Source organism: Prosthecobacter dejongeii (genome assembly GCF_014203045.1).
GTDB classification, from domain to species: Bacteria; Verrucomicrobiota; Verrucomicrobiia; order Verrucomicrobiales; family Verrucomicrobiaceae; genus Prosthecobacter; species Prosthecobacter dejongeii.
Map to the genome: position 1 here is coordinate 57,672 of NZ_JACHIF010000014.1, position 41,235 is coordinate 98,906.

Here is a 41,235-nt window from a genome sequence, read left to right on the forward strand (position 1 = left end):
TGCCTATGACATGACTTTTAGCGATGAGATCTATGGCAAGAGCGCCCGTTATGTCTCACGTCAGCGCATGGTGGCTATGCTGGATCATGAATATGAGATCGTGCATGAACGCCTCGCGGAAAAAAGAGGGCAGGGGACGACTTTCTTTGCCCTAGCTAATACTGTTCGTGCCAAGGGCTTTCGAGATACCAAGGAAGAATGCCATGGCTGGATGGGGCTGCGCTTTCAGACAGAGCCGATGGGACCGTGCAATGACATCCAACTCCACGTTCGTCTCACCGATGCCACCAACGCTCGCCAGGCCGAGGCCTTGGGCATCTTGGGGGTAAACCTCCTCTATGCCGCATATCATTTGCGTGATCACCTCCCCACTTTCCTCCACAGTCTCATGGATGAACTCACTCGCTGGCGGGTGGAAATTGACATGGTGGATTTCAGCGGCCCCGCCTTTGAAGCTTCAGTGTTTCAAGATCGACTCGTGGCTTTGGAGTTGGTTCGCAGTGACCTTGCGGATGCGGCACTTTTCGGAGCCAATGGCGAAATCTGTCAGGCTTCGGATGTGCTCTACAAACGTCCCGTGCTTCTCAATCGCGGTAGTTTTGATCCCATCACCCGAGTGAATTTGGACATGCTTGCGCAGGGGGGCAAGGCCTTCGTGCAAGACTTTGGCCCGTTGGCCGATAACCACATCGAAATCCTAGAAATCACCATGCACAATCTGCTCTGCATGGAGGACTGTGCCGTGGAGTATGACAACTTTTTGGCGCGTGCTGATGTGCTGCAATCTCTGGGGAAAAATGTGCTCATTTCTAAATACGCCGAGTTCCACCGGCTCAGCGGTTTCTTAGCGAGACACACTCGCGATCCGATTGGTATCATCCTCGGTCTGCCATTGTTTGAAGAGCTCTTCAATGAACGGTGGTACACGGATCTAGAAGGAGGTCTCATGGAGGCTTTTGGTCGTCTATTCCGCAACCAAGTTCGCCTGTACGTCTATCCCGCAGGCGATCCGATGACCGGAAAGATTCGCGATGCTTGGAATGCCCGCGTCACACGTGAGCAACAGCATCTACTCAACTACCTGCTGGATACTGGCTCTGTCCACCCCATCCAAAATGGCTTGGACGATAGCATTTTCCAGACCAGTGCGGATGTGCGTCAGATGATCCTTCAGCACGATGAGCGTTGGCGCACGCTGGTGCCGCCGATTGTCCTTGAACGCGGGCCATGGACTCTAGCTTGAGAGCTTCTTAGTCGCTCGCTGGTTTGAGAGGTAACTTCTCCGTGATCCTCTCCAGTGCTGCCTGCCGTTTATTGGCTTGAAGGATGGCAGTGAGTTCAGCACGCACTTCATTGAGCTGCGGCAGCCGTTCATCCTTTCGTTGGATTAGGCGGATGATATGCCAGCCGAGCTCGCTCTGGATTGGGGAACTCACCTGTCCAGTTTGCATGGAAAGCGCGGCTTGAATCACTGCCTGAGGTGTTCTGGATATCCCGAGCCAGCCTAGATCGCCCTGTTTCTTTTGAGTCCGTGCATCTTCACTGTGTGTTTGCACCAAGCCAGCCCAGTCTTCACCCCTCAAAAGCCTCTGGTGCAGCTTGCGCATTTCTACACTTCGGTCCTTGGCTCTTAGCCCGCTTTGAGCGAGAAAAAGATGCTCAATCCTCTGCATCTGGGGTAGTTTTAGAGCTGAATCAGTGGCTTGGTAGGCAGCTTGCAGTTCATTCGCAGTCACAAGGCCCGATTGAGCCATTTGTGCTTCTACCCAAGCTTGATCTAAAAGCGCTTCCTTGACACGATTTTCCATGAGTCGCTCGGTCAGGCCTTGGCCTATGAGGCGTTGATCTCGGTCTGTGGACTTCTCCCACTGTCGTCGCCAAGCTTGCATCTCTTTTTCCAGGGCTGTGCTCACATCGGGGTGGAAAGTCACCTCTCTCTGCCGCTGTTGGCGGATGTTGAGCGCCACTCGCCAACGAATTTCGGCTGTATTTGCTGCCAAGCCACGGAACTGGAGCTGTGCGACCTCTTCGCTTAAATTCCTCTCCGCGATGGCTTGCTCTGAACCTAACAAAAAGCGTCGCAATGGCTCTTCTTTGAATTGGCAAAGGGCGATCAGCAAGCCAAGCAAAATGGGACACCACCAGGCTTTCATCGGGACTTGGCTGGTTGGATCTTCGCCCGCCGTTCCATGGGGTTCAATGTCTTCATCTCCTCCATCTCTTTCAAAAAGGCTTCAATATCCCCACCCTTCGCTCTCAATCGAGCCTCAAAAGCCGGCACCAGATCGTAATAAGTGGCTAGGGTGTTTAGGCGTGCATTGTTCATCGGTTTTTTAAACCATCGATCCAATTTCAGAGAGCCTCCATAGCGTTTGTTCATCGCTTCCAGTCGTAATTTCATCCTCACAAAGGCCGCCTGTTTACCTTCGCGCATGGCTTTTTCATCGAGATCTTTTTGAGCATATAACCGAGCTACCTCGGTGCGTGTTTGCAGCACCTCGCGGATGAAGTCCTTCTCCACTCGCATCTCCTTTTCATACTGCGCTAGATCCTGCAGTCGGTCTTGAGACCGCAACCAGCGCCGGGTGCCTTCACGCCCCACCACGGTGGCCAGAGCTTCGTTAAAGTCCGTGTCACCTTGGAGATAGATCCTCTGGTGAGTGAGTTCATGGAAAATCAGTTCTGCCAGAGACGCATCATCCCGACCTAAAAAGGTATTCAGCAACGGGTCTCGTAGGTAGCCCAAAGTGGAGTAGGCTTCCACCCCACCGACATACACATCCAGGCCTTCCGCACGCAATTTTTCCGCTTCCTTTTCCGCCAAAGATTCTTTGAAAAATCCACGGTATTTCACACTCCCCACCAGAGGATACCACCAGCGTTTAGCCTCAACGCTGAATTCAGGGGTCGCAAAGATCACCCACACCACATAGCGGCGCCCAAGGTTCGTGTAGCGTTCATATTGCCCTTCAGCAGGCAGCCCCAAATGTTCCTGCGCGTATTTCCTCACTTGAGCCACCGTGTTGAGTTTCTCCTTAAGTAAGGGTTTCGACTTGGGGTCGGCGAGCACCTTGTCCACGGGACTGGCCTTGCTCAGGATCTCCACCTGACCTCGCAGCGCCTGCGTGTAGAAGCCCACCGTCGAACAAGAAGTGAGTGCTAGCCCTAAAAAAAGACTAAACACGCATCGCCATGTGTCTAAGTTGTTGCCTTTGCGCTTCATCGCGTCACGATGCTACGAAAGTGCCACTCCACCAAGCTGGAACTTTCCCCCCATCCTCAGCCCCAACCTCTGTTCATGTCTTTCATCCACGATGACTTCCTGCTGTCTTCGAAGACCGCACGCCGCCTCTATCACTCCTTTGCCAAGGATGAGCCCATCCTGGATTACCACAATCACCTGCCTCCGAAGGACATCGCGGAGGATCGCCAATTCAGAAACCTTCACGAAATCTGGCTGGAAGGGGACCATTACAAATGGCGCGCCATGCGTTGCAATGGTATCCCCGAAGAGTACATCACTGGAGATGCCAGCCCTAGAGAAAAATTCATGGCATGGGCAAAAACGGTTCCGCACACGCTGCGCAACCCTCTTTACCACTGGACCCACATCGAACTGAAACGCTACTTCGGGATTGATGAACTCCTCAATGAAAAGAGCGCTCCGGCGATCTGGGAACAGACTCAGGCTGCCTTAGCACGGCCTGAGATGAGCACCCGAGGCATCCTGCGCAGCCAGAAAGTCCGTGCTCTCTGCACCACGGACGACCCTACAGACGATCTTTCCTGGCACAAGAAGTGTGCCGATGATGGTTTCGAAATCGGTGTTTACCCCACTTTCCGCCCTGATAAAGCTTTGGCCGTGCAGCAGCCGGAAGCATGGAATGCCTGGTGTGATAAATTGGCCTCCGTTTCCAATACGGACATCAATAACTTCAGCGCTCTGCTCACCGCACTGGAAAAGCGCCATGACTTTTTCCACAGCATGGGTTGCCGCCTCAGTGACCATGGCTTGAACCGTTGTTACGCAAATTTCTCCACGGAGGCCGCAGCCTCCCGCATCTTTGATCGCTATCGCAGCCATCGCACCAAAAGGCTCTACCCCGAGGATCATGAACTGCTAGCCACCCACATCATGCTCCACGTGGGCCGTCTGAACGCGCGCCGCAAATGGACCATGCAGCTTCACCTCGGTCCCGTGCGAAATAACAACTCGCGCCTCGCCAAGAAAGTCGGTGCGGATGTCGGTTGTGACAGCATCGGTGATTACCCTCAGGCCGAGTCTCTGAGCCGCTTTTTGGATGCCCTGGATACAGAAAACTCCCTACCCAAGACGGTTCTCTACAACGTCAATCCTGCGGACAATTATGTATTCGGCACCATGGCAGGTAACTTTGCCGATGGCACGACCCCGGGCAAAGTGCAGTTTGGCTCAGGCTGGTGGTTTGTGGATCAAAAAGAAGGCATGGAATGGCAAATCAATGCCCTAAGTAACTTGGGCCTGCTCAGCCGCTTCATTGGCATGCTGACAGATAGCCGTAGCTTCATGTCTTTCCCCCGTCACGAATACTTCCGCCGCACCCTCTGCAATCTTTTGGGCAATGACATCGAAGCTGGCCTCATCCCGGACGATGACGAACTGACTGGAAGCATGCTGAAAAACATCTGTTACGCCAATGCCAAGGCCTACCTGGGGTTAGAAGTCAGTTAAAACTTAGGATTCCTCGAAATCAGCGCGTTCCTTTCATGAGAAGGGACGCGCTTTTTTTATTCTGGAATAGCTAGCATCGCCGCAAAGATCAGTGTGTTTCTGCCAGCATTCGCTTATCGCTCGCCCCTTGCACCCTCCTGCTTTCTGCGCTCACCTCTTTCCCCGCCCTTTTTTGCCTCGTCCCATGCCTGAGACCGCTCCATCGCCCCTCATCACCAACATTGCTGCTTACCAGTTCGCCACGCTGACGGATCTTAAGTCGCTGAGGGAACGTCTCGTGGCCCAGTGCAAAGCCTGGGGGCTCAAAGGCACCATCTTGCTTAGCACGGAAGGGATCAATCTTTTCATCGCTGGGCTACGTCCTCAAATTGACCTTTTGTTGGCCGAACTGCGTGCCTTGCCAGGCCTCGAAAGCCTAACCCCCAAATTCAGTGAAAGTGCAGATCAGCCCTTTCGCCGCATGTTGGTTCGCATTAAAAAAGAAATCATCGCCTTTGGCGTTGAAGGGATCGAGCCAGCCAAATACACCTCTCCACGGATTGAGGCTAAAACACTCAAACAATGGTTGGATGAAGGTCGCCCCATCACCTTGCTAGATACTCGCAACGATTACGAGGTGAAGCTAGGCACCTTCAAGAACGCTCATATCATCGGGGTAGATAGCTTTCGCGACTTCCCTGAGGCCGTGCGCCGCCTACCCGAAGAGCTCAAACAGCAGCCCATTGTCACCTTTTGCACGGGAGGCATTCGCTGTGAAAAAGCCGCGCCCTTCATGGAGCGTGAAGGTTTTCAGCAGGTCTGGCAGTTGGAAGGCGGCATCCTCAAGTATTTCGAAGAGGTTGGAGCTGCTCATTACGATGGAGAATGTTTTGTTTTCGATCAACGGGTCGGTGTGGATCCAGCTCTTTCAGAGACTGAGTCCACCCAGTGTTTCGTCTGCCAGTCCCCATTAACCGAGGAGGATCAAAAAGACTCCCGTTTTGTCGAGCATGTTTCGTGTCCCTACTGCTACAAAACCACGGAGCAGCAGATGCAGGAAAACATCGCCGCTCGCCACGCCGCCATCCGAGGGGCAACCACCCCTCTCCCAGGCAGCGTGCCTTATGATCACGAGCAGCCGCTAAATGTGCCGGAGGCCTGCGATGGGCGGACTCTTTTGGAAACACTCACCACGGTTCTCCCACATGTGCCGCTGGCTGAGTTGCAGTCTCGTTTTGAAAATAAACGCATTCTCAATCAAGATCACCAACCGGTTCCTCCACATCACATCGTCAGGGCAGGGGAGCGTTACCTGCGCTTACTCCCGGCAATGGTCGAGCCGACCGTGAATGCAGACATTCGGCTGCTCCACGAAGACGAGGCCATCATCGTGCTGGAAAAACCTGCCCCGCTGCCAATGCACGCGGGTGGTCGTTTCAATCGCAACACGTTGCAATACATTTTGCACCAGGTTTACCAGCCCCAAAAACCTCGTCCGTGTCATCGGCTGGATGCCAACACGACTGGCCTAGTCATCGTCGCCCGTACACGTCACTTTGCAGGCAATATCCAGACTCAGTTTGCCCAGGGGAAAGTGGCCAAAACTTACCTCGCCCGTGTCCACGGTCATCCTACCGCAGATTCTTTTCATTCTGAGGCTCCCATCAGCGATGTCCCTGGCGCACTCGGCAGCCGGGACGTGGATGAAGATCAGGGCCGGAGTGCACGCACGGAATTTCGTGTATTACGGCGTGAGGCTGATGGTTCATCACTCATTGAAGCACGCCCGATTACGGGCCGAACCAATCAGATCCGTATCCACCTCTGGCAGTTAGGTCACTCGATCATCGGGGATCCCGTTTACCTTCCTGGCCAGGCTGTCGGTGATACTCAAACGCTGGATACCGAATCAGATCCTCTCTGTCTTCATGCTTGGAAGGTGACCTTTACGCATCCTTTGACCAAGCAATCAGCACACTTTGAAACAACACGTCCAGCTTGGGCTTGAAAGCGAGTCTTTTGGACCGAGGCATTCAGACTCTGGCATCGCCTCACTGCAAAAAGGGATTGCTGCGGCGTTCTTCGCCCAAAGTCGTGTCAGGCCCGTGGCCCGGGAAGACTTGAGTCTCTGCGGGCAATGACCAGAGCTTTTCCCGAATGCCTGTCACCAATTGCTGATGTGAGCCCCCAGGGAAATCAGACCGCCCTAAACTCCCACTGAAGATGACGTCGCCGCTGAAAAGTAAATTTTCCGCCCCCAGCCAGAAGCAAAGGCTATCGGGTGAGTGTCCTGGAATGTGTTGCAGTTTCCAGACCTGATCTCCCACGGTCACCTCAGTTTGATCCTTCAGCACATGGTCCACAGCGAATTCAGGCACTGAAAACGCGCTGCCTGCCATCGCGCCAAAGAATTTCTCCAACGTCAGATCGCGATCAAACTCAGTCCATGCGTAAACAGGGCATGCATGTCCTTCCTTCACTGCCGATGCGTCCATCACATGATCAAAATGTTGATGAGTCAAAAATAACGCATCCACTTTTACGTTTTGGCTTTCCAGCCATCTCGCGACCCCCTGGGGAGCATCCACGAGGAGATTAAATCGCGGCATGCGGAGCAAATGGCCGTTGGTTTCGACGATTCCCCCTGTATAAGTTTCCAATTGTAACATAACCTTCTGCTGATGTGGGAAACCTGTGGACATTTCAAGCTGCAAACAGCAAAATTGATGACGATTTCTCCCGCTGGAATGCGTAATTAGTGAGCAAACCCCATGACTCGTAACCCCTTGTCTCTCGTGGCCGCCGGCATGGCGACCATTTCCATGGCCTTCACGCCTGCCCGTGCCGAGACCAATTTTGGTCAAGTCGCCATGCATGTAGCCTACATGCTTCAGAGTCAGCATTACTCTCACCGAGACTTCGACGATGAAGTTTCGGCCAAACTCCTTCAGAACTACTTAAACCTGCTCGACTTTCGACACGTCTTCTTTACTCAGGCGGATGTAGATGGCTTCAAAAGCAAGTATGACACCACCCTCGATGACCATGTGCTGATGCGTAACATTAGTCCTGCCATCGAGATCTACGACATTTACAAACAGCGTGTCAAAGAGCGTATCGAGTTCACTCAAAAAGCTCTTAAAGATCACAAATTCACTTTCGATTCCACACGGACCATCGAGTTGAAACGCGACGCTGCTCCTTACCCAAAAACTAAAGAAGAGCAGGACAAAATTTGGTATGATATTCTTGAGGACAATCTTCTTCAGGAAAAACTGGCAGATCAGGCTAAAGAAGAGGACGCCAAAAAGAAAGCGGCTGAAAAGGCCAAAAAAGACGCTGAGAAAAAGCCAGACACGGCGGCTGCCCCAAAAGCAGAAGCGGACAAAGCAGTCGCGGCCAAGCCAGCAACTCCATCTAAGGAAGAAAAGCCACTGACTCCAGAGGAACGCGTCTTGAAAGACTATGAGCGGTTGCTCGAAAGCATTGAGGAAAATGACCGTGAAGATGTCGTGGACTTCTTTCTTTCCAGCCTCTCCGCAGCGTATGATCCGCACACGGAATACATGAGTGTCAATGAGACGGATAACTTCAATATCCAGATGAAGCACAAGCTCGTCGGTATCGGTGCACTTCTTGGTTTGGTGGATGACGTTGCCCAGATCCAGGGCATCGTGGTTGGTGGTCCAGCCGACAAACAAGGAGAGTTAAAGCTCAATGATAAGATCACTGGTGTGGCTCAGGGAGATGCCGAATTCGTTGAGACTAAGTACATGAAGTTGCAGAAGATTGTGGACATGATCCGCGGTAAAGATGGCAGTTCCGTTCGCCTTCGTGTCAATCCGGCCGATGATCCAACGGCTACCAAGATCATCACCATCGTTCGTGGCGAAGTTGAGCTCAAAGAAAAACTCGCCAATGCCGAACTTCTCCTGACACCTGCTGAAATGGGCCCACCCATGAAGATCGGCTGGATCAATCTTTCATCCTTCTATGCCGACATGGAAGAAGGCACTGTTAGCACCACGGATGACGTGCAGCGCCTGCTCTCCCGTCTTATGAAGGAGAAGATTGATGGCCTTGTTTTAGATCTTCGCGGCAATGGCGGCGGCTCTCTTGAGGAAGCTATCCGTCTCACGGGTCTTTTTGTTCCCGCAGGCCCAGTCGTTCAGGCTAAAGATTGGCGCGGTTCCATCTCATGGCGCGAGTGTGAGACCCCGAAAGCCTTTTACGATGGTCCCATGATTGTCCTCACGGATAAGACAAGTGCCTCGGCTTCTGAAATTCTTGCCGCTGCCCTTCAAGATTACCGCCGTGCCTTGATTGTCGGGGACAAATCCACCTTCGGAAAAGGCACCGTGCAGACCATTCTGCCTGTGGATCGGTTTATGCCCTTTTTCAGCGATAAGAGCCGAGCTGGAAACCTGAAGGTTACCATTCAGAAGTTCTACCGTATCGCCGGCGGTTCGACACAGCTTAAGGGCGTCGAGCCCGATCTCGTTCTTCCTTCGATCCGTGACGTCTTAGACATTGGCGAAGCTTCAGCAGAAAATCCTCTTCCGTACGATACCATTCCTGCTCGTAAATACGGACTCATCAGTGAAAAGCCCTATCCGCTCGAAGAATTGCGCAACCGTCTGACTGGACGCTTGGCGAGCAATCCTGAGTTTCAGTACATTCTGGAAGAGTCTAAACGACTCAAGGAGCGCATTGACCGCAACACCGCGACACTGAGCCTTGCAGAGCGCGAAAAAGAGACCGCAGAAACCAAAGCACGTCGCGAGAAACAAGAAGCTGAGCGTGCTGAGCGCGTCAAAGTTCTCAACGACAAGTTGAAGTTGGATGGGTTCAAAACCTACCACCTCACCCTCGATAATGTGGACGCGGCTGAACTTGTACCTGAGTCTGCCTTCACTCGAGAACAAAGCACAGGCATGAAAATGGCGGTCAAAGCTGATGGTGAAGAGGGTGCCTCTGAACTCTCTAAATTCCCCTACGGACTGGAGCCTACCAAGCTAGAAACCGTGAACATCATGCGTGATTTCTTGGAGCTTACCAGCAAGCGCCCGACAACGGCCAAGGCTGAAGACAAAGCAACCAAGTAACCTCGAAAACAGGCTGCAAGTCCCTCCCATCAATCAAGCGCGTCCTCCATTGGGGGACGCGCTTTTAGTTTTACGCCGTCAGCTAAAACTTAGCCATGGATCTAAATGCCGTTGAGCTTCAGCAAATCTGCCAACAGTCCACGACTGCGATAAAATTCGGCCTCGGCCAGCCCTGTTTCTACCAATCCAGCGCGGATGGCATCTGCATCTTTTTCGCCCAAAACGTGAGACTTGATCAAAGCAGTCTTGCGTGCCTGGAGATCCAAAAAGCTTGCATCCACCTCGGGGGTGATGGGGTATGTCCCTGCAGCTTGGCCTTCCTTGAGCACCTGCTTGAATGGAGTGCCCAGCTTTTGCGCCTCAGCCTTCGCTGCATTGATACCCGCATACCAGTCCGCACACACCAGGCGATAGTAATCGCGCATAGCCTGCTTGTTGTAGTGAATGATCAGGTTAGTTTCATCCACGGATACTGTGCTGGTGGCTCGGAAACTGTCTGCATCAATCGTATCCACAAAGAGCAATTCCTCCTGATCCACAGCAAACTCCCACTTTAAATCCCAGAGTTGAAGGCCGATTTCATCGAGCAAATCTCGCACTGCCCAGGCCCCTAAAAGAGCCATCTTGATGGTATCAGTGAAATGTTGGGAACTGAGTCCAGACATCAAAAGAGCCTCTTGTTTGCTCACCGCACGGTCTTCAGGCTCGTACTTGCTCGTCAGATCATAGATGGGGCGGTCCAGCATCTGCCACGCCTGCATCGGGCTCGTCAGTCCCAGTTCCTGCTCAAAGGCGCGACGTTCCTTTTCACTCAGAGCCTCGTATTTGCGCAGGATGGAGCTCCCACTGGTCACGCCAAATCTCACAATGTACTCCAGCGGCACCACATAAGTGTTGCTCTGATGAAACTGAGCATAGTCGAAAACAAAATTGCCCATCACATTGCGCTGTGGGGGCTTCATGACGGGAAAGCGACGCACAACATTGTAGCAGCTCGGCGTTGTAGGCATACCGCTAGTTGCGACGTCGCCAGTTTCACCATCCAGCATGCCCACATGGTGGGTATGGGCTCCTGTTTCCAACATCGTTTGTAGCGGACCGTCCATCAATTGATCCCGCCAAGTGGTACCCAACTTGTCCTCTTTCAGCAAAGCCGACTGAACGCGAGTCCAGGTACCAGGCTGTGTCAGCCTCGTGTACATCGCGTGGCGGAAGATGGCACGATTCAAGTCATTACCAGCAATGCTGAAAATGCTACCCACGTCGAAAACCGAGCCCGCAGGGGTCGTCTCGCAGACAATATAGGCCGGGTGATCTGGCACCGCATAAAGGTGCTGCACAGAGCCGAGATAAACAGGCTCTCCGAGCTGGGACAGATCGAGACGGGCTGGGGCAGGGGCTGGATAAGACATGGTCAATGAACTCCTACTTTTCAGTGCGGGCCGAGAAGATTGCAAGAGGGGGGTTGCACAGTCTTGACACTCAGACTCTTCGCAGGCAGGAAAGAATCATGTCTCTCATCGCCAATCTCTACCCGCTGATGAAACCCTGGCTGTTCCGCATGGATGCGGAACGTGCTCATGAGTGGACGACACGCATGATGAGGATCTCTCACAGCCTAGGGCTACTGACGGTGGGACAGGAAAAGATAGCCGTGAGGCCGGTGGAATGCCTGGGTTTGAAGTTCCCCAACGTTCTCGGTTTAGCCGCCGGAATGGACAAATCAGCCTCTGCCGTTGAGGCTTGGTCGGCCCTGGGCTTTGGCTTCGTCGAAGTAGGCACCCTGACACCACGCCCGCAGCCGGGTAACCCCAAGCCGCGCCTTTTTCGCCTGCCGGAGCATGAGGCGCTGATCAATCGCATGGGCTTTAACAATCCTGGCATCCACTCCGCCGTGAAGCGCCTGAGAAATCGCCGCACCTCGGCAGTGGTCGGCGTGAACATCGGCAAGAACTTCGATACCCCCAATGAAGGCGCAGTGAATGACTATTTGCTGGGTCTGAAAGCGGCCTACCCAGTGGCGGACTACATCGCCGTGAACATCTCCAGCCCCAATACAAAAGGCCTGCGCGACCTCCAGGCAGAGGACTCGATTCGCTCTTTATTAGGCGCATTGAAGACCGAGCAGGCTCGCTTGGCCAGTGAGCATGGAAAAACCAAACCTGTTTTGGTGAAAATTGCCCCGGATCTGGAGGAGTCGCAGATCGAAGCTCTCGCCCGTGTTTTCAATGAACTGGCGGTAGATGGTGTCATCGCCACGAATACAACCATCAACCGTGCAGCCGTGGTGGGGCATCCTTTAGAAAATGAGGCAGGTGGTCTCAGCGGGGCACCCGTCACCCAGCGTTCGACCGAGGTCATTCGGGCCTTTCGTAGCTTGCTAAATCCACGCCCCCCCATCATCGGTGTTGGCGGCATTCTGAGTGGCCAGCAGGCCGCAGATAAACTCCAGGCGGGTGCCCAGCTGGTGCAGGTTTACAGCGGTCTCGTTTATCGCGGTCCGGGTCTCGTCCAGGATATTTTGCAAAAGGTGGGGTAGGGGATACGGCAATCTCTGAGTGAGTTTCCTTCTCATCCCTCCATGCTGCCTAAAATTCATGCTCTGCGGCCAGCTATCCTAGAGCTAGAGCCTGGAGAATATTTCTGGTGTTCCTGCGGCCTCAGTGGTCATCAGCCCATGTGCGATGGTGAACATACCGGGACGGGATTACGTTCTAAAAAATTCATCCTCACGGAACGCTGCACCGTGCGCTTGTGCAATTGCAAGCACACGCAGACACCCCCATTCTGCGATGGTAGCCACGTGGGGATGGTTCCACCTGATTTTACTTTTACAACCCACCCCGCTGTCTGACCGCCTCATAGAGAGTGATCGCCACGGCGGTGGCTAGATTCAGGCTTCGAGTTCCCCGCATCGGGATGCGCAGCACTTGGTCTGGATGGCTCTTCATCAAAGCTTCCGGGACGCCTCGTGTTTCAGGCCCAAAAACCAGGTAAAGCTCCTGGCTGCGGGTGAAGTCTGCTTCCCAGTGCAGCTTTTCGCCTTGTACTTCCACGTAGAAAAATTCAGATTCCGGCGCTGCTGTGGCATGCATCTCCTCCCAGGTGTCCCACACCCGCACGTCCACCTCTGCCCAGTAATCCAGCCCACTGCGCTTTAAATATTTGTCTTCCAGACTAAAGCCTAGAGGTTTGATCAGATGTAGCCTAGCTCCCGTGGCTAGGCATAAGCGACCCGCAGCCCCCGTATTGTGGGGAATTTCAGGCTGGTAAAGAACGATGTGTAGCATGGAACGGCAGTCTTCACCGGAATGCAGCCTCAACGGGAATGCAAGGTGTGAGCACGCTTATCATTTGAGATGAGGTTGATCTAAAAACGCACGCTGGGCGGCGACCATTCGCAAGTTCTCCACCCGTTGAATCTGGTTGGTTGCAGTGAGCTGCAATGAAGGGAGATTGAGTCCAGTATCGAGACATTCCAGGGAGCGCCAAAGTCGCAATTTTCCTTCGATGCCAAGAATTAAAACCTCCAGAGATTCCAAGAGGCCTAAATCACCGCTGCCAGTCTTGACCTCCAGCAGCTTTTCCGCCATCCACGCTCCTGCCTTTTTGACGCTCCCTTCAGTCTGGCCTAAACGGTCTAACAAACGTTTGAGTTGCTGCTGGTCAGCCTCCACTTCTGCCTTCAGGGTCTGCATCTGTTCAGCTTCAGGTTCATCTGCATAAACGACGATAAGATGTTCTATCAGTTGCAGCGCAGCCACCGAGCCTGCGAGATGATCTTTGAGGTATTGAGTTAAATTTTCCAGGTTCATGTATTAAACATCGTTCCTACCGATAGCACTGCGCTTGGCGAGGTGTTTCCGGCACCTCATGAGACCTCATTATCACAATAACACAGTCCTTCGACAGGAATGGGGGACTTTTCTGTCTTGGCAAAGGTGCGGTTAGCCGACAAACTATCGTTCCTGTCCGCGTTTGTCTTTCAGCAACCCCTCATCTTGACCTGCTCCTATGCCTCGCAAACTCAGCCACATCGCCCCTGACTGGTGGGATTACACCACGCTCGACCATGACCTGATCAACGACGCGGCCCGCCTCACGGAGCGTGATCTGCGGCAGCTTTCCCGGCCGGGATTCAAGGTAGTCATGTATGATACTCTTGAAGATTTTTATCTCGCCCAGGCCCTGGAGTATATTCATGCCTGGAAGCAGGCGTCTGCGGACAATCCTGCGGGGATCTGTGGCCCTATCGGCCCGACTGAGCAGCTTCCTCTCGTAGCTCGTCTCGTCAATGACCTCGGCATCTCCATCAAAGACGGTCACTTCTGGGGCATGGATGAATGGTATGACCCTGAAACTAAAAAAGAAGTTTCCATGGAGCACCCACTCTCCTTTGAAAAAGCCGACCGCGAATTGTGCTTTGACCGCATTCAGAAAAAACTGGTCATGCCCGATGCCCACATGCATTTCCCCAAAGCGGATGTGACGGAATACGTTAAAAGCTGGCATTCCGGGGTGCGCTGCATCGTCATGCAGGGCGGCCAAGGCGACATCAAACACTGGGCTTTCAATGATCCACTCAAACGTACCGGCAAGTGGAAAAATGAGCCACCACCGCCAGCAGAATATCGCAAACTAGGCACTCGTATTGTGGATCTTCACCCTGTTACCTTGTCCCAAAACGCCCGGACCTCGGGTGGAGGCAACATCACCATGGTCCCCCAGATGGCCATCACGGTCGGCCCTAAAGAAACCTGGATGGCAGAAAAGGTAAGCATCTGGCAGGCTGGTATGCATGACAATCCTCTTGGGCAGCGACTCACCGCACTGATGATCTCCAAGCGCCTCGCGGATTCATCAGTCCCCATGTCTCTACTGGCAGACCACCAAAACGTGCAGTTCAACTATTTCCGCGGTGGCCTCGGAAGCTGTGCCGTGGAAATGCACTAAGTTCGTTCGATTTCCCTGGGGCTGATGATGAAAGGTTTTATCTCCTCACACCAGTCCCAGGGTATCCGTCAGTTTGGCTCCAGTGAGGACCATGCAAGATTGCAGGGAATCGGTGAGATCTGCGGCGATCAAATCTGCATCAGTAAAGTCCGCATGGCTGAGATTGCAGCCCACCATGCGTGCTCCTGAAAGATCTGCTCCGCACAGCAAAGCCCCCGTTAGATTGCCTCCACTTAGCGTGACCCCGCCCAAGTCAGCTCCCCTCAAATCTGCTCCAGCGAGGTTAGCCCCCTCAAAGGTGGCACCGCTAAAGTCCGCACCTGAAAGATTGGCCGCCTCCAAATTAGCCCCATCAAAGACGGTGCCTACAAATTGAGCCCGGGCCAAATTCAGACCCGCTAGATCAGCTCCGCTGAGGTTCATGCCTGTTTCATCCAAACGGGAACCCTGTGCACCTTCAGACTGCAACCAGAGTAGATGAGCTTCGATTTCCTGAGGAGTGATAGCTGCCATAATAGGATGAGAACCTGATTTGATGCCAGGATGCAATCCTTTAGCGTGGGTCTGGAAAAAAATTGCGGGATGCCAAATTCCCAAAAAACCTAGACCGATTTCCAAAAAGATGGTCCGATTGAAAAGGCGGGCGCGGTGGGATGAGTGGCAAGGCAAGACTCAGGCTGCTATCTTGACGATAACAGCCAAGTCCCGCTTGCGGTGACCGCCAATCGTCCCACTCCGTCGCCGCTTTTCGGACAAGATTCTTGGAAATCGTCTAAAGTTCCTGGATGGCCGCGGAAACATTGTCCACGCTGAGCAATTCTGGAAGGATCATCGGTTCCTCTTTACCTGGAGAGTAGAGCACATTCACTGGCACCGCTGCTTTGCCCAGTTCAGATAAAGCTTGGGTGATTCTTGGGTCTTCGTTTGTCCAGTCGGCCTTGAGCAAAACCACCTTTTTATCAGCAATCAATTTTTGCAGTGCGGCATCTTTGTACACCCGTTTGTTCACTTGGCAGGTGAAACACCATTTGGCGGTGTAATCTATGTACACGGCTTTGTTTGCAGCGCGCAGCTCCGCCACTTTTTCGGGTGACCAGGCTTCCCAGGTTAGGCCACCTTCCACATGGTTACCTTCACTGACGACACCTCTTTCCACCTGGGGCCAGCCAAACGCTAGCCCACCACCGATACAAAGGAACGTGAGCAGGACGGCGATGAAGCGGGTGCGGGTAGGCTTATGAGGCAGGGACCAGCGACCATAGATCCAGCAGCCGAGGGAGATGATGACCAGACCAAAAAGAGTGAAGAGCATGGGCTGGCCCTCGACCATCCCTGTGAGCACCCAGGCCAGGAAAGCGACCGTGCCAAAAAGGAGAAAGGACATGCCTTGTTTAAAACTTTCCATCCACGCGCCAGGACGGGGCAGGGAAGACACCAGTTTCGGCATTAACGACAGGAGGAGAAATGGACTGGCTAATCCGAGCCCGATCATTGTGAACATGAGCATGGCTAGAGCCGCAGGGAGCGTGACGGCGTAACCCAGCGCAGGGCCCAGAAACGGGGCTGAGCAAGGCGTCGCGACGACGGTCGCCAGAAGGCCGGAGAAAAAGGAACCGCTGACACCTTGCTTGGCCTGTAGATCTGCCCCCACGCCTACGGCGGAAGCACCGATTTCGAATAAGCCCGCCATGTTTAGGCCGAAGATCAGAAAGAAGGCGCAGAGGCCATAGACGAAGCCAGGCGACTGCAATTGAAAGCCCCAGGCTTTGCCCAGCGAGACGACCAGTCCGCCTAGTGCCCAAAAACAAATCAGCACCCCTAAGGTGTAAGCAAGACCGTGCATGAGCACCTGACGTTTATCCTCACCCGCCTGCTGCACTACCCCCATGATCTTAATGCCCAGAACAGGGAACACACAGGGCATCACATTCAGGATCAATCCACCAATGAAGGCGAACAGAAGGTAGCCTGCAAAACTCCGCTGGGGAGCTTTCGCTACCACAGCTTGAGTCTCTGGAGTGGAAACAACGGAGGTGGCTGCTGGAGCGACTTTGGCAAAGACGTCCGCCATTGCTGGATCTGCCTCAGCCTTGTCTCCAACTGTCACGGTCAGCTTCGCTTCAGGCTTGGCAGGCATGCAGTTCTGGGGATCACACACCAGGGCATCCACCTTCACGGAAATTTCGGCGATGTTGCCAGACTTTCCGTTAGGCGTGACTTTGGCTGGCAAGTAAACAGTGCCATCGTATCCCTGGCTGGTTTTACCATCGGTAGAGGGCACCTCGTGAGTATCAGGCCAGGGAAGCTCTTCGACCGTCCAGCCTTCTGGAAGCGTCCACTTCAATGTGGTCGGTTTGCCAATGACATCTTCTGGGAGTACCTTACCATAGGTATGCCAATGCGGCTGGTGCTCCAGTTTCACCGCCACGCGAAAGGCCTCGCTCGGGACTATCGTCTTCAGTTCCGAAACCAGGCTGGCCTTCACCTTGGCGCTAGCCGTATTCGCCGTTAGGCTGAGCTGGGCAGTCACTGGCTGCATGCCTGAGAAGATCAACAGGCAGGTAAACAAAAGGCGCGAAATGTGTGAAGGCATAATGGTTATACGAGACATGGTGGCTGAAACTATTCCAGACTCTTTCTCTTTCCTTTGTCCACTCACTCACGCGCTTTCAAGACCCCTACCATGTCCAGTTTGCGCACCATGCGGCCTACCACCCAAAAACAAGCCCCGGCTGCTGTGAGCACTACTAAAATGGCGATGCTGTAGGTCTTGTAGCTAATGATCAGCGGCATACGGATAGTCTCCGTGCTGATGGCGGCCATGATGAAGGTGGCCAATCCACGGCCAAAAAGCAGTCCCACGGGTAGAGAGACGAGCACAAGGATGGTCAGCTCTCCCAGCAAGACGCTGCCCACTTCGCGTTGGGTAAAACCCACGACCCTCAGCGTGGCAAGGTCGCGGCCACGTTCTGACAAAGCAATGCGGGCACTGTTATATACCACCCCAAAAGCCACGATGACTGCCAAGGTGAGGTAAAGCTTGCGAATGATGCCGATGCTTTCTCCAGTTGTGCTGCGGAAGGCCGCGAGTTGTTCTTTCTTCACCAGCGTCACCGCAATGCGGGGTGTCTCTTTGACCTGCATCATGAAGTCTGTCCACCTCTCCTGGTCCACCGTCAAATAGGCACCGCTGATGGAATCCCCCTCCTGCATGAGCCGATGCAGCGCCAGTTTATCCATGTAGGCAGCCACTCCGGCAAAGTCTTCTCGTAGGCCTGTGATGGGCACATTCAGTGCCGGGCGGCGGCCCTCTAAAACTTCGACTTGGATCTCATCGCCCAACTTGGCACCCAGAATTTCCGCCAGCTTGACCGACATCACGATACCTTGATCTGGCAACTCAATGGCTTTGCCCTTCGCATCCAGAACGCGGTTCAAGTCTGCTCCTTTAGGCAGGCCTGTAATGGAGAGTTTCCGTGAATGATGTCCATACCTCAGACGTGCCTGCACCACTCGAATAGGCTCTGCGCGGATCACCCCTGGTAGATGCTCCAGATCATGCAGCGCGCTGGCGCTCCCCGGCTCGATGAGGAAAGCCACCACATCTTGTCGCTGCACATCATTCCACTGGTAAGTCAGAAGGTAGTCAATGCTGTCCTCCATACTTCCTGGCAGCACCATCAGGCCCGTGGCTAAGGAGAGCCCTAAAACAGTAAAAGCAGACTGCCAGGGGCGACGTTCGATATTGCGCAGGGCCATGCGGAAGGCTGGCCCTGTGCCACGCGTGAGGCCGATCCGTTCCATCAAACTCGGTTTAAAATCCGCAGGGGGCTCAGGCCGCATGGCCTCAGCAGGGGGTAACTTGACGGCCATCCAGACCACACTGAGAACCCCAAAAAAAGAGGCGCCGGCACTCACTGCCAAAGCTATCCCTAGGGCATTGTAATCCAGTTTGAAGTTAAGAGCTGGGAAACGGAAAAACAGTTCATACATGCTCAGCAGCCCATTGCCCATAAAGCGACCGGCCACGCCGCCGAGAATAGAACCGACCACCACGATGACCATGGCAAAACCAAGATAATGCCGCCCCACTTGCCAGGACGAGTAACCCAGTGCTTTAAGCTGGGCGATCTGCTCTCTCTGCAATCTCACCAAGCGGGCCAGCACCGCATTGACCATGAAGGCGGCCACACTCAGGAACACCACAGGATAGGCCACAGACAGTGCATTCAACACGCGCAATTCGTCATCTAGCCGTGAGGCACTGCCGTGATCTTTTCGAGTGTAGGCACCGATAGCACCATAAGTCATCAAGAGGCGATCCATATCCGCGATCACGGGCCCAGCTTCTGCACCAGGAGCGATATCCACCACAAAATCATTGAATGCACCATCCATGTTATAGGCCACAGCCACAGCCCGGTAATTCATCCAAAAGACCCCAAATCGTTTGTTATCTGGAAGAGTCTCACCCGCTCGTGCTTCAAAAACAAATTCGGGTGAGAGGCCGATGCCCGTTACGGTGATGAGATCCCTTCGGCCATTGATGATGGCATGCACGCTGTCGCCGAGATCCAATTTATTCGCGAGGGCAAAGGCCTCGCTGACCACGGCCTCTCCACGCGCATCTACTCGTGGAATACGCCCCCGTCGCAGAAAGAGCTGATTGAGGATGGGGGCTCGATCCTCTGGCAAAGAAACGATATGGGCCGTGCAGGGCTCCAGCACACCTGGCAGATCCAATACAGCATCCAAAACCACCCGAGTTTCAATCGCGGCGACTCCAGGGATTGCTGCCATCCGCTCTTTCATAGAAAGGGGCGCGCGTTTCAGCGAACCAAACACATCTGCCATCCGATACCGCTGGTAGTAAGCATCGCGAGTGCCCTCCAGTGTCAAGATGAGGCTGCGCGTCATGATCATCATCGCCAGCCCACAGGCCATCACCAGGGAAACGGCGATGATCTGGCCCTTCATGCGATTGACATCGCGGAAGAGTTTGAGATCGAGAGGCGTAAGCATCGGCAGAATGAAACGTGATTGACCGGAAATGAAGGTAGTTCGAAATCCTTCCTGTTCATCCTGCATTTCGTGTGAATGCTATCCCCAGCGCCTGTTATTCTTTCCCATGACCTCTCCTGATTCCTCTGCCCCCCTCGGTGTATTCGATTCTGGTGTCGGCGGGTTGACGGTTGTCCGCGCCCTGCGGGAGCTTTTGCCGAACGAATCCATCATTTACCTCGGTGACACGGCGAGGGTGCCTTACGGCTCGAAATCGCCTGATACCATTCGCCGTTTTTCAGTGGAGGATACCCAGTTTCTAGTCAGCCACGGGGTGAAGGCTGTCGTCGTCGCCTGCAATACCGCGACGGCTCATGCGCTCCCCGTTTTGCAGGCCACTTTTCGGGTGCCCATCATAGGCGTCCTAGAACCCGGTGTGGAGGCAACTCTGGCCGCTGATTCCTGCGAGCGCGTGGGCATCATCGGTACGGCAGGGACCATCCGCAGCAGTGCCTACCAGTATGCCCTGGCCATGCGCAAGCCTGATCTCCAAATTCATGCGACGGCGACCCCTTTGCTTGTGCCTTTTGTCGAGGAAGGCTGGACAGACCACCCTGCGCTAAAGTCCGTCCTCAAGGAATACCTCAAGCCGTTGCTGGACAAAGGAATGGACACTCTAGTGCTAGGCTGCACGCACTATCCGCTGCTCATTCCCGTACTGAAGCGCATGCTCGGCAATAAGGTGCGCCTCGTGGACAGCGCCAGCACTTGCGCGGCACACACTCAGCGGATGTTGGAAGAGAAAGGCCTGCTGCGCACGGTCAAAAGCAAACCCACTCTGGAGATCTATCTGACAGACCTCGCTGAGCAGGCCGAGGCTCTAGCGAAACGATTCCTGGGCACCGAATTCGGCAAGGTCAAAAAAGCGACGCTTTGAGCGGTTCCAGAAGCTATTTTCCGAGCCGCCCATCAGCCAATCATTTCCCTCCTGAGTGGTTTGGGGGGGATGCGTGTCACTTCACAATTTCACCCACCAGTAAGATAGCGCCGACGTAAACAGACGTTCCGTCGAAACGCTCCGGCTTATCCATGACGTTTTTGTTTTTAGCCAAAATGGCCACCTTATCCGGTTGGTCGGGATGGATCTGGATCTTTACGGTGTGCTCTTTGTCTTCCAGGTTGCTTCCAATCACCAACGTGGCAAGCCGGTGGTAGGTGCAATGAGGATCAAAGCGTGGTACGATTCTTTCCGGTTGATCGTCCAGGGTTACAATCACTTGGCCACAGTCTGGGCCCACAAGGTCATACAGAGCACAGCGAGTTCCTTTGAACTTAAAGGTGATGGTTTCACTCGGTTTGCTGCCTTTATGCAGGGTGGTCATGCGGTTGGCCCAACGTTTGCCAAACTCGTCGGTCTTTGGGTCCAAGCGGCTGAAGCCCGAGGAGAGCGTGGCTTCCGTGATCGGGGCCATTTGGGCCTGCTCGTAATTTGTCGCAATGAAAGGAGATTTCAGAGCATGCGATGCCGGCGCTGCGGAAGCCTTTTGAATGGGGTCTAAAGAACGTACAATCGCGGCAAGATACAATTCATGACCAGTCTCCACATGCGGATGCACACTGTCTGGGGCAAAGACGAATTTGTCACCTAACGCCTTCTTTTCTTCGTCGGTTTTGGGCAGCTTAGTCTTCCACTCAATCTTGCCTTCCTTTGCCAGCTTCGCCACTTCCAGACCCATGTGGATGGTCGGGATGTCATAGTGATTCGCGATGGATTCCATCGCACTCGCAGAGCGCTGGAACTTACCCTCTTTCAGCGGGCCCACCAGAGCCTCAGTCACGGTATAAACAAAGCAGATATCGCAATCAGGCAGCGTTTTCCAAGTCTGGCGCACGATGCCCTCCATGCATTGGTGGATCTGTTCAGGCGCGGCTCCACCGTCGTTAACGGCGAACTCCACGAAAAGCAGATCGGGTTTGTGATCCAACACATCCTGTTTCAAACGAAACACACCAAGGTCAGATCCCGTTCCTCCAATGGCCGCATTAATCTCACTGATCTTCGCCTGCGGATAAGTCTTCTGAAAATGCGCCAGGGTCTTGGGCCGCCAGCCTTGTTGCGCTGTGATGCTGCCGCCTAAGTAACCAATGCGCACCTCGGCCCCGGGTTTGCTCACCTTAGCCAAAAAGTTGGGCAGGCCATTGCGGGGCCGACACTCCTGCGCGGGAACCAGAGGAAAGTCCTGATCGGCAGCGAGAAGGGGAGCCGCCGTAAGCAGCGTAAGGAGAGCGAGCAATGAGAGGCGCATAAATGGAAACTTCATCCTGGAAGCTAGCCGTCTCTCTGGCAAGTGGATGCATGGTTTTACCCGGCTGATTTTTCCCCTTTCAAGCCTTGAGCTTCGACTTTAAACCTACTCGTTCATACCGTGCTTACCTCCGACTTCGATTACCACCTTCCCCCTGAACTCATTGCCAGCGAGCCGCTGCCCGACCGCTCGGCCTCGCGCATGCTCGTGGTGAACCGGGAAACAGGCACTCTAGAGCACCGCTCCTTTGCCGAATTACCTCAGTTTGTCAGGCCCGGTGATCTTTGGGTGATGAACAACACCCGGGTCGTCCCGGCGCGCTTTTTTTCCAATGATGGAAGCCGTGAAGTTCTGCGGCTGGAGCCCCTAACGAGTACCCGCTGGCGCTGCATGGTGAAGCCTGGCAAAAAGTTCCGCCTTGGCCACACGGTACAGATTGGTGAGGCGACCGGCACCGTAGAAAATATCTTGGAAAATGGCGAACGCATCCTTCAGTGGGATCGTGAAGTGGATGAAGCCACCCATGGTCACTTAGCATTGCCTCATTACATGGGGCGGGATGATCAGCCAGCAGATCGTGAGCGCTATCAGACCGTCTTTGCTCAGGCTGCTGGAGCTATCGCCGCCCCCACGGCAGGTCTGCATTTCACGCCCGAGATTTTGGAAAAACTACCGCATGCCTTTGTGACGTTGCATGTCGGTGTGGGCACCTTTCAACCCGTGAAAGCGGAGAAGCTGGAAGATCACATCATGCACAGCGAGAACTACGAAGTCTGCACCGAGACCGCGACTGCGATACAGGCAGCGAAACGCGTGGTAGCCGTAGGCACTACCGCCATGCGCACCCTGGAGACAGTGGCTCGCGATCATGACGGCCATATAGTCGCCCAAAAAGGTAGCACGGACATTTTCATCTACCCAGGTTACCCGTTCCGCGCCGTTGGTGCGATGCTGACAAACTTCCACCTGCCGAAGTCCACCCTCATCATGCTGGTGAGTGCCTTTGCCGGAAAGGAGTTTATCCTCCGCGCCTACGAGGAGGCCATTCGCGAACGTTATCGCTTCTTCAGCTATGGCGATTGCATGCTGATCCTCTGAGAAATTAGGCACAAAAAAGCCCCAAGAGCATTGGGGCTTCTCCAGTGTTCTGAGATTTAGACCGGTTTCCAAAAGATGGTCCGATTGAAAAGGCGGGCGCGGTGGGATGAGTGGCAAGGCAAGAGCGCAGACTGCTATCTTGAAGAGAACAGCCAAGTGAGTAACGCCGCCAATCGTCCCAACCCGTCGCCGCTTTTCGGACAAGATTTTTGGAAATCGGTCTAGATCATCCCCAGCTTCATTTTACCTTCCACCGAGATCATGCCTTGGTTCCAGGCTGGCTCCCAGACGAGTTCCACCGCAGCATCGTCCATATCTTCGATGGTCATAATCCGGCTTTGCGCGTCTGCAGCGATGGTCGGTCCCATGCCACATCCAGGAGCCGTAAGAGTCATTTTCACCACAGCGCGGTTTTTGCCCTCTTCCGTTTGTTCCACTTGGCAGTCATACACAAGCCCCAGATCCACAATGTTCACTGGGATTTCGGGATCATAAACGTTTTTGAGTTGATTCCAAACCTGGGCTTCCAGGTCACTGGCCCCCTCCGGGATGTTTGAGGAGGTGCTCTCAGAGTCTTTTTTGGCGGCTTCTGGATCAATGCCCAAGGCATCCACATCCTTAGCGCTGATACGGGCTAGCCCAAAGTCCGTGGCCACCGTGTACGTGCCACCCAAGGACTGGGTGATGATCACCTTCATACCCAGCGGCAGATTAATGGAGTCACCGCTTGGAATCTGGATGGCTTCCACTTCACGTTTCAGTTCAAGGGAGGAATGCATGGGGGGGAATGAAGAAATGGTTAGTATGATGACGTTGTGAGCATGGAGGAGGCTCGCTCAGTGTCAACTAACGAGGCCGCAGAAGTCAGTTGGCGTTTGTCTAACTTGGTCACTGGCCACAAGGCTAACCATTATCCAATGACAAAGAAGGCATACGGAAATCAAATAGATGATGAAATGAGTTCAGCATTAAACCCACTAAAGACACTTAATTCATCTGAATTAAATTAGGTTTTCATTATAGAAGTGCGGTTTTTTCTTCATTTATTTTATAAATTATGAATTTTATCGTATAAAAGGCGCAATTTTGCGATATTAGACAAAACTCGACATTCTTCATTTTCACTTACCCCATGCGTCTCTTACTCACTCTCGATGACATCGAATTAGCTCTGGCTAAACTGCCAGGGTGGAAACGAGAGGGAACCGAGTTAGTGAAAAACTATCGTTTTGGAGCCTATCTCCAAGGCATTGAATTTGTTAGGTTGTTGGCGCATTCGGCCGAAGAAATGGATCACCACCCTGATTTTTTAGTGGGGTGGCGTAAAGTCACTGTGCGACTCACGACTCACAGTGAAGGAGGGATAACTTCCATGGATATTCAGATGGCTGAGCAGGCAGAAAAGTCTTTCAAGCAAGCAGACATGAATTTCGGGGGAGTGTGAAGCAGTTTAAAGCTTCTTGATTAGCCCTTCCAAAAGATCCCCCAAACCTTCACCTCTCATAAGATTTTTCAGCACTCGATCTGTCTGCGGTTTCACTTTAGGATCGGAAAGGGAACCTGAAGATTCGATGTCGAAGGTCATCCGCCCTTGATCATCCGAAAGTGCTTTGGTAACAGCCCGAGCGATGGATTCCCCGAGTTTGGCTTGAGAAATTCCACTCATCAGCCGCGATTGGAGGGCGGCCCCGCAGGAAAGTCGCAGTTCGATGTCGTGACGATCTTGGGCGGCATTGATACAGGATTTAGGCTCAATGGCGACTTCATACTCAGGAAAAACAAATCGCGTCAGCGTGCGTGTGATGAAACGATCATTGGCAAACTCTCCGGTAACGATGGCATCCTCCATGAGTGGACCACCGATAACGACTGGGGCTAAATCCACTCCATATTCCTGGAGTTTGCGCAGCTCTTTCCCCGCAGCGTCACCAATGGTCATGTGACCAGCGAGAGTGGAGCCTTTGGCTAGGGTGAGCGCCAATTTCGAAAAAGGCTTCCATTCCTGGCTCGTAACATTGTAGGGAGTGATTTCAGCCTGCCCAGTGAGTGAAAGATTGGCCAGTTCTGCGGGACGTTTGGCCCCAGCGATCCGGGCCATGCCATTGACGGAAATGTGCGTGCTGAGAGTGGCCAGAATACGATTGTGATTAACCAGATCATTCTTATCCACATCAATGCCGGTGAGCGTGAAATCTAAATCTTTGATCAAGACATGAGTGGTGCCGCTGGTAATGTCGAAGCGGCCTTTTTCAATGCTGGCTGCTTGGACAGCAAAGGCAAAGATCGGCTGGGGTTCATCGGAGGCTTGACTCTCCACATTGGCGGGAGCGGGGGATGTGGCAGGGGTCGCGGCTAAAGCTTCCGCTGAGCCTGGTTTTTTAAAGAGCGCCTCCAGGGAACTGTTGCCCTGGGCATCTTGAGTTTCACGGACCTGAGGGTTCTTGATGTAAAGTTGCTCCACAAACAGGCGGCGGTTGATAAGGTCATCCAATTTAACTTCCAAAGTCAGCTCAGGGACTTCTAAGATGGCAGAACCTTCCGCCAAGGGAAGGCGCTCCGTGTAAAGTTTAGCCACTTCCGTATCTCGGGAGGCCAGTTTCACCCCGGTCAATTTCAGCGTCGCCGGTTTTGTAAAAAGGCTAAGCTTGGCATCGGCGATCTGGGCTCGGCAATTCCAGTTTTCTTCCATCAGCCCCACCCACGTTTCAGGCCCCATCTTGCGCATAAACCACCAAGAAGCACCTCCGAGACCAGCGCCCGTCAGCACGATCAGAATGACGAAAAGGATCAAGAGCTTTTTCATAAGAGAAGGCTAGGCTGCAATAATTCGGCTGGCAAGGTGATCTGGCTGTCTCTTCTTTCAAACCTCCTTCTGTAAAAATGGCACCCTCGAAAATGATAGCATGCTTGAGAGAGGCCAACTAGATCACCATCCTTGAGGAAAACTTTCTGACCCACTGCGGGGTTGATGTGTTACCCAAAGAACTCCAGCGTGGGTGAAACATGAGATCTAAGCGCATTGGGGCCGCGTCCAGCCTTTCACTTGCGCATCCATGTAACTGTCCGCTCAAAACAGTGACCAAGAGTGTTGGCCGCATTCATGTAGCGCATAAACCTGCACCCATGATGCCAGGCATTGCTCCAGAAAACTTGTAGCCCCAGCCTTCGATTACTCGACAAAGCGGATCACGTATTCACCCTTTTTGTGCATGTTTTCATGATCACGGGCACGGATCTCTAGGTAATTCGGATCAGTCTTGATCCAGTCCACCTGCCGCAACAGTTTGTCGCGTTCGTTTTTCAAAGCATCACGTTGACCTTCCATGACGGCCAGTTTGGCGCGCATGGCATTCTGTTCCGCCAGCGGTTTTTTATAGATCGCGATGACGACAGGCACCGCCAGGAGCAGGAGGCAGAATTTCCCAAGGCGCACCAGGGCCCGCAGCCAGCGTTCCATCTGCTGCGGTCTCTCGTGTTCGATTTGAAATTCGCGATATTCCATGGCGGTGCCGTCGTGCGACGTTGTTGGTTAGACCTTCATGCGGCCACCGAAGATCGCGTTTTCACCCAGTTCCTGCTCGATGCGGAGAAGCTGGTTGTACTTGGCGATACGGTCGCTGCGGGAAAGGGAACCGGTCTTGATCTGGCCGCAATTCGTGGCGACGGCGAGGTCGGCGATGGTGTAGTCTTCCGTCTCACCGGAGCGGTGGCTCATGACGGCGGTGTAACCATGGCGGTGGGCCAGATCCACAGCATCCAGAGTCTCTGTCAGGGAACCGATCTGGTTCACCTTCACGAGAATGGAATTGGCGATCCCCTGGTCAATGCCCTTCTGGAGGAACTTGGTGTTCGTGACAAACAGATCGTCACCGACGAGCTGTGTGCTGCCACCCAATTCTTTGGAGAGGATTGCCCAGCCGTCCCAGTCGTTTTCGGCACAGCCGTCTTCGATGGAGATGATGGGGAAGTCTTTCTTCAGTTCTGCGTAGTAGGCCACCAGCTCAGCAGCGGTGCGCTCAGACTTATCGCTCTTCTTGAAGACGTACTTGTTCTTGGCCTTGTCGTAGAATTCGGAGGAAGCCACATCCAGTGCGATGAAGATGTCTTCACCCATTTTGTAACCAGCCTTGTCAATCGCCTGCGCGATGACTTCGAGGGCGTGGTGGGCGCTCTTCAAAGTCGGGGCAAAGCCACCTTCGTCACCCACAGCGGTATTTAGGCCCAGGTCGTGAAGGATTTTCTTCAGAGCGTGGAACACTTCAGCACCGTAGCGAAGAGCTTCGGAGAACGAAGGCGCACCTTTCGGCATGATCATGAATTCCTGGAAATCAATCGGGGCGTCAGAGTGAGCACCACCGTTGATGATGTTCATCATCGGCACAGGCAGCACCTTGGCGTTTGGACCGCCGATGTACTTGTAGAGGGGCTGGCCCATGGCGGCAGCAGCAGCCTTGGCGACAGCCAGGGAAGCACCGAGGATGGCGTTAGCACCCAGTTTGGATTTGGTCGGCGTGCCGTCCACTTCCAGCATGGCCTTGTCAATGGAGACCTGATCGGCGGCATTGCTACCGATGATCGCGTCAGCGATCTCGTTGTTCACAGCGTCCACAGCCTTGAGCACACCTTTGCCCAGATAACGCTTCTTGTCGCCATCGCGCAGTTCCAGGGCTTCGTGTTCGCCCGTGCTAGCACCGCTTGGCACCGCTGCACGTCCGATAGCACCACCGTCCAGCAGGACGTCCACTTCAACGGTTGGATTGCCACGTGAGTCCAGGACTTCACGTGCGATGACTTCTACAATGGTAAGGTCGTCCATGTTTTGATTTAATTAAGTATGCTTAAGCTTCGGGATTTTTGCAAGCGGGCTTCTGAGAATCCACGTTTGAAGCGGTTCGATAGCAAGAAACGCACCTGTCTCAACTGATTTGGATACCCTTTGCTGCAAGGATGCCCTTTACATTTATTCTGTTTATAAAAATTTTCATGGGACGCATTATTGGTAAAGACCTCCTCGCCGAGCCCCTGTTATTGCCAAATAAGCTCATGCCAACCTCCCACTTGGATCTCCCAAAATTGAAATTGAGTCTTCTTCATCGCGTGTTCGTTTGCCTCATCCTTGCCACGGTCGTTTCGATTGCCGCCCTCACCTGGTGGGCAGGCAGCGAGCTGGCCAGTCCTTCTCGTAGGCCTTTGCATGACTATCATTTGGAGTTCCTCGCCCATCCCACTGACCACGGAATGCAGATGGAAAAGTTCACACTCACGGATGGCACACCCTGCCTCATGTGTGCACCCGATCCTTCGGGGAAATTAGGCAGCCGTGGGGAGACCCTCCGTAGCCAGTTTGCCGCCCAGAATTATGCCTTGTCGCCTGCTGGCCAGGTCCTCGGGACCCTGGTTCTAGTACATGGTCGCAAGGGGCGTAAGGAGGATTACCTCCCCATTGCTGAGCGGCTTTGCGCGGTTGGCTTTCGCTGTCTGCTGCCAGATCTTCCCTCTCATGGGGAGCATCCTTCACCGTTGATTTGCTACGGCGTGCGAGAAGCCAAACTTCCTGCTGCAGTTCTCAAAGAAGCCTCGGAGAAATTCAGCTTTCCCCCTCAGCCAGCAGGGGTGTTAGGCATGTCCATGGGCGGCTCAGTGGCCATGCATGCCGCAGATCTGCCTGCGGCTCCTTGGCGGGCTCTTGTTATCATTTCCAGCTTTCACGCTTTTCAGCCTGCCCTTCAACTTCAGGCCTCGCGTTTGGCAGGTTCTTGGTTAGGCAAACCTTGGGTCACCGGGGCAGGGTGGATCTATCAGTGGAAAACAGACCTCGCGCTTGATCAAATCCAGCCGCACTCCCATGCTGCGCATCTTCGGATTCCTACGCTCATACTACACGGCACAGAGGATCAGATCGTCCCCATCGAATCCGGTCGTCAATTGTTCGCAGCTTTGCCCTCCACCCTTGAAAAGAAATGGGTCGAGATTCCTTCGGCAGATCATCACAACGTTCTCATCACAGACTTTCCCACGTATGCCACCATTGCTCAGTGGATGTTGACCCATGTCCGCTGATGCAAAGCTGTTGCAATCTAGAGCTCCCCTGTCGGGTGATCATTAATCAACATCGCCGCATGTAAGCCATTTCCACGTTCTGGCCTCCTGCCCCCGAGAACTCGGGGTAGCCGCACAAAGATCGTGTCTGCTACGTATTGCTCTCAATACCATGACACGCCTCGTTTACAGTCTGCCCTCCATCCTCGTCGCCAGCCTTGGCCTTGCCGATGTCGTTCGCGCAGCCGAGCCCTTTGACCTTTTTTTAGAGAAACATTGCCTCAGTTGCCATGGCCCCGAAAAGACGAAAGGGGACTTGCGGATTGATCAACTATCTCGCGATTTCAAAGTGGGGGCAGATACTCATCATTGGGCGGAGGTGATCGAACAGGTGAATTCGGGTGAGATGCCCCCGAAGAAAGAAAAAAAGCCTACGCAGGCTGAGATCGAGGCATTCGTGACCAGTCTCGACTCTCGTATAAAACAGGGCAGGGCAGGGCGAATGGCCGCACGGCCAGCCGTATCGCATTACCGCCTGAGTCGGAAGGAGTATCAAAACACGGTCTATGATTTGCTCGGTGTGCGCTATGATCCCGCTAAACCTGGAGAGCTAAATGAGGACACGTTATGGCATGGGTTTGAGCGCATCGGTTCAGAGTTGTCGCTGTCTCCTTCGCATGTGGACCGCTATTACCGTGCAGCAGGTACTGTCCTCGATCGCGCCTTTCCCATCGCAGTATCCAGTGAGTCACGCAAAGTCCGCAAGACCGCTGCAGATCTGCGTTACAATGGGGGAAAGGAACAGCAGGCCGCGCTGGATCGGTTCGGCATCAAGCGTCCGCTGCGTTATCTCCTCTTTCCCGGCACCGTTCAGAATGCGCTTTCACCTCAGTGGTTCGGCAAAACAGGGCCGGAGCATAGCGGGCTGTACAAAGTTCGCATCCAGGCCAGTGGCATCCGTCCCCTCGAAGGCCAGCCCGCCCATTTAAGCATCGGCAAGCGGACGGGCGAAGAGACGGTAGACAGCATCATTGATCTGGATATCACCGCTCCCGAGGACAAACCGCAGATCTATGAGTTCGAGGTGTTTCTTGAGATGCCTGTCACGCTGGACTTTTGCATCGTCGCCACCGATGTGGTGGACAGAAGAAGCGGTGCAGCCTTCCGCAATGCACTCTCCAGCCGTGGGGGATACATTTTCACCCATAGCAGCGAAACGATGCTGCTGAATCCAAATGCACCGCAGATGTTTGATGACAAAGGCAACGGTCTTTTCTCAACAGTCCTCCTTGATTGGATCGAATGGGAGGGCCCTCTCTCCACAGACGCTGAAAAGTCCCTGCGCAAAGACATCGTCCCGGCGGATGACGCGCCGCCCGAAGTCGTCGCGCAACATCTGCAATGCTTTGCCGAGCGCGCCTGGCGCCGAGTCATCACCAAGGAAGAGCTAGAGCCCTATCTGCAATCCTACCTCGCCGAGCGTGAGGCAGGTGAAAAACCCGCAGAGGCCTACCGGGTCGCCATGCAGGGGGTGCTAACCTCCCGAAATTTCATCTACCTCGTCGAGGGGGAGCCAACGCCTCGCGAGCACCTCACTGACACGGAGCTTGCCTCTCGCCTTTCGTATTTCCTCTGGAGCTCAATGCCCGATACGGCCCTCTTCACCGCAGCCCAAAACGGCACCCTGAAAGGTGAAGGATTGAAGAGGGAAGTGGATCGAATGTTGGTGGAAAGCAAGATCAACCGCTTCGTCGATGACTTCTCCCGGCAGTGGTTGCAACTGCACCGCGTGGGCATGTTCCCACCAGACCAAAAGCTCTACCCGACTTATGATCGATGGCTAGAGACAAGCATGCGCGCCGAACCTGTGGAGTTCTTCCGCGAAATGCTTGCGAAGAACCTGCCCATGGAGTCCTTCATAGATTCAGACTGGACCATGGCCAATCCCCGGCTTTGCGATTTTTATGGCCTGCCAGAGCCGAAAATAAATGCCTTCCAGCGTGTCTCTCTTAAGCCCGAGGATCGTCGTGGCGGACTGCTCACCATGGGAGCAACTCTTGGACTAACTTCGGATGGAACGCGCCATCGCCCTGTGCATCGCGGCGTGTGGCTCAGCGAAGTCATTTTTGCCAAAACGCCACCTCCACCGCCAGCCAACGTACCGGCCATCGAACCCAATCCTCCAAAAAGCCCCAAGGCCACTCTGCGGGATAAACTCGAGGCGCATCGCAACGATGCAAACTGTGCGGCGTGCCACGCGAAGATTGATCCCCTCGGCCTCGCCTGGGATAACTACGACGCCATCGGCCAGTGGCGCACGCATGAAACCGTTGCGGCAGGCGTCGGTGCAAATCCCCCAGTCAATCCCGCTGGAGAAATGCCAGATGGTCGTCCGTTCAAGGATGCCAATGATTTTAAGCGCTTGCTGATCGAAGATCGCGAGAAATTCGTGCACGCTTTCATCGAACACCTCTGCACCTACAGCCTACGACGCGTGCTCACCGTGGATGACGCGGAAGACATTGCAGCCATCGTTGCACAAGTGAAGAAAAGCCCATCCGGTGTTCAGGACATCATCCGCGCCGTGGCCCTGTCTGAACTAATGCGCAAACGCTGACAAGTCATGTGTTCTCCAGCAGATCCAAGCCAACTCACAGATGATCAATTTTTAAATGACTAAAAATGCTAACCCCCAATCATCTGGCCACTATGAATCGGTAGGGGATTCAGTCACCCATGCTTTCATTGGGCACGCCATGAAAGTGCACACCACCATTGGTCCTGGGTTGGGCGAGGGAATCTATCATCAAGAGTTGGCCATTGCACCCACAAAGGCAGGTATCTCACATCTATCAAAGCCTAGGCGAGACTTGGTTTATCAAGGGATCGTTGCAGATACTTTCGAGCCTGATTTTGTCATCGAAGACCATTTCATCCCAGAATTAAAATGTCTTCGGGGTTCATTCGCTGCAGAACACCTAGTCCAGGTGTTTTGCTACTGCAAATTCTGGAGGCTACGCACCAGCCTACTGGTGGATTTCGGTAAACAAAGCCTGATGTGGAAGCGATTCTTGTATCGTTCGCAATCAACAGGCTTCCCAGAAACCCCGCTTCCTGATTTCGTTTCAGCGCCCGCCTTGGCGACCACTATTGTTCAAGCTGTAAGTACATGCTTAGACGAAGTCGGTCTAGGCTATCGGCAGACAACCTGGAACGGTTTGGTGAGGGCAGCCCTCCTGGCCATAGGTTGCCAAGTCCATCTCAATCCCACCATCACCGTTCTTAGTTACCCTGGCATCACGGTGTGCAGTCTTGTCATCCACGGTGACTGTGCAGTTTATGTCACGGCCTTAACAGATGGCATCAACGCTACGGATCGCGCCACCCTTCAAACTCATCTCCGCTGGCTTAACCTCGAGTGGGGCATCATCTTTCATTTTGGCAAATCCACGGCCGATTTAGTCTTCGTCAAACATCCCAAAAAGCAATCTGCATACTTACCCGAATCTGCTGGAACTCCAAGCCTCCCGCCGATTGAATTTCAGCATCTTTAGTTATACCCAAAAAGTAATCAGCGGGCCTCCCCGAATCTGCTGGAATTCCAAGTCTCCCACCGATTCAAGAAAGCCAGCCGATTGAATTTCAGCACCTTTATTCATCCCAAAAAAAGTAATCAGCGGGCCTCCCCGAATCTGCTGGACAACCACCCACGAATCAAAAACAAGCATGAACTATCTCTCCCAATCTTGGCTAATGGATCGCCGACATGCCCTCAAAGCGCTAGGCACTTTCATATCCCTTCCTTTGTTAGAATGTATGGTGCCACTTCGCACATCGGCGGCGGAGAAGATCACCGCTACCCCCAAACGCAGCGCTTTCATCTATTTAGCAAATGGCGTTCATTCGTTGAATTACCAAATCACCACGCCAGGGAAGGACTACAAGTTCTCCCGCTCGCTCTTGCCTTTAGAAAAACACCGCCAGGTCATCACGCCCATCAGCGGCCTGCATCATCCTGGGAGCCTCAGTCATCACCACAACTGCATCAACATCTGGTTGACGGGCGGAAAGCTTGGACCCTCCGATAAAAACACAATCTCTGTGGACCAAAAGATGGCTGAACTCACAGCGCAGCACACGCGCTATCCATCTCTGGAAGTCGCCATCACTCAGGAGTCTCTTGCCTGGACGGCCGATGGAGTTCGGCTGCCTGCTATGCGCCGTTGCAGTGAGATCTTTTCTTCCATGTTTGAGGAGCCTAAAGGCGGCATTGCAGCCCAGCGGCGAGCCCTTCGCCGAAAAGGCAGCGTCCTGGATGATAACCTCGCCGAGGTGCGCCGACTGGAAAAGAAAATGGGCACTCAGGACAAAGGACGGATGGACCAATACCTCACCTCCGTTCGCGAGGCCGAGATCCGCACACGGAGGGCAGATGCCTGGCTTGATACGCCGCTGCCAACGGTCTCTGAAGCCGATCGCAAGCGCACCAATCGCGATATTGCCGATACCATGGCCGGGGATTACTTCCGCACCGTTTACGACCTCATGGTGCTGGCCTTTCAGACGGATATGACCCGCGTGGCCACCTTCAGTCTTGGGGGCGAGGGCCAGGCCATTGCTATCCCTGAAATCGGCATCACCGAGTCTCGCCATCAGCTCAGTCACCACGGGGGAGACCAGGGTTACATGGAGAAGCTAACCAACTATGATACCTTCGCTATCGAGCAGTTTAGCTACTTCCTGACTCGCTTAGCGGAAACCAAAGACTTGAGTGGCAAATCATTGCTGGGCTCCACCATGGCACTCTTCGGCAGCGGCATGTCCTATGGTCACAGCCATGGCAATGCCAACCTCCCACTGGTGCTCGCCGGCGGTGCCGATCTCGGTCTGAAGCACGGCCAACATCTGGATTTTAACATGACCGCTCCAGGATTCCAAGGATACGCACTTGGTGCGGATGGCGCGCTCACCAGCGCCCACTATCAACTGTGCAGTCGCCCAGCAAACTCTGACGCCCACATGAGCAATTTGCTCCTCCTCATGGCCCAGCGCATGGGCATTGAGACAGACCAGTTTGGCGATAGCAACAAGGTGATCACACTATGATGCGTTTCTTACTTCCACTCTTCGTTCTGGGGGCCTCCATAGCCACCGCAAACGAACCTTTTCGTCCTGAGATGGGAAAGTTCCCGCCTCTCGAAAAAGCCCATTCTTATCGGGGTGAGCTTGTGTTTGTGGACCATGCCAACCGCCGCGGAAGCCTACGCGTGCAAGGGGCAGGGACCTACTTTCGCAACGCTCCGCACCCTATCGCTCTGCTTCCTTACGGCATCGTCCGCTATCACGGTGCCCCCGCCGATCTGAGGGACATTCCTCTCGGCACAGTCTTGCACGTCTGGGCTTTCCTTCCTCCAGACCCCAAGATCTCCGCCGTGCCGGTCCTCCCAGTAAACAATAAGGACAAAATTGCGGGTTACAGTGGTATCGGTGTCGCTCCGGCAGAGAACCACGTCCTCCGCCTCGAAGACGAACCCAGCTACTGCCAGCGCGAAGGCTTGGTTTGGAAGCTCAGTGAGCTCGAAATCAAGAACAACGAAGGCATGATCCTCGCCAGTCGCGGCCTCAAAATGGGCGTGGACAGCAAGACACGTGAGGAAAACCTCACCTTTGACGAGGCCACTCGCATCTGGCGGGGTCGTGAATGTCTGGGCGTCACCGACTTGATCGCCGAGGGCACCTGGCCCGCAAGCGGCAAGAAATCGTTGGGCGGCCAAGGCGTTCTGCTTGGCATCACCTGGAAACCCACGCCAGACGGTGTATTCACTCGTTTTCACATCTCGGACATCTGGCTGGATGAGGCGGCCGAGAAACGTGCTGCTCAAAATCAGACCGCGACTCACAAAGCCTTTATCCGCAGCCGCTGGATGCCCGCTTGGGTAGATGCCGTCGAGTACGGGAAATTTGGCCGCGCCACGGTCACGGCCACCCTCTTTGGCGGTATGGACACCTCTCTCTATGCCGATTTCCAAAAAGGCAGCTCCGTACTTGTGAATGGAGCTGAGAATACCCTGAAGCACGCAGGCGGTGGATACGGCCCCGCTCACATGGCCTCCAAGGGCCCCATCCGCAATGTCACGCAGGCCTCAGGACAGCCCCCCTTGGGCAGCAGCGGCATCCAAGTCCAATTTGAAACGGATCTCGTCATCGAAGGCATCCGCGCCGGGCGAGTCGTCCGCATTCGCCCATCGAGCTGGCCTCAAGTGCAGGTGCCTCGGGAAGAATATCTGGGAGATAGCTCCAACGCCGAAGACCGCTTCCCGACCCCAGACATCTTCCCCAAATACTGACCTCCGCACCGTGCCAGAATCCAGGCACTCACCTCTCAGTTTCTCATGAAGCTTGCCGTCCCCCTGCTCGCCGCCTTCGGGTGTGCACTCACCACTTTCACTTCGGCCGCAGACGAGCCATACCGACCCGAAGCGGGGAAATTTCCTCCTGTGGAAAAAGCCCACGCTTATCGGGGCGAGCTCGTCTTTGTGGACCATGCCAACCGCCGGGGCAGCCTGCGGGTGCAGGGTACAGGCACGTTCCGCCGCAATGATCCGCACCCTTTTGCCCTGCTCCCTTACGCCATCGTTCGCTACCACGGTGCACCGGCAGATCTTCGCGATATCCCCCTCGGCACCATGCTGCACGTTCGCGCTTTTCTCCCCCCCGATCCGAAGATCTCCGCCGTCCCCATACTCCCCATTAACAACAAAGAAAAAGACGCCGATCACAATCGCGGTGCCGGCATCGCACCTGCCGAAAATCACGTCCTCATCCTCGAAGACGACCCCAGCCATTGCCAGCGCGAAGGCTTGATCTGGAAACTCCATCAACTCGAGATAAAAAACAACGAAGGCGTCATCACCGCTCATCGTGAACCCAAGGCCCTCGCTGACGATTTGCCGCACAAAGCCTCCGAGGAAAAACTCTCCTTCGATGCCGCCACCCGCATCTGGCGCGGTCGTGAATCTCTCTCCCTTGCCGACTTGATTGCCGAAGGCACCTGGCCCGCCACAGGCCAGAAATCCCTCGGTGGCCAGCCAGTCCATTTAGGCATCACCTGGAAGCCAACACTCGGCGGTGTATTCACCCGCTTTCACATCTCGGACATCTGGTTGGACGAAACCTCCCTACAGCGCGCCGCCCATCTCCAGACCGAGACTCACAAAACCTTCATCCGCAGCCGTTGGATGCCCGCCTGGGTGGATACCGTCGAATATGGCAAATTTGGTCGCGCCACCGTCACCGCCACCCTCTTCGGCGGCATGGACGCCTCACTCTACGCCGAATTTAAAAAAGGCATCCCCGCCTTTATGAATGGCGTGGAGAATACCCTCAAGCACACCGAAGGCGGCACTGCCGGCCCCACCCAGCTAGCCTCACGTGGCAACCTCATCGAGGTCACAAAGTCCTCCGAAATCATCCCCGTAGGTAGCAGCGGCATCCAGATCCGTTTTGAGACAGACCTCATCACCGAAGGCCTCCGCCCCACCCGAGTCATCCGCGTCCGCCCAGCCAATTGGCCCGATGTCCACCTACCCCGGGAAGAATACATCAACAGCGGCAACTTCAAACACGAAGACCGCTTCCCCACACCCGCCATCTTCCCCCAATACTGAGGCCCCAAATACCTCCTGGCCATTAAGCCAATCAACCAACAAAACAAAATCTGCGGGCCTCCACGAATCCGCGGGAAATCCACAGCACCCCACCCAAATACCAGCTTCTCCACGCCCCCCTCACTTAAAATAAGTATCCTCATGCGCATACGGCGGCGCGCAGCAGCACAGCAGCCTCAGCGTCTCCGTCGCCGTGATCTGGTGCCACGCCCCCGGCGGGATCAAGATCGCATCCCCCGGCTTCACTTCCCGTTCCTCACCATTGATCTCCATCCTGCCCGCCCCCTCCAGGATGAAATAAAATTCCTCACTCAGTTGGTGGTAGTGCCGCTCCGTCGGTCTCCCCACCGGCACCATCGCCTCCGCCAGAGACTGATTTTGCACCGGGGCATTCGTCCGGTCCAGGATGCTGCGGATCGTGCTGCCATCCTTCGTCGTGAAGGGCACTTGGTCAGAAAGGGAGTTGATGGTCATGCGGATGCACGCATGGTCAGCCACCGCACGCCGCGTGCAAGTGCACTTCCTATGAACTTCCATCCCCACCACTGCTGCGCCCTCATCACCGGCGCCTCCTCCGGCCTGGGTGCCGAGTTCGCACGCCAGCTCGCCCCCACCGCCCAGGCCCTCTTCCTCACCGGTCGCCGTGCCGAGGCCCTCGAGTCCGTCAAGGCCCAGTGCCTCGCACTCAATCCCTCCTTAAACATCCACCTCTGCGCTTGCGATATCGCCACGGACGAGGGCAGGGGACTCCTGCTGGAAACCATCCGCCACTCCACCTTCCGTCCCCATCTCTGGATCAACAACGCCGGCATGGGCGACTACGGCACCGTCGCCACCGCAGATCCCGCCAAGCTTCGCGCCCAGATAGACCTCAATATCACCGCCCTCGTCCTCCTCACCCATGCCAGCCTCCCCCTGCTTCAGCGGCCCGGCGGCATCGTCAATGTCAGCTCCCTCGCCAGCACCCTGCCACTGCCCGCCATGGCCGTCTATGCCGCCAGCAAGGCCTTCGTCACCAGCTTCTCAGAGGCCCTCGCTGTCGAGCTCGCCCCCGCTCACATCACCGTCACCTGCGTCTGCCCCGGCCCCACCCCCACCAGCTTCAGCCAGACCGCCCGCCGCCCCCAGGGGGAAGACACCGACCGCGGCGGCCAGGACTTCCTCCGCATCCCCCCCGCCCAGGTCGTCTCAGAGGCCCTCGCCGCCCTCCGCGCCGGCCGCGCCTGCGTCTATCCCGGGGTAGGCGTCAGCCTCGCCGCCCGCCTCTTCCATCACCTTCCGCGTTTCCTACTGCGTCCCCTCTTGCGGCAGCGCTTCGCCAAAGGCACAATTTAAAAAAAAGCTCGTCTCCCCCCTGACCCCACCCCGGCATGATCAAGCGTCCAGACCCCTCCCTCACCCCCATGGACCAGCGCGGTCCCAGCCCCTGGCAGTCCCAGCAGCCCCCCCAGGGCAGCGCCTTGGCCAAGCTCATCCGCCTCCTCCTCCTCGTCATCATCGCCACCCTCCTCGTCCTCCCCTTCACCCCCTTCGCAGGCAAGATCAAAACCGCCCTCAAAGAGATCGTCGCCGCCGCTCAAAAAGAGCGCGTCATCACCCGCGAAGTCGAGCGCCGCATCGAGGTTCCTCGCGAGGTCGTCAAGGAAGTCGTCAAAGAAATCGTCCGCGAGGTCGAGGTCCCCGCTCCCCCAGCCCCCCTCCCAGAAAACTTCATTCCGCGCAAAGACGTGGACGTCTCCAGCTTCTACAACGGCATCACCATCAAGACCAACTTGATCACCGAACAGGGCACCTACGCCAGCCTCGAGCGCAAAGACCCCGAAGCCTACAAGGCCGAATTCCAGCTCTCCATCCGCGTCCCCAAAGCCAGCCAAACCCTCCCCGAGCTCTCCCGCATCAATCCCCAGCTCCCCACCTTGCTCCCCGGCCTCAGCACCATGCTCCCCACCGCCAAGGTCTCCGGCTTCTACCACAAACTCTACGAAAACAAAACCAACGGCATCCAGCGCGACATCACCCGCCTCAATCGCATCCTCGATCGCCACAACTTCTTCGACTGCGAGACCATCCTCGAGCTCACCCACCCTCAGACCTCCCGCAGGGCCCTCCTCGTTCAGTCTGAAATGGACGTCGTTGCCGATGGCTCCGATGGCGACCGCATGCCCACCCTCGATGAATACATCTTCATGTCGGACTACTACCAGCCCTTCACCAGCTACGCCTGGGCGAAAAAAACCACCACGCCAAATCCCCTCCTCGCCCGCTGGGAAGAGCGCCTCAAAAAAGCCAAAGACCAATTCAACGTCAAAGGCCTCAGTGCCGACCGCAACCGCGAGCTCAAAGCCACCATCACCCAGCTCGGCCTCGAAGTCGCCGAAATGAAAGCCCGCAGCAGCCTCATCGCCGAAAAAGATCCCTTCATCGTCATCTCCCTCCTCTTCCGTCCCTACGCCACCACCAACAAGCACACCCCCAGCATCGGCGACTACGCCGTCGTCATCCACGAAGCCAAAATGTACCCCGCCATCTGTGGCGACTACGGCCCCAGCCACAAAATGGGCGAAGCCTCCCTCCGCCTCGCCAAGACCGTCAATCCCAGCGCCACCCCCTACCGTCGGCCAGAGAGCGACCTCAAAGTCACCTACCTCATCTTTCCCGGCACTGCGGAAAAGCCCAATACCCCGCCCAATCTCGGCCACTGGCACCAGAAATGCACCACCTACCTCCAGGAACTCGGCAGCCCAGACGCCGCCCAGACCCTCCACCAGTGGGAAGACCTCTTCAAAAAGCCCGAGCCCCCACCCGCCGTCGCCACACCTCCAGCCGCAGGCACACCCCCAGCCAGCAGCGGAACCCCAGCCCCCGCACCCTCTCCCTCATCCCCGTCTCCCGTGCCTGGCAGCCCCCCACCAGCCACCCCCTCATCAGGCACCTCCACACCTCCCACTCCCGCAGCCCCCACCACCCCCAAGCCCTAACCTCCCGTAGTCAGGGCACATAGGCTCAACAGGCAGGTCGCATGGTCCCATTCTTTGGGTAGGACGAATTGTCCCATTTTTTGGTAGGGCGCGTTGTCCCAACGCGCCGTGGGGGGCAGGCTCGCCACACCCCACGCCTCCCCACAATCTCCCCTTCCGAACAAACACCCTGAGAGGAGCGTGGGCACTCCTGCCCGCCTTCATATCATGGCTGGGCACGTTGTCCCGTTTTTGGTAGGGCGCGTTGGGATAACGCGCCGTGGGGTGCAGGGTCGCCACGTCTATAACCTGCCACCACCACGAATACCCCCCTCAAAACCCGCAAAATCGCCCCCCAAAAGGGCAGGGGACCCCACCACGTTCCACGCGTAAATAAATCACCAATACCTTGTTTATCAACAAAAGTTAAACAAAAAGAAACCCAAATAACCACCAGGGGCAGGGGATCCCAAACACAAAACGCATCCACCCGCCTTCTAGCCAACCAGAGCAGGGACACACCGCACCATCAGGTCCCAGAAAGCCGACCACGAAATCCAAAACCACAGACCCGTAGGACGGGTGTGTCCGGCGCAAAACAACTCCGCCAGTCCTCACCACCTCAATCGCCGGATTACCCGTCTCTCCCCGAGCCCCCGCACCGCCAGATACCCCCCGTGCCAGCAAACAACCAACCACCCCACATCCCACCAAACCCACAGTTTCACCCACTTCCCAGCCTCATAGCCAATTCACGTTCCTCAAAAAATAAAACCGCTAAAACCCTCATCATAAACACAATCAAATAGTCAAAACATCCAAAATAGAAACGTTCCGCAACCCAGAACCCATCCCAGACCGCACCACACCTCCTAAATCATTCAATCCCAGCCCGTCAGACCCGTAGGACGGGTGTGTCCGGCGCAAAAAAACTCCACCACTCCCACCACCCCCATCGCCGGATGACCCGTCTCTCCCCGAACCTCCGCCACTCCCCACCACCCCAGCCTCACCCTCATCCCAAAACACCACGCCACCCAGTCACCCCAAAGTCCAACCTAGGAATCCACCTCAAATCCAAAACTCCAAAACAACCCCAAAAACCATCCAGCCAAAGTACTCCCGAGCTTCAGCTCGCCCATACTCCGAAACCACCCAGAGCCCCACACCCTCATCTCATCAAACTCCCAAAACAAACCCCACCCAATCCACACACCGCCATCCAGATCCTAAAACAGCCAAACCACTTCAAACCCAGCCTCCCAAACACCCTCCAAACCCCTTGAAACCAAGGATCTCAACCCCCATTTGATAACTACATACAATGTATGTAATGTGAAATGCATACTGATTTTGTCGGGAATTGCTTGCGCCTTGACTTTTTGTCTCCAATAATCGGCTCGCTGATTCTTCGAACCT

Annotated in this window: 35 protein-coding genes (1 of these 35 cut by a window edge); 18 read left to right on the forward strand and 17 right to left on the reverse strand. The window is 54.9% G+C overall.

The features are described from left to right. Nucleotides 1-1,243: the 3' portion of a TonB-dependent receptor gene (locus HNQ64_RS23260; RefSeq protein ID WP_184213149.1), read on the forward strand. It extends 170 nt beyond the left edge of the window; the window shows 1,243 of its 1,413 coding nt (coding positions 171-1,413); the start codon falls outside the window, past its left edge; it ends in the stop codon at nucleotides 1,241-1,243. 7 nt (nucleotides 1,244-1,250) lie between these two features. On the opposite strand, the gene HNQ64_RS23265 is transcribed toward HNQ64_RS23260, so the two are convergent. Together HNQ64_RS23265 and HNQ64_RS23270 are read right to left on the reverse strand one after the other, a co-directional pair. Next, nucleotides 1,251-2,120 carry a peptidylprolyl isomerase gene (locus HNQ64_RS23265; protein WP_184213151.1) on the reverse strand — a complete coding sequence of 290 codons (870 nt, stop codon included), beginning with the start codon at nucleotides 2,118-2,120 and terminating at the stop codon, nucleotides 1,251-1,253. 29 nt (nucleotides 2,121-2,149) lie between these two features. Continuing rightward, entirely contained in the window at nucleotides 2,150-3,184 is a 1,035-nt protein-coding gene (locus HNQ64_RS23270; protein ID WP_184213153.1) for an aminopeptidase, read from the reverse strand. Between the two features lie 114 nt (nucleotides 3,185-3,298). Here HNQ64_RS23270 and uxaC point away from each other — a divergent pair, with 114 nt between their 5' ends. Then, nucleotides 3,299-4,711 carry a glucuronate isomerase gene (uxaC, locus tag HNQ64_RS23275; RefSeq protein WP_184213154.1) on the forward strand — a complete coding sequence of 471 codons (1,413 nt, stop codon included), beginning with the start codon at nucleotides 3,299-3,301 and terminating at the stop codon, nucleotides 4,709-4,711. A 184-nt stretch (nucleotides 4,712-4,895) separates the two neighbouring features. Then, nucleotides 4,896-6,698 (forward strand): sulfurtransferase, encoded by a 1,803-nt coding sequence (locus HNQ64_RS23280; protein WP_184213156.1) that lies wholly within the window; start codon nucleotides 4,896-4,898, stop codon nucleotides 6,696-6,698. A gap of 43 nt (nucleotides 6,699-6,741) precedes the next feature. Here the strand turns inward: HNQ64_RS23280 and HNQ64_RS23285 are convergent, their stop codons facing one another. Next, nucleotides 6,742-7,359: an MBL fold metallo-hydrolase gene (locus HNQ64_RS23285; protein ID WP_184213158.1), complete on the reverse strand. Its 618-nt coding sequence runs from the start codon at nucleotides 7,357-7,359 to the stop codon at nucleotides 6,742-6,744. A 102-nt stretch (nucleotides 7,360-7,461) separates the two neighbouring features. Between HNQ64_RS23285 and HNQ64_RS23290 the strand changes: the two genes are divergently transcribed. Next, entirely contained in the window at nucleotides 7,462-9,795 is a 2,334-nt protein-coding gene (locus HNQ64_RS23290) for a carboxy terminal-processing peptidase (protein WP_184213160.1), read from the forward strand. Nucleotides 9,796-9,896: 101 nt separating this feature from the next. On the opposite strand, the gene HNQ64_RS23295 is transcribed toward HNQ64_RS23290, so the two are convergent. Further along, nucleotides 9,897-11,207 (reverse strand): phosphoribosylaminoimidazolesuccinocarboxamide synthase, encoded by a 1,311-nt coding sequence (locus HNQ64_RS23295; protein ID WP_184213162.1) that lies wholly within the window; start codon nucleotides 11,205-11,207, stop codon nucleotides 9,897-9,899. Between the two features lie 98 nt (nucleotides 11,208-11,305). Between HNQ64_RS23295 and HNQ64_RS23300 the strand changes: the two genes are divergently transcribed. Both HNQ64_RS23300 and HNQ64_RS24415 read left to right on the forward strand, forming a co-directional pair. Further along, nucleotides 11,306-12,334: a quinone-dependent dihydroorotate dehydrogenase gene (locus HNQ64_RS23300; protein WP_184213164.1), complete on the forward strand. Its 1,029-nt coding sequence runs from the start codon at nucleotides 11,306-11,308 to the stop codon at nucleotides 12,332-12,334. 138 nt (nucleotides 12,335-12,472) lie between these two features. Next, on the forward strand, nucleotides 12,473-12,649 hold the full coding sequence (locus tag HNQ64_RS24415) for a CDGSH iron-sulfur domain-containing protein (protein ID WP_343075922.1): 177 nt from the start codon (nucleotides 12,473-12,475) through the stop codon (nucleotides 12,647-12,649). Here HNQ64_RS24415 and HNQ64_RS23310 read toward each other — a convergent pair. Both HNQ64_RS23310 and HNQ64_RS23315 read right to left on the reverse strand, forming a co-directional pair. Beyond that, nucleotides 12,627-13,085, reverse strand: coding sequence for a tRNA (cytidine(34)-2'-O)-methyltransferase (locus HNQ64_RS23310; protein ID WP_184213174.1), 459 nt, complete (start codon nucleotides 13,083-13,085; stop codon nucleotides 12,627-12,629). The two genes, HNQ64_RS24415 and HNQ64_RS23310, sit on opposite strands and share 23 nt — an antisense overlap. Before the next feature lie 60 nt (nucleotides 13,086-13,145). After that, the gene (locus HNQ64_RS23315; protein WP_184213176.1) at nucleotides 13,146-13,610 is read right to left on the reverse strand and encodes a hypothetical protein; all 465 of its coding nucleotides are present in this window, start codon (nucleotides 13,608-13,610) and stop codon (nucleotides 13,146-13,148) included. 199 nt (nucleotides 13,611-13,809) lie between these two features. On the opposite strand from HNQ64_RS23315, the gene HNQ64_RS23320 reads away from it, so the two are divergent. Continuing rightward, the gene (locus HNQ64_RS23320; RefSeq protein ID WP_184213178.1) at nucleotides 13,810-14,748 is read left to right on the forward strand and encodes a sugar phosphate isomerase family; all 939 of its coding nucleotides are present in this window, start codon (nucleotides 13,810-13,812) and stop codon (nucleotides 14,746-14,748) included. Between the two features lie 45 nt (nucleotides 14,749-14,793). Here HNQ64_RS23320 and HNQ64_RS23325 read toward each other — a convergent pair whose 3' ends face one another. The 3 genes from HNQ64_RS23325 to HNQ64_RS23335 form a co-directional block, all read right to left on the reverse strand. Next, entirely contained in the window at nucleotides 14,794-15,261 is a 468-nt protein-coding gene (locus HNQ64_RS23325; protein ID WP_184213180.1) for a pentapeptide repeat-containing protein, read from the reverse strand. A gap of 259 nt (nucleotides 15,262-15,520) precedes the next feature. Beyond that, nucleotides 15,521-17,341, reverse strand: coding sequence for a protein-disulfide reductase DsbD family protein (locus HNQ64_RS23330; protein ID WP_184213182.1), 1,821 nt, complete (start codon nucleotides 17,339-17,341; stop codon nucleotides 15,521-15,523). A 62-nt stretch (nucleotides 17,342-17,403) separates the two neighbouring features. After that, nucleotides 17,404-19,770 (reverse strand): ABC transporter permease, encoded by a 2,367-nt coding sequence (locus HNQ64_RS23335; RefSeq protein WP_184213184.1) that lies wholly within the window; start codon nucleotides 19,768-19,770, stop codon nucleotides 17,404-17,406. Nucleotides 19,771-19,876: 106 nt separating this feature from the next. On the opposite strand from HNQ64_RS23335, the gene murI reads away from it, so the two are divergent. After that, nucleotides 19,877-20,686: a glutamate racemase gene (murI, locus tag HNQ64_RS23340; protein WP_184213186.1), complete on the forward strand. Its 810-nt coding sequence runs from the start codon at nucleotides 19,877-19,879 to the stop codon at nucleotides 20,684-20,686. Between the two features lie 76 nt (nucleotides 20,687-20,762). Here the strand turns inward: murI and HNQ64_RS23345 are convergent, their stop codons facing one another. Further along, nucleotides 20,763-22,070: an SGNH/GDSL hydrolase family protein gene (locus HNQ64_RS23345; RefSeq protein WP_246431180.1), complete on the reverse strand. Its 1,308-nt coding sequence runs from the start codon at nucleotides 22,068-22,070 to the stop codon at nucleotides 20,763-20,765. A gap of 105 nt (nucleotides 22,071-22,175) precedes the next feature. Between HNQ64_RS23345 and queA the strand changes: the two genes are divergently transcribed. After that, nucleotides 22,176-23,153 (forward strand): tRNA preQ1(34) S-adenosylmethionine ribosyltransferase-isomerase QueA, encoded by a 978-nt coding sequence (gene queA, locus HNQ64_RS23350; protein ID WP_184213190.1) that lies wholly within the window; start codon nucleotides 22,176-22,178, stop codon nucleotides 23,151-23,153. Nucleotides 23,154-23,374: 221 nt separating this feature from the next. Here queA and sufT read toward each other — a convergent pair whose 3' ends face one another. Continuing rightward, a complete protein-coding gene (sufT, locus tag HNQ64_RS23355) occupies nucleotides 23,375-23,932 on the reverse strand; it encodes a putative Fe-S cluster assembly protein SufT (protein ID WP_184213192.1) in 558 nt (185 codons plus the stop codon). Nucleotides 23,933-24,285: 353 nt separating this feature from the next. On the opposite strand from sufT, the gene HNQ64_RS23360 reads away from it, so the two are divergent. Beyond that, nucleotides 24,286-24,597 carry a 4a-hydroxytetrahydrobiopterin dehydratase gene (locus tag HNQ64_RS23360; RefSeq protein ID WP_184213194.1) on the forward strand — a complete coding sequence of 104 codons (312 nt, stop codon included), beginning with the start codon at nucleotides 24,286-24,288 and terminating at the stop codon, nucleotides 24,595-24,597. 6 nt (nucleotides 24,598-24,603) lie between these two features. On the opposite strand, the gene HNQ64_RS23365 is transcribed toward HNQ64_RS23360, so the two are convergent. From HNQ64_RS23365 to eno, 3 genes are all read right to left on the reverse strand, one after another. After that, entirely contained in the window at nucleotides 24,604-25,956 is a 1,353-nt protein-coding gene (locus tag HNQ64_RS23365) for an AsmA family protein (protein WP_184213196.1), read from the reverse strand. A gap of 366 nt (nucleotides 25,957-26,322) precedes the next feature. Then, nucleotides 26,323-26,655, reverse strand: coding sequence for an FtsB family cell division protein (locus tag HNQ64_RS23370; RefSeq protein ID WP_184213198.1), 333 nt, complete (start codon nucleotides 26,653-26,655; stop codon nucleotides 26,323-26,325). A gap of 27 nt (nucleotides 26,656-26,682) precedes the next feature. Next, nucleotides 26,683-27,969 (reverse strand): phosphopyruvate hydratase, encoded by a 1,287-nt coding sequence (gene eno / locus HNQ64_RS23375; protein WP_184213200.1) that lies wholly within the window; start codon nucleotides 27,967-27,969, stop codon nucleotides 26,683-26,685. A 167-nt stretch (nucleotides 27,970-28,136) separates the two neighbouring features. On the opposite strand from eno, the gene HNQ64_RS23380 reads away from it, so the two are divergent. The 3 genes from HNQ64_RS23380 (at nucleotide 28,137) to HNQ64_RS23390 (ending at nucleotide 32,746) form a co-directional block, all read left to right on the forward strand. Then, on the forward strand, nucleotides 28,137-29,213 hold the full coding sequence (locus tag HNQ64_RS23380) for an alpha/beta hydrolase family protein (RefSeq protein WP_184213202.1): 1,077 nt from the start codon (nucleotides 28,137-28,139) through the stop codon (nucleotides 29,211-29,213). A gap of 151 nt (nucleotides 29,214-29,364) precedes the next feature. After that, nucleotides 29,365-31,809: a DUF1592 domain-containing protein gene (locus HNQ64_RS23385; RefSeq protein ID WP_184213204.1), complete on the forward strand. Its 2,445-nt coding sequence runs from the start codon at nucleotides 29,365-29,367 to the stop codon at nucleotides 31,807-31,809. 55 nt (nucleotides 31,810-31,864) lie between these two features. Further along, a complete protein-coding gene (locus tag HNQ64_RS23390) occupies nucleotides 31,865-32,746 on the forward strand; it encodes a GxxExxY protein (RefSeq protein ID WP_281383005.1) in 882 nt (293 codons plus the stop codon). Here the strand turns inward: HNQ64_RS23390 and HNQ64_RS23395 are convergent, their stop codons facing one another. Continuing rightward, entirely contained in the window at nucleotides 32,747-32,920 is a 174-nt protein-coding gene (locus HNQ64_RS23395; protein WP_184213208.1) for a hypothetical protein, read from the reverse strand. Here HNQ64_RS23395 and HNQ64_RS23400 point away from each other — a divergent pair. The 3 genes from HNQ64_RS23400 to HNQ64_RS23410 are packed head-to-tail and all read left to right on the forward strand — an operon-like array spanning nucleotide 32,919 to nucleotide 36,859. Then, on the forward strand, nucleotides 32,919-34,298 hold the full coding sequence (locus HNQ64_RS23400) for a DUF1552 domain-containing protein (RefSeq protein ID WP_184213210.1): 1,380 nt from the start codon (nucleotides 32,919-32,921) through the stop codon (nucleotides 34,296-34,298). The genes HNQ64_RS23395 and HNQ64_RS23400 overlap by 2 nt on opposite strands. Beyond that, nucleotides 34,295-35,539, forward strand: a complete 1,245-nt coding sequence (locus HNQ64_RS23405) for a hypothetical protein (RefSeq protein ID WP_246431181.1) — start codon at nucleotides 34,295-34,297, stop codon at nucleotides 35,537-35,539. Before HNQ64_RS23400 ends, HNQ64_RS23405 begins: the two co-directional genes overlap by 4 nt. A 45-nt stretch (nucleotides 35,540-35,584) precedes the next feature. Beyond that, nucleotides 35,585-36,859: a hypothetical protein gene (locus HNQ64_RS23410; RefSeq protein WP_184213212.1), complete on the forward strand. Its 1,275-nt coding sequence runs from the start codon at nucleotides 35,585-35,587 to the stop codon at nucleotides 36,857-36,859. Nucleotides 36,860-36,979: 120 nt separating this feature from the next. On the opposite strand, the gene HNQ64_RS23415 is transcribed toward HNQ64_RS23410, so the two are convergent. Continuing rightward, nucleotides 36,980-37,333 carry a cupin domain-containing protein gene (locus tag HNQ64_RS23415; protein ID WP_184213214.1) on the reverse strand — a complete coding sequence of 118 codons (354 nt, stop codon included), beginning with the start codon at nucleotides 37,331-37,333 and terminating at the stop codon, nucleotides 36,980-36,982. Between the two features lie 51 nt (nucleotides 37,334-37,384). Between HNQ64_RS23415 and HNQ64_RS23420 the strand changes: the two genes are divergently transcribed. Together HNQ64_RS23420 and HNQ64_RS24230 are read left to right on the forward strand one after the other, a co-directional pair. Then, a complete protein-coding gene (locus HNQ64_RS23420; protein ID WP_184213216.1) occupies nucleotides 37,385-38,194 on the forward strand; it encodes an SDR family NAD(P)-dependent oxidoreductase in 810 nt (269 codons plus the stop codon). Between the two features lie 35 nt (nucleotides 38,195-38,229). Continuing rightward, nucleotides 38,230-39,837, forward strand: a complete 1,608-nt coding sequence (locus tag HNQ64_RS24230; RefSeq protein ID WP_184213218.1) for a glycoside hydrolase family 75 protein — start codon at nucleotides 38,230-38,232, stop codon at nucleotides 39,835-39,837. Between the two features lie 1,208 nt (nucleotides 39,838-41,045). On the opposite strand, the gene HNQ64_RS23830 is transcribed toward HNQ64_RS24230, so the two are convergent. Continuing rightward, nucleotides 41,046-41,235, reverse strand: a 190-nt coding sequence (locus HNQ64_RS23830) for a hypothetical protein (protein WP_221305551.1), incomplete at its 5' end; no start/stop codon positions are given.

Bases quoted from the DNA above. Each gene is read 5' to 3' on its own strand.
- HNQ64_RS23420 (WP_184213216.1), top strand. From the start codon at position 37,385: ATGAACTTCCATCCCCACCACTGCTGCGCCCTCATCACCGGCGCCTCC.
- HNQ64_RS23315 (WP_184213176.1), bottom strand. From the start codon at position 13,610: ATGAACCTGGAAAATTTAACTCAATACCTCAAAGATCATCTCGCAGGC.
- HNQ64_RS23325 (WP_184213180.1), bottom strand. From the start codon at position 15,261: ATGGCAGCTATCACTCCTCAGGAAATCGAAGCTCATCTACTCTGGTTG.
- HNQ64_RS23280 (WP_184213156.1), top strand. From the start codon at position 4,896: ATGCCTGAGACCGCTCCATCGCCCCTCATCACCAACATTGCTGCTTAC.
- HNQ64_RS23290 (WP_184213160.1), top strand. From the start codon at position 7,462: ATGACTCGTAACCCCTTGTCTCTCGTGGCCGCCGGCATGGCGACCATT.
- HNQ64_RS23365 (WP_184213196.1), bottom strand. From the start codon at position 25,956: ATGAAAAAGCTCTTGATCCTTTTCGTCATTCTGATCGTGCTGACGGGC.
- HNQ64_RS23300 (WP_184213164.1), top strand. From the start codon at position 11,306: ATGTCTCTCATCGCCAATCTCTACCCGCTGATGAAACCCTGGCTGTTC.
- HNQ64_RS23385 (WP_184213204.1), top strand. From the start codon at position 29,365: ATGACACGCCTCGTTTACAGTCTGCCCTCCATCCTCGTCGCCAGCCTT.
- HNQ64_RS24415 (WP_343075922.1), top strand. From the start codon at position 12,473: ATGTGCGATGGTGAACATACCGGGACGGGATTACGTTCTAAAAAATTC.
- HNQ64_RS23390 (WP_281383005.1), top strand. From the start codon at position 31,865: ATGACTAAAAATGCTAACCCCCAATCATCTGGCCACTATGAATCGGTA.
- HNQ64_RS23410 (WP_184213212.1), top strand. From the start codon at position 35,585: ATGAAGCTTGCCGTCCCCCTGCTCGCCGCCTTCGGGTGTGCACTCACC.
- HNQ64_RS23395 (WP_184213208.1), bottom strand. From the start codon at position 32,920: ATGCTTGTTTTTGATTCGTGGGTGGTTGTCCAGCAGATTCGGGGAGGC.
- HNQ64_RS23415 (WP_184213214.1), bottom strand. From the start codon at position 37,333: ATGACCATCAACTCCCTTTCTGACCAAGTGCCCTTCACGACGAAGGAT.
- HNQ64_RS24230 (WP_184213218.1), top strand. From the start codon at position 38,230: ATGATCAAGCGTCCAGACCCCTCCCTCACCCCCATGGACCAGCGCGGT.
- HNQ64_RS23335 (WP_184213184.1), bottom strand. From the start codon at position 19,770: ATGCTTACGCCTCTCGATCTCAAACTCTTCCGCGATGTCAATCGCATG.
- uxaC (WP_184213154.1), top strand. From the start codon at position 3,299: ATGTCTTTCATCCACGATGACTTCCTGCTGTCTTCGAAGACCGCACGC.
- HNQ64_RS23310 (WP_184213174.1), bottom strand. From the start codon at position 13,085: ATGCTACACATCGTTCTTTACCAGCCTGAAATTCCCCACAATACGGGG.
- HNQ64_RS23330 (WP_184213182.1), bottom strand. From the start codon at position 17,341: ATGCCTTCACACATTTCGCGCCTTTTGTTTACCTGCCTGTTGATCTTC.
- HNQ64_RS23345 (WP_246431180.1), bottom strand. From the start codon at position 22,070: ATGAAGTTTCCATTTATGCGCCTCTCATTGCTCGCTCTCCTTACGCTG.
- HNQ64_RS23360 (WP_184213194.1), top strand. From the start codon at position 24,286: ATGCGTCTCTTACTCACTCTCGATGACATCGAATTAGCTCTGGCTAAA.
- HNQ64_RS23405 (WP_246431181.1), top strand. From the start codon at position 34,295: ATGATGCGTTTCTTACTTCCACTCTTCGTTCTGGGGGCCTCCATAGCC.
- eno (WP_184213200.1), bottom strand. From the start codon at position 27,969: ATGGACGACCTTACCATTGTAGAAGTCATCGCACGTGAAGTCCTGGAC.
- HNQ64_RS23400 (WP_184213210.1), top strand. From the start codon at position 32,919: ATGAACTATCTCTCCCAATCTTGGCTAATGGATCGCCGACATGCCCTC.
- HNQ64_RS23370 (WP_184213198.1), bottom strand. From the start codon at position 26,655: ATGGAATATCGCGAATTTCAAATCGAACACGAGAGACCGCAGCAGATG.
- sufT (WP_184213192.1), bottom strand. From the start codon at position 23,932: ATGCATTCCTCCCTTGAACTGAAACGTGAAGTGGAAGCCATCCAGATT.
- HNQ64_RS23285 (WP_184213158.1), bottom strand. From the start codon at position 7,359: ATGTTACAATTGGAAACTTATACAGGGGGAATCGTCGAAACCAACGGC.
- HNQ64_RS23320 (WP_184213178.1), top strand. From the start codon at position 13,810: ATGCCTCGCAAACTCAGCCACATCGCCCCTGACTGGTGGGATTACACC.
- HNQ64_RS23295 (WP_184213162.1), bottom strand. From the start codon at position 11,207: ATGTCTTATCCAGCCCCTGCCCCAGCCCGTCTCGATCTGTCCCAGCTC.
- murI (WP_184213186.1), top strand. From the start codon at position 19,877: ATGACCTCTCCTGATTCCTCTGCCCCCCTCGGTGTATTCGATTCTGGT.
- HNQ64_RS23380 (WP_184213202.1), top strand. From the start codon at position 28,137: ATGGGACGCATTATTGGTAAAGACCTCCTCGCCGAGCCCCTGTTATTG.